General features: G+C 42.4%; 54 protein-coding genes, 1 pseudogene and 2 riboswitches (1 of these 57 running past the window's edge). Of the genes and pseudogenes, 48 read left to right on the top strand and 7 right to left on the bottom strand.

The genetic code is table 11. The annotated features are described in order from the left end of the window. The 6 genes in view from cbpB to yidD are tightly spaced (each overlapping or abutting the next) and all read left to right on the top strand, a layout consistent with a single transcriptional unit that may run on beyond the window. Positions 1-439 carry the 3' portion of a cyclic-di-AMP-binding protein CbpB gene (cbpB, locus tag DW930_RS04925; RefSeq protein WP_023024102.1) on the top strand. The gene continues 23 nt to the left of window position 1, outside the view, so the window shows 439 of its 462 coding nt (coding positions 24-462); its start codon lies off the left edge, out of view; the stop codon is at positions 437-439. Further along, complete coding sequence (xerD, locus tag DW930_RS04920) at positions 436-1,167, top strand: site-specific tyrosine recombinase XerD (protein ID WP_023024100.1); 732 nt, start codon at positions 436-438, stop codon at positions 1,165-1,167. The genes cbpB and xerD overlap by 4 nt, the downstream gene beginning before the upstream one ends. Then, positions 1,167-1,877, top strand: a complete 711-nt coding sequence (locus DW930_RS04915; RefSeq protein WP_023027151.1) for a segregation/condensation protein A — start codon at positions 1,167-1,169, stop codon at positions 1,875-1,877. The genes xerD and DW930_RS04915 overlap by 1 nt, the downstream gene beginning before the upstream one ends. After that, positions 1,870-2,439: an SMC-Scp complex subunit ScpB gene (scpB, locus tag DW930_RS04910; RefSeq protein WP_023027150.1), complete on the top strand. Its 570-nt coding sequence runs from the start codon at positions 1,870-1,872 to the stop codon at positions 2,437-2,439. Before DW930_RS04915 ends, scpB begins: the two co-directional genes overlap by 8 nt. Further along, a complete protein-coding gene (locus DW930_RS04905; protein WP_023024093.1) occupies positions 2,429-3,157 on the top strand; it encodes a pseudouridine synthase in 729 nt (242 codons plus the stop codon). Before scpB ends, DW930_RS04905 begins: the two co-directional genes overlap by 11 nt. After that, positions 3,157-3,414 carry a membrane protein insertion efficiency factor YidD gene (yidD, locus tag DW930_RS04900; RefSeq protein WP_023024092.1) on the top strand — a complete coding sequence of 86 codons (258 nt, stop codon included), beginning with the start codon at positions 3,157-3,159 and terminating at the stop codon, positions 3,412-3,414. Before DW930_RS04905 ends, yidD begins: the two co-directional genes overlap by 1 nt. 231 nt (positions 3,415-3,645) lie before the next feature. Here the strand turns inward: yidD and DW930_RS04890 are convergent, their stop codons facing one another. Together DW930_RS04890 and trkA are read right to left on the bottom strand one after the other, a co-directional pair. Continuing rightward, entirely contained in the window at positions 3,646-5,106 is a 1,461-nt protein-coding gene (locus DW930_RS04890) for a TrkH family potassium uptake protein (RefSeq protein WP_123159484.1), read from the bottom strand. A 3-nt stretch (positions 5,107-5,109) separates the two neighbouring features. Next, the gene (gene trkA, locus DW930_RS04885) at positions 5,110-6,465 is read right to left on the bottom strand and encodes a Trk system potassium transporter TrkA (protein ID WP_023024088.1); all 1,356 of its coding nucleotides are present in this window, start codon (positions 6,463-6,465) and stop codon (positions 5,110-5,112) included. Between the two features lie 300 nt (positions 6,466-6,765). On the opposite strand from trkA, the gene DW930_RS04880 reads away from it, so the two are divergent. The 8 genes and pseudogenes from DW930_RS04880 (at position 6,766) to DW930_RS04845 (ending at position 13,191) form a co-directional block, all read left to right on the top strand. After that, positions 6,766-7,308 (top strand): tRNA (cytidine(34)-2'-O)-methyltransferase, encoded by a 543-nt coding sequence (locus DW930_RS04880; protein WP_023027147.1) that lies wholly within the window; start codon positions 6,766-6,768, stop codon positions 7,306-7,308. Between the two features lie 81 nt (positions 7,309-7,389). After that, a riboswitch (FMN riboswitch) is annotated at positions 7,390-7,624 on the top strand. Between the two features lie 216 nt (positions 7,625-7,840). Beyond that, positions 7,841-8,398: an ECF transporter S component gene (locus tag DW930_RS04875; protein WP_042361430.1), complete on the top strand. Its 558-nt coding sequence runs from the start codon at positions 7,841-7,843 to the stop codon at positions 8,396-8,398. Continuing rightward, entirely contained in the window at positions 8,388-9,038 is a 651-nt protein-coding gene (locus tag DW930_RS04870) for a phosphatase PAP2 family protein (RefSeq protein ID WP_023027146.1), read from the top strand. Before DW930_RS04875 ends, DW930_RS04870 begins: the two co-directional genes overlap by 11 nt. Before the next feature lie 3 nt (positions 9,039-9,041). Continuing rightward, positions 9,042-9,353, top strand: a complete 312-nt coding sequence (locus DW930_RS04865; protein WP_023024080.1) for a methylated-DNA--[protein]-cysteine S-methyltransferase — start codon at positions 9,042-9,044, stop codon at positions 9,351-9,353. 23 nt (positions 9,354-9,376) lie between these two features. After that, positions 9,377-10,318 carry a TIGR01212 family radical SAM protein gene (locus DW930_RS04860; RefSeq protein WP_123159639.1) on the top strand — a complete coding sequence of 314 codons (942 nt, stop codon included), beginning with the start codon at positions 9,377-9,379 and terminating at the stop codon, positions 10,316-10,318. 1 nt (position 10,319) lies between these two features. Next, a complete protein-coding gene (locus DW930_RS04855; protein ID WP_023024075.1) occupies positions 10,320-10,877 on the top strand; it encodes a class I SAM-dependent methyltransferase in 558 nt (185 codons plus the stop codon). Next, positions 10,870-11,133: a hypothetical protein gene (locus DW930_RS04850; protein ID WP_023024073.1), complete on the top strand. Its 264-nt coding sequence runs from the start codon at positions 10,870-10,872 to the stop codon at positions 11,131-11,133. The genes DW930_RS04855 and DW930_RS04850 overlap by 8 nt, the downstream gene beginning before the upstream one ends. 3 nt (positions 11,134-11,136) lie before the next feature. Next, a pseudogene (locus DW930_RS04845) lies at positions 11,137-13,191 on the top strand (sodium:proton antiporter). 90 nt (positions 13,192-13,281) lie between these two features. On the opposite strand, the gene DW930_RS04840 reads toward DW930_RS04845, so the two are convergent. Continuing rightward, positions 13,282-14,085, bottom strand: coding sequence for an ABC transporter ATP-binding protein (locus DW930_RS04840; protein ID WP_120701708.1), 804 nt, complete (start codon positions 14,083-14,085; stop codon positions 13,282-13,284). A gap of 56 nt (positions 14,086-14,141) precedes the next feature. Between DW930_RS04840 and DW930_RS04835 the strand changes: the two genes are divergently transcribed. From DW930_RS04835 to DW930_RS04795, 8 genes are all read left to right on the top strand, one after another. After that, on the top strand, positions 14,142-15,269 hold the full coding sequence (locus DW930_RS04835) for an AI-2E family transporter (protein WP_123159483.1): 1,128 nt from the start codon (positions 14,142-14,144) through the stop codon (positions 15,267-15,269). Positions 15,270-15,576: 307 nt separating this feature from the next. Next, entirely contained in the window at positions 15,577-17,058 is a 1,482-nt protein-coding gene (locus DW930_RS04825; protein WP_117744565.1) for a M protein trans-acting positive regulator PRD domain-containing protein, read from the top strand. A gap of 104 nt (positions 17,059-17,162) precedes the next feature. Then, positions 17,163-18,512 carry a hemolysin family protein gene (locus DW930_RS04820; protein WP_023024065.1) on the top strand — a complete coding sequence of 450 codons (1,350 nt, stop codon included), beginning with the start codon at positions 17,163-17,165 and terminating at the stop codon, positions 18,510-18,512. 112 nt (positions 18,513-18,624) lie between these two features. Further along, positions 18,625-19,776 (top strand): hypothetical protein, encoded by a 1,152-nt coding sequence (locus tag DW930_RS04815; RefSeq protein ID WP_023024064.1) that lies wholly within the window; start codon positions 18,625-18,627, stop codon positions 19,774-19,776. Positions 19,777-20,047: 271 nt separating this feature from the next. Further along, entirely contained in the window at positions 20,048-21,088 is a 1,041-nt protein-coding gene (locus DW930_RS04810) for a hypothetical protein (protein WP_023027138.1), read from the top strand. Between the two features lie 427 nt (positions 21,089-21,515). Further along, positions 21,516-22,490: an ABC transporter substrate-binding protein gene (locus DW930_RS04805; RefSeq protein WP_123159482.1), complete on the top strand. Its 975-nt coding sequence runs from the start codon at positions 21,516-21,518 to the stop codon at positions 22,488-22,490. 10 nt (positions 22,491-22,500) lie between these two features. Next, entirely contained in the window at positions 22,501-23,394 is an 894-nt protein-coding gene (locus DW930_RS04800; protein ID WP_123159481.1) for an ABC transporter permease, read from the top strand. Between the two features lie 13 nt (positions 23,395-23,407). Continuing rightward, a complete protein-coding gene (locus DW930_RS04795; protein ID WP_123159480.1) occupies positions 23,408-24,211 on the top strand; it encodes an ATP-binding cassette domain-containing protein in 804 nt (267 codons plus the stop codon). 210 nt (positions 24,212-24,421) lie between these two features. On the opposite strand, the gene DW930_RS04790 is transcribed toward DW930_RS04795, so the two are convergent. Further along, positions 24,422-29,308 (bottom strand): glycoside hydrolase N-terminal domain-containing protein, encoded by a 4,887-nt coding sequence (locus tag DW930_RS04790; RefSeq protein WP_123159479.1) that lies wholly within the window; start codon positions 29,306-29,308, stop codon positions 24,422-24,424. Positions 29,309-29,666: 358 nt separating this feature from the next. Here DW930_RS04790 and pflA point away from each other — a divergent pair, with 358 nt between their 5' ends. From pflA to DW930_RS04770, 4 genes are all read left to right on the top strand, one after another. Beyond that, positions 29,667-30,461, top strand: coding sequence for a pyruvate formate-lyase-activating protein (gene pflA, locus DW930_RS04785; protein WP_023024058.1), 795 nt, complete (start codon positions 29,667-29,669; stop codon positions 30,459-30,461). 128 nt (positions 30,462-30,589) lie between these two features. Continuing rightward, positions 30,590-31,525 (top strand): manganese-dependent inorganic pyrophosphatase, encoded by a 936-nt coding sequence (locus DW930_RS04780; RefSeq protein ID WP_048689738.1) that lies wholly within the window; start codon positions 30,590-30,592, stop codon positions 31,523-31,525. A gap of 63 nt (positions 31,526-31,588) precedes the next feature. Continuing rightward, positions 31,589-32,101, top strand: a complete 513-nt coding sequence (locus DW930_RS04775; RefSeq protein WP_123159478.1) for a YiiX/YebB-like N1pC/P60 family cysteine hydrolase — start codon at positions 31,589-31,591, stop codon at positions 32,099-32,101. Continuing rightward, the gene (locus DW930_RS04770; protein WP_123159477.1) at positions 32,085-32,735 is read left to right on the top strand and encodes a DUF1803 domain-containing protein; all 651 of its coding nucleotides are present in this window, start codon (positions 32,085-32,087) and stop codon (positions 32,733-32,735) included. The genes DW930_RS04775 and DW930_RS04770 overlap by 17 nt, the downstream gene beginning before the upstream one ends. A 33-nt stretch (positions 32,736-32,768) precedes the next feature. Here DW930_RS04770 and DW930_RS04765 read toward each other — a convergent pair whose 3' ends face one another. Continuing rightward, on the bottom strand, positions 32,769-34,214 hold the full coding sequence (locus tag DW930_RS04765) for a UDP-N-acetylmuramoyl-L-alanyl-D-glutamate--L-lysine ligase (protein WP_123159476.1): 1,446 nt from the start codon (positions 34,212-34,214) through the stop codon (positions 32,769-32,771). Between the two features lie 86 nt (positions 34,215-34,300). Here DW930_RS04765 and DW930_RS04760 point away from each other — a divergent pair, with 86 nt between their 5' ends. The 13 genes from DW930_RS04760 (at position 34,301) to DW930_RS04700 (ending at position 48,923) form a co-directional block, all read left to right on the top strand. Then, positions 34,301-35,929, top strand: coding sequence for a polysaccharide biosynthesis protein (locus tag DW930_RS04760; protein WP_123159475.1), 1,629 nt, complete (start codon positions 34,301-34,303; stop codon positions 35,927-35,929). A 141-nt stretch (positions 35,930-36,070) separates the two neighbouring features. Next, positions 36,071-37,165 carry a cystathionine gamma-synthase gene (locus DW930_RS04755; RefSeq protein WP_123159474.1) on the top strand — a complete coding sequence of 365 codons (1,095 nt, stop codon included), beginning with the start codon at positions 36,071-36,073 and terminating at the stop codon, positions 37,163-37,165. A 9-nt stretch (positions 37,166-37,174) separates the two neighbouring features. After that, the gene (locus DW930_RS04750; RefSeq protein ID WP_023024051.1) at positions 37,175-38,344 is read left to right on the top strand and encodes a MalY/PatB family protein; all 1,170 of its coding nucleotides are present in this window, start codon (positions 37,175-37,177) and stop codon (positions 38,342-38,344) included. Positions 38,345-38,385: 41 nt separating this feature from the next. Then, positions 38,386-38,540, top strand: a riboswitch (M-box (ykoK) riboswitch). Between the two features lie 223 nt (positions 38,541-38,763). Continuing rightward, positions 38,764-41,424 carry a magnesium-translocating P-type ATPase gene (gene mgtA, locus DW930_RS04745; protein WP_023024050.1) on the top strand — a complete coding sequence of 887 codons (2,661 nt, stop codon included), beginning with the start codon at positions 38,764-38,766 and terminating at the stop codon, positions 41,422-41,424. Between the two features lie 100 nt (positions 41,425-41,524). Beyond that, on the top strand, positions 41,525-42,154 hold the full coding sequence (upp, locus tag DW930_RS04740) for a uracil phosphoribosyltransferase (RefSeq protein WP_023024048.1): 630 nt from the start codon (positions 41,525-41,527) through the stop codon (positions 42,152-42,154). A 162-nt stretch (positions 42,155-42,316) separates the two neighbouring features. Then, on the top strand, positions 42,317-42,907 hold the full coding sequence (locus tag DW930_RS04735) for an ATP-dependent Clp protease proteolytic subunit (protein WP_023024046.1): 591 nt from the start codon (positions 42,317-42,319) through the stop codon (positions 42,905-42,907). Between the two features lie 152 nt (positions 42,908-43,059). After that, complete coding sequence (locus tag DW930_RS04730) at positions 43,060-43,344, top strand: DUF2129 domain-containing protein (RefSeq protein WP_023024043.1); 285 nt, start codon at positions 43,060-43,062, stop codon at positions 43,342-43,344. Positions 43,345-43,437: 93 nt separating this feature from the next. Then, the gene (locus tag DW930_RS04725) at positions 43,438-44,595 is read left to right on the top strand and encodes an ABC transporter substrate-binding protein (protein ID WP_023024042.1); all 1,158 of its coding nucleotides are present in this window, start codon (positions 43,438-43,440) and stop codon (positions 44,593-44,595) included. A gap of 81 nt (positions 44,596-44,676) precedes the next feature. Next, positions 44,677-45,546 carry a branched-chain amino acid ABC transporter permease gene (locus DW930_RS04720; RefSeq protein WP_023024040.1) on the top strand — a complete coding sequence of 290 codons (870 nt, stop codon included), beginning with the start codon at positions 44,677-44,679 and terminating at the stop codon, positions 45,544-45,546. A gap of 3 nt (positions 45,547-45,549) precedes the next feature. Beyond that, positions 45,550-46,497, top strand: coding sequence for a branched-chain amino acid ABC transporter permease (locus DW930_RS04715; RefSeq protein WP_023024038.1), 948 nt, complete (start codon positions 45,550-45,552; stop codon positions 46,495-46,497). Further along, the gene (locus tag DW930_RS04710) at positions 46,497-47,261 is read left to right on the top strand and encodes an ABC transporter ATP-binding protein (RefSeq protein WP_023024036.1); all 765 of its coding nucleotides are present in this window, start codon (positions 46,497-46,499) and stop codon (positions 47,259-47,261) included. Before DW930_RS04715 ends, DW930_RS04710 begins: the two co-directional genes overlap by 1 nt. After that, the gene (locus tag DW930_RS04705) at positions 47,261-47,971 is read left to right on the top strand and encodes an ABC transporter ATP-binding protein (protein ID WP_003008277.1); all 711 of its coding nucleotides are present in this window, start codon (positions 47,261-47,263) and stop codon (positions 47,969-47,971) included. Before DW930_RS04710 ends, DW930_RS04705 begins: the two co-directional genes overlap by 1 nt. A 295-nt stretch (positions 47,972-48,266) precedes the next feature. Next, entirely contained in the window at positions 48,267-48,923 is a 657-nt protein-coding gene (locus DW930_RS04700; RefSeq protein ID WP_023024035.1) for a CBS domain-containing protein, read from the top strand. A 41-nt stretch (positions 48,924-48,964) separates the two neighbouring features. On the opposite strand, the gene DW930_RS04695 is transcribed toward DW930_RS04700, so the two are convergent. Continuing rightward, positions 48,965-49,852: a YitT family protein gene (locus DW930_RS04695; protein WP_023024032.1), complete on the bottom strand. Its 888-nt coding sequence runs from the start codon at positions 49,850-49,852 to the stop codon at positions 48,965-48,967. A gap of 172 nt (positions 49,853-50,024) precedes the next feature. On the opposite strand from DW930_RS04695, the gene tmk reads away from it, so the two are divergent. The 8 genes from tmk (at position 50,025) to DW930_RS04655 (ending at position 55,948) form a co-directional block, all read left to right on the top strand. Then, entirely contained in the window at positions 50,025-50,663 is a 639-nt protein-coding gene (gene tmk, locus DW930_RS04690; protein WP_123159473.1) for a dTMP kinase, read from the top strand. Further along, positions 50,660-51,559 (top strand): DNA polymerase III subunit delta', encoded by a 900-nt coding sequence (locus tag DW930_RS04685; protein WP_123159472.1) that lies wholly within the window; start codon positions 50,660-50,662, stop codon positions 51,557-51,559. The genes tmk and DW930_RS04685 overlap by 4 nt, the downstream gene beginning before the upstream one ends. 4 nt (positions 51,560-51,563) lie before the next feature. Next, entirely contained in the window at positions 51,564-51,884 is a 321-nt protein-coding gene (gene yabA / locus DW930_RS04680) for a DNA replication initiation control protein YabA (protein ID WP_023024026.1), read from the top strand. Between the two features lie 2 nt (positions 51,885-51,886). Next, complete coding sequence (gene rsmI / locus DW930_RS04675) at positions 51,887-52,771, top strand: 16S rRNA (cytidine(1402)-2'-O)-methyltransferase (RefSeq protein ID WP_123159471.1); 885 nt, start codon at positions 51,887-51,889, stop codon at positions 52,769-52,771. Next, the gene (locus DW930_RS04670) at positions 52,761-53,333 is read left to right on the top strand and encodes a GNAT family N-acetyltransferase (RefSeq protein ID WP_023024022.1); all 573 of its coding nucleotides are present in this window, start codon (positions 52,761-52,763) and stop codon (positions 53,331-53,333) included. The genes rsmI and DW930_RS04670 overlap by 11 nt, the downstream gene beginning before the upstream one ends. Beyond that, positions 53,326-53,814: a methylated-DNA--[protein]-cysteine S-methyltransferase gene (locus DW930_RS04665; protein ID WP_023027126.1), complete on the top strand. Its 489-nt coding sequence runs from the start codon at positions 53,326-53,328 to the stop codon at positions 53,812-53,814. Before DW930_RS04670 ends, DW930_RS04665 begins: the two co-directional genes overlap by 8 nt. A gap of 9 nt (positions 53,815-53,823) precedes the next feature. After that, positions 53,824-54,177 carry an arsenate reductase family protein gene (locus DW930_RS04660; RefSeq protein ID WP_023024018.1) on the top strand — a complete coding sequence of 118 codons (354 nt, stop codon included), beginning with the start codon at positions 53,824-53,826 and terminating at the stop codon, positions 54,175-54,177. Between the two features lie 229 nt (positions 54,178-54,406). Then, positions 54,407-55,948, top strand: coding sequence for an ABC-F family ATP-binding cassette domain-containing protein (locus tag DW930_RS04655; protein ID WP_123159470.1), 1,542 nt, complete (start codon positions 54,407-54,409; stop codon positions 55,946-55,948). Between the two features lie 34 nt (positions 55,949-55,982). Here the strand turns inward: DW930_RS04655 and DW930_RS04650 are convergent, their stop codons facing one another. After that, entirely contained in the window at positions 55,983-56,807 is an 825-nt protein-coding gene (locus DW930_RS04650; protein ID WP_123159469.1) for a peptidylprolyl isomerase, read from the bottom strand. A 547-nt stretch (positions 56,808-57,354) separates the two neighbouring features. On the opposite strand from DW930_RS04650, the gene DW930_RS04645 reads away from it, so the two are divergent. Then, on the top strand, positions 57,355-57,671 hold a 317-nt coding region (locus tag DW930_RS04645), incomplete at its 3' end, for an ATP-binding cassette domain-containing protein (protein ID WP_123159468.1).

Raw genomic sequence — 57,671 nt, 5'->3', positions numbered from 1 at the left:
ATTTATTCTTCGAGAAGAAAAAAATTTTTTGACTCCAGCGCGCAATTTAGCTGTTTTGATTGATACGCACAATGTGGATCATGCTATCTTGGTGCTCAGTCAAATTAGCTACACTCGTGTTCCTGTTGTGACCGATCAGATGAAGTACGTAGGGACGATTTCTTTAACAGACATTCTTTCTTACCAAATGAAACATGATTATTCTGATGAAGTCTTTTCATCCATGGACATCGTTCATATGACAAAAACGGATGGAGAGCGCTTAGGGAAAGATTATACTGTGACAGAAGTCTTGCATAAGTTGGTAGAGGAATCCTTTCTACCGGTTGTTTCAGAGGATGGAGTCTTTGAAGGAATCATTACTCGAAAATCCATTTTAAAAGCCATCAACTCCCTCATGCACAATTTCTCAAATGAATACGAGATGAGGAAAATATGAAAGAATACATAGCTAGTTTTATCAAAGAAAAAGACTTAAGTGAAAATTCGCAGGCGGCCTATTCTTATGATTTGGATCAGTTCGTGGATACGATTCATAACCATGTCTCAGATACCAATCTTCGAATATATCAAGCTTCGATTAAGGATTTTAAACCAGCTGTTCAAAAACGGAAGCTTTCTGCCGTCAATCAATTTCTATTTTATCTTTATCAACATCAGGTTATTGAGGATTACCATCGCTTGGTCCTTCCAAAAGTCTCTGTGTCCAAGAGCCACGATCAAGAGTTATTGGATTTATCCCTTTTGTGGGAAGGCTCGGACCAATCCCAAGGACGCTTGATTGCCCTCTTGATTGTCGAGATGGGCTTGTTACCTAGTGAAATTCTTCAGTTGAAAATCGTTGATATTGAACTCGATTTTCAGGTTTTACGTGTAGGGAAAGAAGGACAGAAACGGGTCTTGCGCATTCCGGATGCTCTTTTAGGAGAGTTGACAGATTTGATGACTGGGACGTATTTATTTGATAACAAGGGCAAGCCCTATTCGCGTCAGTGGGGCTTCCGTCAATTAGAGTCCTTCCTAATGGAAAAAGGTTTTGAAAATCTTTCAGCGCAATCCTTACGGGAACAATATATTTTAAAACAAAGAGAACAGGGGATGGATCTGTTTAGCATCGCCCGAGAGCTAGGTTTAAAAACCCTAGTAACTCTAGAAAAGTATAAGTAATGGATATTAAAATAAAGGATTTTGAAGGTCCCCTGGATCTTCTCTTACACCTCGTTTCAAAATATCAGATGGATATTTATGAGGTCCCTCTGATTGAGGTGATCGAGCAGTACTTGGCTTATCTGACGACCCTTCAAGCCATGCGCTTAGAGGTCGCTGGTGAATACATGCTGATGGCCAGTCAGTTGACCTTGATTAAGAGTCGGCGTCTCCTTCCCAAAATTGCGGAGCAAGCAACGGATGAAGAAGATTTAGAGCAGGACCTCCTGTCTCAAATCGAAGAGTACCGGAAGTTTAAATTATTGGGTGAAAAGATGGCTCTTCAACACGAGGAGAGAGCCCAGTACTTTTCAAAACCAAAAACGGAATTAGTCTATGATGATGCAGAATTGGTCCATGATAAGACCACGATCGATCTTTTCTTAGCCTTTTCAAAATTGTTGACGAAAAAGAAAGAAGAATTTCGACAAAATCATACGACCATTGTCCGAGATGAGTATAAAATTGAAGACCTGATGAATGAGGTTCGTCGCTTGTGTCAGCCTGGTAAGAGAATCTTGCTACAAGATATTTTTGAAGAAGCCAAGGATGTTAACGAACTGATTACTGTCTTTTTGGCAACTTTGGAGTTGATTAAAGTACAAGAAGTTGAGGCTCTTCAAGAAGAACCATTTGGAGATATTATTTTAGTAGGATTAAAGAATGAGTAAAATTGCAGAGATGGAGGCCCTCTTGTTTGTTGCAGGAGAAGATGGTTTAACAGTGAGGCAGATTGCAGACCTCCTATCCCTTCCTCCTACAGGAGTGATTCAAAGTTTAGAAAAACTGGCCCAAAAGTATGAGCAGGATCAGGATTCTTGTATGGCTTTGTTGGAGACAGCGTCAACTTATAAATTAGTGACCAAGTCCCAATATGCAGAGCTGTTACGCGAGTATTCAAAGTCGCCAATGAACCAAAGTCTCTCTCGTGCCGCCTTAGAAACTCTATCTATCATTGCTTATAAACAACCGATAACTCGGATTGAAGTCGATGATATTCGTGGAGTGAACTCTAGTGGGGCCATTTCAAAATTACTTTCTTTTGAGTTGATTCGAGAAGATGGGAAGAAGGAAGTCATTGGGAGACCCAATCTCTATGTGACGACAGATTACTTTTTGGATTACATGGGGATTAACCATTTAGACGAGCTACCAATTGTTGAAGAGACTGAGTTAATCGGTCAAGAAAGCCAATTATTTACAGAAAGAACTGAGGAAATTGATGAGAATTAACAAATATATTGCTCATGCTGGTGTCGCAAGTCGCCGCAAAGCAGAGGAATTGATTAAGCAAGGCCTTGTCACTGTAAATGGTCAAGTGGTGCGCGAATTGGCGACGACGATCAAGTCGGGGGACAAGGTAGAAGTAGAAGGACAACCAATCTACAACGAAGAGAAGGTTTACTACCTCTTAAATAAACCAAGAGGGGTCATTTCCAGTGTATCCGACGATAAAGGGAGACCAACTGTTATTGATTTGCTACCTCAAGTCAAGGAACGGATTTATCCTGTCGGTCGTTTGGACTGGGATACTTCTGGTGTCCTGATTTTGACCAATGACGGTGATTTTACGGATGAAATGATCCATCCGCGTAATGAGATTGATAAGGTTTATGTTGCGCGTGTGAAGGGCTTGGCGAATAAAGAAAACTTGCGTCCCTTGACACGTGGTGTGACCATTGATGGGAAAAAAACCAAGCCAGCAACTTATGAAATTCTAAAGGTTGATCCAGAAAAGAATCGCTCAGTTGTCCAATTGACCATCCATGAAGGACGCAATCACCAGGTCAAAAAGATGTTTGAAGCCGTGGGGCTTTTGGTGGATAAATTGTCTCGGACCCAATTTGGAAATCTAGACGTTTCTGGACTTCGCCCTGGTGAATACCGCCGACTCAATAAGAAAGAAATCAGCCAATTGCATACTCTTGCGGTGACAAAGACGAAAAAATAATGAAGAAATGTGCAATTGGACTTGTTCGTCTCTATCAACGCCTTCTTTCGCCCCTCTTTCCGCCTTCCTGTCGCTATAATCCTACCTGTTCCAACTATATGATTCAGGCTATTGAACGGCATGGTTTAAAAGGGATTCTGATGGGACTTGCTCGGATTCTCCGTTGCCATCCCTGGAGCAAGACGGGAGTGGATCCAGTTCCAGATCATTTCAGTCTGAGGAGCCACCTAGAAGAGGAAGAGAAAGGCAAAAATTAAGATCGAACATACTTTAATAAAAAGTCTCACTCAGAGCAAAGAAAAAGAGAGTGGGACAGAAATCGGTAGTTCGCTAGAATTCGATTTCGTCGTCCCACCTCCGCACAGTTGAGTAGGGCTGTAAAAGCTGATGAAATCAGCGTAGTAGAGCCCACACAACCACTGCGTCTTGCTCGACAATCCAAAGACAATAAAGAGGCTAGGACTTTTGTCCCAGCCTCTTTTGTTTTTTTAGCGGTCTGACCAAGTGCGTGGCATAAAGAGCAGTAACATAGGGTAGATTTCCAACCGTCCTGCAATCATGGCGATCGATAGTAAGAGCTTAGAGATTGGGCTAAAGATAGCAAAGGTATCCGTTGTTCCAATCATCGGTCCGATATTGTTAAAGCAACTAAAGACAGCGCTGACGACCGTCATAAAATTATTGCTATCAAAGCTGACAATCGCAATGAGAGAGATCATAATCAAGGTATAGACTACGAAGTATTTTAAGATTTTGTGCTGGGTATCCTTATCCAAGGCTGTGCCATTCACATGCAGGGTCATCACCCGATTGGGTGAGAGGGTCGAACGAATTTGATTCTTCCCGATTCGAGCTAGAATTAAGAAACGAATGACTTTCAGCCCCCCGGCAGTTGACCCAGCCGATCCACCAATCACCATGAGCATGAGGAGGAGGAACTGAGAAAAGAGCGGCCAATCAACAGTATTGCCAAAACCAAATCCAGTCGTGGTAATGACGTTGGACACTTGGAAAAAGGACATTTCAAAACTATCTGCAAAATTGTGATAGAGATGCAAAATGTTGCAGGCAATCAGTAGGGAAGAAACACCGACAATCATCAAATAGGTACGAAGTTCTTCATCGCCGAAAAAGGCTTTGAACTTGCGAAGCATGATGTAGTAGTAAAGGTTGAAGTTAACCCCAAAGACCAAGACTCCGAAACTGACCAGATAGGTGATGAGAGTTGAATGGTAGTGGGCAATCCCGTCGTTAAAGACAGTGAATCCACCAGTTCCTGCTGTTCCCATGGCAATGATAAAACTATCATACAGGGGCATGCCAGCACAGAAGTAGATAATGACAAAGAGGAAGAAGAGGGCCAGATAGAGATAGTAAAGGATTTGAGCTGTATTCTTGAGTTTGGATACAATTTTACCAAATACCGGGCCAGGAACTTCTGCCTTCATCACTTCGAGGTGGCTGTTCTTATTGTTGTCCATAATTGCTAGGGCAAAAACCAACACCCCCATCCCTCCGATTAAGTGGGTAAAACTACGCCAGAAGAGAAGAGAAGGGCTGAGAACAGATACGTCATTTAAAATAGTCGCCCCTGTGGTCGTAAAACCAGAGCTAATCTCGAAAAAGGCATCAATAATGTTTGGGATTTGTCCTGAGAAGACAAAGGGAAGGGCTCCGAAGAAGGACCAGAGGATCCAACACAAAGCCACAATGAGAACGCCTTCTTTGGCGTAGATGTGAAAATCTTTGGGCTTGAATAAGGTACCAATTCCTCCAAGAATGAGGAGGATGGCAATGGTAGCAAATAGGGAGATAAAGACAGTTGGACTATCTTTCACAACAAAATCATTCTTTAGATTGAGGAGTGCAACAACAATCGGAACACAGAGCAGCATGGCTTCAATCAGAAGGAGTTTTGCTAAAAGATAGCGAATCATACTTTTATTCATAGCTTACCCCTCTAACAAATCATAGATTTTCGTGATATTGCTGATTAAGGTGGTAACGATAATTCGGTCCCCAATCAAGAGGTGATCATCCCCAGTTGGGAAAATGGCTTTCCCGTTTCGGATAATGGCCGCGATCAGAACACCTTTTTTCAATTTCAGTTGAGCCAAAGGCTTGCCTGTCATCTTATTTTCTTCCCGAATCTGGAATTGAAGAGTTTCAATTTGGCCATTGGCGACGTGGTGCAAGGCTTCAAGATTTGAATAACGGGCATTGTAGCGTCCGCGGATGAAATGCATGATCGTATCAACTGCGATTCCTTTCGGTGTCACAATACTTGAAAAATCTTGGCGATCAATGATTTCAAGTAAGCTGGTCCGGTTGACCTTGGTAATATTCTTTTGTACACCAATACTATTCAGGAACATGGAAGAGATAATGTTTTCTTCGTCGACGCCCGTTAAGGTTGCCACGGCATCAAAGTTACCTGCGCGTTCCTCCATTAGGATATCTTTTGATGTCCCGTCGCCTTGGATGACATAGAGGTCAGGAAATTCTTGACTAAACCATTCTGCCCGTTTTTGATCGATTTCAATCACTTTTAAGTCGATTTTTCGTTTATTATTACTAAGAATATTCAGAAGATAGTAGGAAATCTTACCAGCACCAATAAGGAGGAGACTTTTAACAACCTGAGGACGAATGCTATTGTGGAAATTCACAATTTCCACTCGATTTCCCGTCATAAAAATCTTATCAAAGGCTTGTAAAGTGAAGTCCCCATCTGGAATCGTTAACTGACCTTGTCGTTCGATAGCACAGATAATAATGTTTCCATATTTCTTCCTGAATTGAGAAAGGGTCATCTGACAGAGAGGACTTTCCTCTTTGATTATAAATTCCATAAAAGCGACCCGTCCACTAGCAAAATGCTCAACAGACAAGGCGTTTGGAAAGTCAATGCTGTTAGCAATGTAGCGAGCTGCTAGAAGCTCAGGATTGACGACTAGAGAGAAGCCAAGAATATTTTTTTCTTTGAAATAAGAATTTGAGTATTCTGGATTCCGGACGCGGACAACGGTCTCTTTGGCTCCCATTTTCTTAGCCAAAACGGCAGATACCATATTGACTTCGTCCTGCTCTGTCAGGGCGACAAAAATGTCGCAGTCAGCCACATCTGCTTGTTCTAGAATTTTAAAGTTGGCACCATTTCCAACAATACCAATGATATCGTAGCGTTTGGTAATATGATTAACAACGGCTTCATCTTGTTCAATCAAGATGACATCGTGATTTTCTGCGACGAGGGAACGACAGAGGGCTGTTCCGACTTTACCGCCTCCAACTACAATAATTTTCATGAATATTTCCTCCAAAGTATGATTCTATCTTACTCTATTTTCAAAAAAAAATCACCTCTTAATGGTGGAAATAGGGCGTAAAGAGCCAGATTCTCTTCAATACATGAAAGAGAATGTAAAAAAGTGAAATTTTTTTGTCGAAATAGTTGACAGGAGGTAGGAAAGTGGTATACTGATACAGTAACCTCATTGATTTACCTCAAACCTGTTGTGAGTTAAGTTAATGAAGTCGTAACCACGCTGTTTGCTGAGCTAGACTCCGGGCAGTGTGGCTATTTTTTTGTCGGAAAAGAGATTGTGATGAATATTGAAGAATTAGCTTATACAGAAACCAAATCAAAAAACCATGTAGTTCTCTATCAACCTCAAATTCCTCAAAATACAGGGAATATCGCTCGCACTTGTGCAGCCACCAATGCCCCTCTCCACATCATCCGTCCTATGGCCTTTCCCATTGATGATCGAAAGATGAAACGGGCTGGACTAGATTATTGGGATAAGTTGGATGTTCGCTTCTATGACAGCCTAGATGAATTTATGGAAGCTGCGGCTGGAGGAAAGGTTCACCTAGTCTCAAAATTTGCTGATCGAACCTATTCTGAAGTAGCCTACAATGATAATGCAGAACATTATTTCATCTTTGGTCGTGAGGACAAGGGTCTACCAGAGGATTTTATGCGGCTCCATGCTGAAAAGGCGATTCGGATTCCGATGAATGATGAGCATGTCAGAAGCTTGAATGTCTCCAATACCGTTTGCATGATTGTCTACGAAGCCCTCAGACAACAAGAATTTTCTGGATTAGAGCTGGTCCATCAGTATGAGGGAGACAAGTTGAAGTAGAGGCTCTTTGCAAAAGGGATCAAGTTGTAACTTTCGATATTACAAAACACTTGCAATAGCAGGTGTTTTTTGTTATGATAAAGGGGTCTTCAGGGCAGGGTGTAATTCCCGACCGGCGGTGACTTTAAAGTGGAAATGTTTTTTTCCTTTTATACTTTGTTGCCAAGCTTTGCCTAACTATAAGTTATGTCTACAGCTTGGCGCCTCGTCTAAAAGAAAAATATCTATTTCCTCTTCCTTAAAGAAGTCCGCGAGCGTAAGCTGATGTGGTGCGATTCCACAACCGACAGTATAGTCTGGATGGGAGAAGACGAGAGAGGAACAAACCTGTTCTTATTGACGATTGACTTGATGGAAATGTTCTTGATTTTATAAGAAATCAGTCTTCGAGCTTTTTTCTTATAGCATCCTGACTTCTTTTGTCAAGTACCGAGGAACTTTTTAAGTTTTCTTTAAAACGATTCGATTAGAATATGGGAAAGGGAATCTTTCCAACTTCTTCTAATTTTAGTAAAAATTGGAGGAACCTATGATGACAAATACTCGTAAACTGACCCTAGTGGCTGTTTTATCTGCACTTTCTTTTCTATTGATGTTTTATCAACTATCAATAGGGATTGATTTTTTAAAGGTTGACTTTAGTACGATTCCAATCTTACTCGCCTTAGTTTTGTTAGATTTGAAGAGCTCATTTGTGGTGATTTTGATTCGATCTGTTCTCAAGTTAGTTCTGAATGGTCGAGGAGCTGAGACCTTGGTGGGCTTACCGATTAATATCATTGGTGTTTTAGTCTTTGTCTTAGCATTTGCAGTCATTTGGAATAAGAAAAAAAACACAAGGCGATTTGTGATAGCTAGTCTAGTTGGGACAGTTGGTTTAACCATTTCCATGCTCCTAGTTAATTATTATTATGCCATCCCCCTCTATGCTAAATTTGTTGGTTTTGACATAGCGAAGATGGTCGGAGTTGAAAAGTATCTTCTCAGTATGGTTGTTCCCTTTAATCTAATAGAAGGACTGATTTGGGCTGTTACCTTCTGGATGGTTTACACCGTCGTACAGCCCCTACTTAAAATCTATGAAAAATAAACAATCTCATTTCTTAAAGGGCTCTTTTGCCCTTTTGTTATTTATGATTCTGGGCTATGTAGTCAAATTTTATCCGGAAAATTTAGTCGGAATTGATCAACCGATCCAATCGGCTATTCGCGGGGATTTACCAGCCTATCTGACGGCCTTCTTTACCCGTGTAACAGTGCTGATGAACACACCAGTTGTCACATTTTGGGTTGGCGTCATCGTCCTCTTCTTTGTCTGGAAGAAATGGTATACGGAGGCCCTCCTCCTCACAGGAAGTTTAGTTACAACTGGATTAGTGGTTGTGATTCTGAAGCATATTTATCTGCGTCCACGGCCAGCTCTTCAACACTTGGTCCAAGAAGGGGGCTATTCTTTTCCAAGTGGTCACTCTTTAGCTGCCACCCTCGTCTTCGGTAGTTTGATGATTGTGGTGGGGCAACGGATGACCTCTCAAGTCGGAAAAGTTCTCGTTCAGTTTGCCCTCTTCCTTTGTATGGTGACCATCGTCCTTTCGCGTGTCTATGTTGGGGTTCATTACCCGACTGACGTGACAGGAAGTATGCTTTTAGGATTCGGTCTTTTGCAAATGGTCTTCCCTTATTACGATCGTTTGCGTTTTGAATGGCGCTTTAAGAGTAAGCAGAAGTAAAGTATGAAAGATCTATTTGAAGAAAAGGTTTTAAATGTCCTGGCTCATATTCCAATAGGATGTGTAGCGACCTATGGACAAATCGCCCAACTCATTGGCTATCCTCGCCATGCCCGGCAGGTCGGCAAGGTTTTGGCCACTTCTACAAAGGCTGTGGCCTATCCCTGTCATCGGGTCGTAACATCTACTGGTCGCCTGGCTCCTGATTGGGAAGAGCAAGGCACGCTTCTCTGGGCAGAAGGAGTGGAATGCAAATCAAACGGTTGTGTCGATCTTAAGAAATACAAGTGGAAAGCAGAGGAGACTCAACTTTGAGTTCACTTTGCTTTTTTGCTATAATGAGGGGTATGAAATCCTATACGACTTTAAATGATTATTATCGAACCCTATTTGGAGAAAAGACCTTCAAAGTCCCGATTGATGCGGGATTTGACTGTCCCAATCGTGATGGAACTGTTGCTCGTGGTGGCTGTACCTTTTGTACGGTTTCTGGTTCTGGGGATGCCATTGTGGCACCAGATGCCCCCATTCGGGATCAGTTTTACAAAGAGATTGATTTTATGCGCCACAAATGGCCAGATGTGAAAAAGTATTTGGTGTATTTTCAAAATTTTACCAATACCCATGAATCCGTCGATGTCATTCGTGAACGCTATGAGCAAGCTATCAATGAACCGGGTGTTGTAGGGATTAACATCGGGACACGGCCAGACTGCTTGCCAGATGAAACGTTAGCCTATCTAGCAGAATTGACAAAGCGAATGCATGTGACCATTGAGCTAGGCTTGCAGACGACCTATGAATCGACATCTGAATTGATCAACCGTGCTCATAGTTACGAGCTCTATGTAGAAACGGTCAAGCGGATTCGTCATCAGGTTCCCAAGGCTGAGATTGTTTCGCATTTGATCAACGGTCTTCCAGGGGAGACGCATGAGATGATGGTAGAAAATGTCCGTCGTTGTGTGACGGACAATGATATTCATGGTATTAAGTTACACCTGCTCCACCTGATGACCAACACTCGGATGCAACGGGACTATCATGAAGGGCGGTTGCAATTGATGAGCCAGGAGGAATACGTGTCGGTCATCTGTGACCAACTGGAAATTATTCCCAAGGAAATTGTCATCCACCGGATTACAGGAGATGCTCCGCGAGAGATGCTGATAGGCCCAATGTGGAGTCTCAATAAGTGGGAAGTTCTGAATGCTATTGAAACAGAAATGCGTCGTCGAGGAAGTGTTCAAGGCTGTAAACTAGGAAAATTGGAGGAGTAGGATGTTGCGACCATTAGAAATGGCCCATGATTTTCTTAGGGAAGTCATTACGGATCAAGATACCGTCGTTGATGCGACTATGGGTAATGGGCATGATACGCTTTTCTTGGCGAAACTAGCCAAAGAAGTTTATGCATTTGATATTCAAGAGCAGGCCTTGGTCCATACGCAGAAGCGTTTGGAAGAAGCAGGCCTTGCCAATGCCCACCTTCTTTTGAAGGGGCATGAAGAGGTTGATTTCTATGTAAACCAGGTCAAGGCTGCTATCTTCAATTTAGGCTATCTTCCTTCAGCAGACAAGTCGATCATTACCCAGCCTAGAACAACCATTCAAGCCATCGATAAACTATGTCACCTCTTGGTCAAAGGGGGCCGGATAGCTATCATGATCTATTATGGTCATGAAGGTGGAGACCTAGAAAAAGATGCTGTCTTGGATTTTGTCTCTCACCTACCTCAACAAGAATTTACGGTCACTAGTTATCGGACCCTCAATCAAATTAATCATCCACCATTTTTGGTCATGATTGAAAAATTAGAAAGTTACCGCCATGGATAAAGAATTTTTAAAAAATAAAATTGAAGCCCTTCGTCACGATTTTGTGGAGTCAACGTCTCATGAACGTGCTGTCGGTTTTTTGGATGAAGCGCGGATGAGCAAAAAGATGATCAAAATCAAGAAGAAGTTAGTCTCTCTTGAAATGGAACGTAGCCAGAAGAAAATTGAGCACAAGGATCTGACAAAGATTGATCAAAAGATCCAAGAACAAAAACAACTCTTTGAGGACTGTTGTAACCAACGATCAGGAGGATAAGAGATGGAGATTCTTGTATACGCCATTGTCTTTTCCCTGGTTCTGATTGTTTCCAATGCGACCAATAAGTTGATTCCGACCTTGCCCTTGCCCTTGATCCAGATCTTCCTTGGGATTGGGCTTGGCTTTCTCTTACCCAATTCGGAGTATCACTTAGATACAGAACTCTTTTTGGCCTTGGTTATTGGTCCCCTCCTCTTTCGAGAGGCAGAAGAAGCGGATATTACTTCTATTCTCAAGCACTGGCGCATTATCGCCTTTTTAATCTTCCCAGTTATTTTTATTTCGACCCTTAGCTTGGGCTGGTTGGCTCATCTCTTGTGGTTAGGAATTCCACTAGCTGCCTGTATGGCAGTTGGGGCAGCGCTCGGTCCGACTGATTTGGTGGCTTTTGCCTCCCTTTCGGAACGCTTTACCTTTCCTAAACGGGTCTCCAACATTTTAAAAGGAGAAGGCTTGCTCAACGATGCTTCAGGTTTGGTGGCCTTTTGAGTAGCTCTGGCTGCTTGGACTACTGGTGCCTTCTCATTGGGACAGGCTAGTTGGGACTTGGTGATTTCCATTTTAGGAGGTTTTGCGGTAGGGATTGTGACAGCGGCTGTCAACCGTGGGCTTCAGAAACTGTTGTTGAGTGTTCGGGCAACAGATATTGCCAGTGAACTCATTTTAGAATTGAGTCTTCCCTTGTTAACCTTCTTTATTGCAGAAGAGATCCATGTATCAGGGATTATTGCGGTGGTCGTGGCTGGGATCCTAAAGGCTAGTCGGATTAAGAAAATTACCCTACTAGAAGCCAAAGTCGATACGGTGACGCATACGGTTTGGAATACAGTCAATTTTGTCCTTAACGGATACGTCTTTGTCCTTTTGGGGATAGAGCTTGAGATGATTTCTGAGCCAATTCTTAGGACTCCCTTTTACAACAATCTGCTCTTGATTGTGACTGTTCTCTTATTGACGGGATTCCTATTCTTGATTCGCTTCTTGATGGTGTATGGATTTTACTGGTACCGTGGTTTCCGATTGAAAAAATCCATTGATAAGTATCTGAAAGATGCTCTCTTGTTGACCTTTTCGGGGGTCAAAGGAGCGGTGTCTATCGCGACCATTCTGTTAATACCGACGCATCTAGAAGCAGAATATCCAGTTCTCTTGTTTTTAGTAGCAGGGGTGACCTTGTGTAGTTTCCTGATTGGACTTCTCATCCTACCAAAACTATCCGAAGACAAAGAGGAATCCAATGATCATTTGATGCACATTGCTATCTTAAACGATGTCGTCATGCTATTGGAGAAGGAGTTGACGGTGACCAAGCAGAAGGGGCCTCTGTATGCGGCTATTGATAATTATCATGGCCGGATAGAAAATATGATTCTCAATCAGGAGGATAAGGCCACTCAAAGAGACTGGGAGCAATTGAAACTCCTTATTCTCAGTATCGAGAACGATGGTTTGGAACAAGCCTATGAAGAAGGAAAGATTCGAGATAGAAGCTACCATGTCTATCAACGTTATCTCCGATCCATGGAGCAAAATATCAATCGCAATCTGTCATCGCGCCTGACCTATTATTTCTTGGTGCTCTTCCGCATAATCCGACTCCTTTTCCACGAAGTGTTGACCTTTGGATCCGGTATTCAGGCATGGAAAAACGGAGAAAATTACAAGCTCGAAGCTATCGATTATGACCAGATTGCCGCCTTGTATTTGGCGAATACGGAAATTATTATCGAGAGTTTGGAAAACCTAAAAGGAGTCTATCGCAGTAGTTTGGTATCTTTCCTTCAAGAATCACGCCTGCGTGAAACGTCATTGATTACCAGTGGAGCCTTTGTAGAGCGGGTTATCAATCGGATCAAGCCCAATAATATTGATGAGATGCTAAGAGGCTATTACCTGGAGAGAAAACTCATTTTCAAATATGAGGAGCAACATTTGATTTCGGCCAAGTATGCACGTCGCATGCGGCAAAATGTCAACGAATTGGAAAACTATTCCTTGAGGGAAAGTGCCAATACTCTACCATATGATATGATCAATTACGCTCGAAATCGATAAAAAATGACAGTTCTATCTAAGATAGAAGAAGAAAAGAGATTGGTGACGTTTGTCCCAATCTCTTTCTTTTGTGTATTAGTAGGCTAATGATTACTGGTCTGTCTGAATGTAATAGCGATCTTCCCCGATAGGAATCAGCTGGACCTTCCCCCCATAAAAGGCTGATAGAGTATCTTGGGTGAGAATTTCCTCCTTAGGCCCTTGGGCAAAACTTTGTCCCTCCTTGAGAAGAAGGACATGGCTAAAAGATTTGGTGATTTCCTCCGCATGGTGGGTAACAAAGAGAATGGTCGGTGCCTTTTCCATCTGTTTGATCTGGTGAATCAACTGAAAGATGGCTTCCCGAGCAAATAAGTCGAGCCCACTTGAGGCTTCGTCGAAGATGAGAAGGTCGGGTTCTTCCATGAGACTACGGGCGATAAGAATCGTCTGTTTTTCCCCTTGAGAGAGAGTCCTGTATTTTCGCCCAATCAAAGAAATAGCACCGATGCGACGCAACATGGACCGTGCTTCTTGGAGTTCTTTCTCTCCGTAAGTTGTATAGAGGATGCTACTCTTGTATTTACCAGTGAGGACGATTTCTTCTGGGGATAGAGATTCAGGGATGCGCTCAGAAATAAAGGAGCTAACCACTCCAATTCGCTTGCGGAGTTCAGGAATGTCGCCTTGTCCAAATTGTGTTCCAAGGACAGAAACCTCTCCTTCCGTTTTCCAATATTCCGCCATTAAGAGACGAAGGAGGGTCGATTTTCCAGCACCATTCAGTCCAAGGATGGCCCAGGTTTCCCCCTTATTGACGGTCCAATTCAAACGGGAAAGGAGATTTTTTCCTTCTTTTCTGAGAGTGACGTCTTTCAGTTCAATTAAGCTTTCTTTCATCTTTTTAACCTTCATAAAAATATTTTCTATTTTACCATAAATATGATAAAATAGCAGATAGGAGGAAAGGGATGTTTCATAAAAGTAAATTATTTTTCTGGACCTGTGAAGTCCTATTATTAACGATTATATTCTATATTTGGGGAAGTATGGGAAGCCTGATCTCTCCCTTTGTATCCGTTCTGAATACCATTATTCTTCCATTTTTGATTGCTGGTTTCTTGTACTACATCACCAATCCAATCGTAGAATTTTTGGAAAAGAAATTTCATCTAAATCGAATTTTGGGTATTCTATTAACCTTGGTAACCCTTTTTGGATTGATTATTTATGGGATTGTTTATATCCTGCCTATTTTGATCAACCAGTTGACAAGCTTGATTAATTCAACCCAAGGCTTGTATTGGGAAGTGCAAAGTTTTGTGACGAAGTTATCGAAGAATCCAGCCTTTCAGAGTATCAATATCCAATCAACCATTCAGCAGTTAAACCTATCTTATGTGGATATTCTACAAAATATCCTAAACAGTGTGACCAATAGTTTGGGTAGTGTGGTGTCAACGATTGTCAATACACTCTTCATTCTGGTGATGACACCGATATTCCTGGTTTACTTCTTGATTGATGGGAAGAAGTTACTTCCGATGTTAGAGCGGACGATCCTGAAAAATGACCGGCGGAATATTACCTCTCTCTTAGTGAGTCTCAACCAAACAGTTTCTCGCTATATTAGTGGGATTTCTATCGATGCTTTAATCATCGGGACTTTAGCCTTTATTGGCTACAGTTTTATCGGTTTGAAGTATGCCTTGGTCTTTGCCATTTTCTCAGCCTTGGCTATCTTCATTCCTTACATTGGACCGACGATTGGCTTGATACCTATGGTAGTTACTTATGCTTTTACCGATTTCAATATGATGGTCAAAGCAGTCATCTTCATGTTGATTGTTCAACAAATCGATGGAAATATCCTTTATCCACGGATTGTGGGAGGGGTGATGAAGGTGCATCCCATTACTATCATGGTTCTCTTGCTCTTATCCAGTAACATCTATGGTGTCATTGGAATGATCGTGGCGATTCCGGTTTATTCGATTGGTAAAGAAATCGTTAAATTCTTGGTGGCCTTGTATGAAAACCATAAAAAGACACAAGAGCAGCGCAAGCAAGAAGAGTTTGGAATCATTAATAAATCCTAACAGAATAAATAAGAGGCTGGGACAAAAGTCCTAGCCTCTTAAGTGTCTTTGGAATGTCGAGCAAGACGCAGTGGTTGAGTGGGCTCTACTACGCTGATTTCATCAGCTTTTACAATCCTACTCAACTGTGCGGAGGTGGGACGACGAAATCGAATTCTAACGAATGACCGATTTCTGTCCCACTCTCTTTTGAATATAGACTAAGAAAGGGTAAGCTAAGTACTTGAATCGTTAACTTTTACCTTTCCTTTAAGAAAATATGTTATAATGAATTAGTAATGATAGAAAATCAAGGAGTTTCTATAAGATGATAGAATTGCTTGCCAAAAAGCAGCGACGCCAAATGCGTTTGCTAGAAACATTAATTCGAGAGAAGCGCTGGTTTCATTTGAAGGAACTCGCAGAAATGTTAGATTGTACAGAACGGTCATTGAAGGAGGATCTTTCAAATTTACGAACGGTCTTTAAAGAGTTCTTGATTGAGTCTTCGACAAATGGCATTAAGATCAGCTATGATGATTCGGTTGGGATTGAGGTGGTCTACCATCACTTCTTTAAAGAATCTACAGCTTTCTCCCTCTTGGAATACTTGTTCTTCCATAAGGACGTTTCCAGTGACTTAATTTGTAGACGATATGATCTCAGTCAACAATCATTTTATCGCTTGATTCGAAACATCAACCAAATTATTCAGGAAAAGTACAATATTCGAATCACCTTGAATCCTCTAAATGTCGTGGGAGACGAAGTCGATATTCGCTTTTTCTATTCCCAATATTTTGCAGAGCGGTATTATTATTTAGAGTGGCCATTTCCAGATATCAGAGAACAAGTCATCATTGATTTCATCACCTTCTTCTATAAACTGACGGAAATCCCACTGACTTATTCGATCTTTCATTCTTATAAAATTATGCTGACGGTCTATCTTTACCGGATCAAGCAAGGGTATCGGATTGAAGGGGCCAATAATTTTGAACAATACGCCTATCTTTACCAAGAACTCCCAAAAATCAATGAGATGCTTCGTTATTTTGGCCTGCAACTGGGTGTAGAATTTAACGAAGAAACCATTGAACAGCTCTTTATCATTTTTCTGCAGAAACGTTTTTACTTTACTCCGCAGGATCTGATTGATGCTACCGAGGAAGATGCTGTTACAAAAAAATCCTATATTCTAGCCTCTCAATTTCTTGATCACCTGAGTAAATCTTATGGTTTGGAACTTGAGAATTATGAAGAGATGATTATGCATATTCACAATACCGCCTATTTGGAGCGGCGTGAAATCTTTGGTGAATTTCTTCTCTATGATACCAAGAGCTATACCAATGAGGATTATCGCACCCTCTTCCCGAAATTTTATCAGGATGTTGAAACGGGTTTGTATCACTATCTCAAAGAGATGGGCTTTCATGAAAATCCTGAAAACCTCAAGCATCAGATTTATACCGTATTTTCACATTGGGAAAATCTATTGCCTCAACTATTAAGGAGACGGACGGCTGTCAAGGTCTTAATCATTAGCCGATACGATGACCACCATGCTAAGTCCATGATTGATTTCTTAAAATTCTATTGTACGGATAACTTTGAGTTTTCACAGGTCATCAAGCATGACTTTAATCTTCATGAACTAGAGCACACCGAATATGATGTCATTGTTGCCAACTTTATGATTCCGAATATAAAAGGGAAAAAATTTATTTGTACAAGTAGTTTAACCCTTTTGGAACTTGTAGAAAAACTGAATGTACTCTTTTATGATTTCACACGATCTGGAGTATAATGAAGCCTTCCCTCCTCTTTTAGGAGGGAAATTTTTACGACTATGCACCATTTTAAAAAATATGATATAATGGGCATTATTACTATACATTGAGGAGAATATCCATGGAAGACCCTGGCAGTCAGGATTTAATACTGCAATTTGTTTTACTATTTGTATTGACCTTATTTAATGCTTTTTTCTCTGCAACGGAGATGTCGATGGTATCGCTGAATCGTTCTCGGGTAGAACAAAAAGCGGAGGAAGGCGATAAGAAATATATTCGTCTCTTAAAGGTATTGGAAAATCCAAACCACTTTTTATCCACGATTCAGGTTGGTATTACCTTGATTACCATCTTGTCTGGGGCAAGTCTAGCTGATAATCTTGGGAAAGTAATAGCTTCTTGGATGGGAAATACGGAGACAGCGCGTGCGATAGCTAGTTTCCTCTCCTTGGCTTTTCTGACCTATATTTCGATTGTATTTGGTGAGTTATATCCCAAGCGGATTGCTATGAATCTGAAAGATAGCTTGGCTGTTCGGACGGCTCCAATTGTTATTTTACTAGGGGAAATCGTTAGCCCCTTTGTCTGGCTCTTATCGGCATCAACGAATCTAGTTAGTCGTCTGACCCCTATGCAATTCGATGATGCAGACGAAGAGATGTCACGAGATGAGATTGCCTATATGCTGGCTAAGAGTGAAACGAGTCTGGATGCTGACGAGATTGAAATGTTGCAAGGAGTCTTTTCACTAGATGAGCTGATGGCGCGTGAGCTAATGGTTCCTCGTACGGATGCCTTTATGGTGGATATCCAAGATGATACCAGAGAAATCATCGAGAGCATTTTAAAACAGAATTTTTCTCGGATTCCTGTCTATGATGATGACAAAGACAATGTTATTGGTCTCATCCATACCAAGCGCCTCCTCAATGAGGGCTTTGTAAATGGCTTTGATAACATCGCTCTTCGAAAGATCCTTCAGGAACCTCTCTTTGTACCGGAAACAATCTTTGTGGATGACCTCTTAAAGGAACTCCGAAATACACAAAATCAGATGGCTATTTTGCTCGATGAGTATGGAGGAATGGCTGGTCTAGTTACTTTGGAAGACCTTCTCGAGGAAATTGTCGGTGAAATTGATGATGAAACCGATAAGGCTGAAAATGATGTGTTTGAAATTGCCCCCAACCTCTATATCGTTCAGGGGATTGTGACCTTAAATGACTTCAATGAGTATTTTGATGTGAAGCTGGAAAGTGATGATGTGGATACCATTGCAGGCTACTACCTGACTGGTGTCGGACGAATTCCAGGGCACAAGGAGCGCTTGAGTTTTGAAGTAGATAGCATGAAGAAACATTTGATCCTTACAAATGATAAGGTGAAAAATGGTCGTGTCACCAAGGTGAAGGTTGAGGTCAGTGATCTAGTCGATGAAGATGAGCAAGTAACAAAAGTTCAAGAATAAGAGTATGAAATCAGGGGTTTCCCCTGATTTTTTTATGCTCAATTTAGTCGGATTTGCATATCCCATTAAATTCCTTTATAATAAAATTACTACAGGTTAGAAGGAGATAGCAATGAATCAAGAAGAATGGTTAGCAGAGTTTGAGAGAGTCCATGGTCGACCGGCCACTCAAGAGGAGATACAAGAGGCATTTGGTATGTTTGGAAGTCCAGAAACACAAGCGACTCCGGATACACCGGTAAATCCAATTCAATCTCCATTTGAAGGTGCAGCACCTGTTTCCAATCAAGGACAATTTGGGGGTCCCTTACCGTTTCCAGAACAAGCGAAATTTGGAGATGCAGCACCAACTCCAGAACAAACGCCATTTGGAGGTGCGACACCAACTCCAGAACAAACACAGTTTGGAGGTCCAACTCCGACCCAAGCCCCATTTGGAGGTGCAAGTTCAGCTCCAAATCAATTCCAAGGTGGAACAAGTCCGTTTCAACAACAAGGACAAGCTTTTGGTCAAGGTGGAGTCCAACCACAAGCTCCTGTTCAGGGGTCTGCTCAAGCAGGAGCAACCTTCTCGCCCTATAACAATTCTCAGATGCAGGGTGGCTATCCAAATAATGGGCAGTTGAATTACCAGACTAATTCCCCATATATGGGACAAGCCCCGATACCCGGTAAGAAGTCTAAGAAAGGGCTGATTATTGGATTATGTAGTTTAGTTGCAGTTGCTATCTTAGCTGTACTTGCCTTTTTCCTATTTTTTAAAAACTCGAATAATATTCAAGGAAAATGGTCAGCAACTCCTGAAATGAAAAAGACAATGAAGTCTGCTTTTTCAGGCACTTTCTCTACTGCATCAGATATTTCTAGTGAATTTGTAAAAGATATGGATATGATTGTAGAGGTAGAGGGGAAAAAAGTAACCATTAGTGTGATTGGTAAGATTGATTTCAAGGGAGCTGCAAAGGAACTCTATGATGATGGGGACAATGATTTTTACTCTGTTGAGGATGCCTTAGACTATATCCAGGAAAACAGTGAAAATTCCTATTTAGAGGATTTGGGACTTGAAATCGATGTGAAGAAAGGCACTCTTAAAATGGTAGCCTTTGAAGGTGAGGTGGATGAAAAAGATCACCGATTCATTCAGGATGAAGATGCGAGTCATTTCCTTAAATACGACCTCAAGTATAAAATTGAAAATGGAACCCTGAAAGTTTCCGTGGATGGAAATGATTATGGAATTGAATACTCCTTTAAAAAATAAGATATTCGCTTATTTAGGCTCTTTGTCAACTGTAGTGGGTTGATGAAAAGTTATACCCTGGAGAGGACCAAATTGGTTCTCTCCTTTTTGATGTTCTTGTTTTCTACAACAAAATAGGCTCCATAATTCCTATGGTGATATTATCCACTACAGAAATTATAGAGCCATAAAATCAAGGTTTTTCCTGATTTTTATACTCATTTTAGTAGGGTTTGCTTCTCCTATGAATTTCCTTTATAATAAAATAAGTAAAGGTTAGAAGGTGATAGTCATGAAACCAGAAGAATGGTTAGCAGAGTTCGAGAGAGTCCATGGTCGACCGGCCAATCAGGAGGAAATCGAACAGGTTTTTGGTCAGTTTGAAAGTCCAGAAACACAAGCGACACAGGATACGCTGGTAAATCCAATTCAATCTCCATTTGAAGGTGCGACGCCATCACCAGAACAAGCACAGTTCGGAGGTCCAACTCCGACCCAAGCCCCATTTGGAGGTGCAAGTTCAGCTCCAAATCAATTCCAAGGTGCAACAAGTCCGTTTCAACAACAAGGACAAGCTTTTGGTCAAGGTGGAATCCAGCCACAAGCTCCTGTTCAGGAGTCGGCTCAAGAGGGAGCGCCCTTCACATCCTATACCAATGCTCAGATGCAGGGTGGCTATCCAAACAATGGGCAACTGAATTACCAGACTAATTCCTCATATATGGGCCAAGGTCCAATGCCAGTGAAGAAGTCTAAAAAAGGGCTTATTATTGGATTATGTAGTCTAGTTGCCGTTGCAGTTTTGTCTGTGCTTGCCTTTTTGTTATTTGCTAAAAATCCAAATAGTATTCAAGGGAAATGGTCAGCTACTCCTGAAGTGAAGAAAGAAATGACATCTGGTTTTAAAGAAAGTTTCACCTCGACTTTAGATATCTCTGGTGAATTTTTTAAAGATGTCGAAATGATTGTGGAAGTAGAGGGTAACAATGTAAAAATTTCTACATCAGGAAAAGTTGATTTTAAAGGAGCAGCAAAAAAACTCCTTGAAGGCGATAAAAGTTATTTAAATTCTGTGGAAAATGCATTGGAGTACATTGAGGAACGAAGCAAATGGGGTTACTTGAAGGAAATAGGAGTTGAAATTGATGTTAAAAAAGGAACCATAGATATGGTGTTATTTGAAGGCGAGTTATCTGAAAAAACTCATGAATTTCTTGTAGATAGTGGTGGAAACTTTGTAATGCAATACAATCTCAAATATAAATTGGTAAACGGAATCTTAACGGTTTATCAGAATGAAGAGGATGATTTTAAATTCACCTTTAAAAAATAAGATATTCGCTCATTTAGTGCCCTCATCGGGCACTTTTTTGTTTGGTAATGAAGAAAATATAAGATAATTAAAAAAATTCTGAATTTAGGCTTGACAGCCTGAAAAAATTTCGGTAAGATAGTCAACATAAAAAAAACGAAAGCAGAATTTTATGAAAAACACGAACTCCACATTGTTGAATCAAAACTTTTACTTTAGCTACTTTAGATAGTGTTTGTAGACATGAACTCATGGATGCAAACGAAACGAGCAATTTGTTTGTATCTATGTGGCTAAGATTTTTGATTGTGGTCCATATAGATGATATCTAAATGGACGGCAATGCTGGCATACTTTTAAGTTTGTGAGGAATGATACCAACCGTTTAGAATCATCTAAACGGTTTTTTGTATGCTGTTTGAATGTTTTAGAGAAGGAGACATGTTTCATGAAAGTTGTAAAGAAGTTAATTGCCCCGGTTCTGGTAGTTGGTCTACTGATGACCTCCCTCTTGACCCTCCATCACTTGAAGACCTCTAAGCATCAAAAGATTAAGATTGGGATTTCTCAGTATATTACCCATAAGTCTCTTGATGCAACTCGAAAAGGCTTTGTGGAAGAGTTAGCAAAACAAGGCTATTTAGATGGAGAAGAGATTGAAATTGATTATCAAAATGCTCAAGGGGAGCAGAGAAATTTGAAAAACATTTCAAATCAATTATCACAGGAAAGTGACCTTGTGTTTGCCATTGCGACTCCATCAGCACAAAGTATTGCCAATACGAGCAAAAGAACCCCTGTAGTCTTTTCTGCAGTGACGGACCCTCTGGCTGCTAAGTTGGTCAAGAACTTGGATCGTCCTGGTGGCAATGTGACAGGAACGAGTGACCAATCTTCAGATGCGATTACTACACAAGTCGATCTGATTCAAAAGGTTTTGCCAACAGCTAAGACAATCGGAATTCTCTATACGCAAAGTGAGCCCAACTCCGTCGTTCAAAAAGATGAGGCCAAGAAAGTCCTTGAGGCTAAAGGCTACCGTGTCGTAGAGAAAACCATCTTAGACAGTAATAATGTGAAAGCAGCAGCGGACAGTTTGATGTCAGAGGTCGATCTAGTCTTTATTCCAACAGACAACATTATTTCCTCTACGATGGAAACGATCAAACAAGTTTCTTTAAAACACAAAGTTCCAGTCATTGGAGGTTCAATTGAAATGGCTCAAGTAGGAGGGCTCTATACCTATGGGACAGACTACACCGAGTTGGGTCGTCAATCTGCCCGGATGGCGATTCGTATCCTGAAAGGGGAAAAGGCAGCCGATCTGGCAGTGGAAGCCCCTAAAAATCTAGAATTGTATGTTAACAAAGAGATGGCTAAGAAATTAGGAATTGATCTCTCTGGTATGAACGAAAAGAAATAGGAGATGGATGATGGATTTAGTATTATCAAGTTTATCTGAATGTTTATTGTGGTCGATTATGGCCATTGGTATATTCTTAACATTCCGCATTTTAGATATAGCGGATATGACAGCAGAAGGGGCTTTCCCGCTTGGAGCGGCAGTCGTTGCATCCCAAATTCAAGCGGGTCAAAACCCATGGCTAGCAACCCTATTTTCTATTTTTGCAGGGATGTTAGCAGGTCTAGTTTCTGGCCTCCTTCATACTAAGATGAAGATCCCCGCTCTCTTAACAGGGATTGTGACACTGACTGGCCTCTATTCGATCAATATTAAGATCATGGGGGGCGTTCCTAATTTATCCATTGGAGATTCAAGTACCATCTTCAAGTCTGTGATGGGGCTGGGTTTGTCTAATGAGGCTGCTGTCTTTGCTGTTAGTCTTTCTTGTTTGTTATTGGTCTGCCTGATTTTGACTCTCTTAATGAAAACTCAGATTGGCTTGGTTCTTCGTTCAACGGGTGACAATATCCCAATGAGTGAGGCCAATGGGGTGAATGTGGACACCATGAAGATTTTCGGTTATATGATTTCTAATGGCTTGGTGGCATTGTGTGGGGCTCTCTTCGCTCAGACAGATGGCTTCTCAGACGTGACTTCTGGTACAGGTACCATCGTCGTAGGTCTCAGTGCTGTTATTTTAGCAGAAGTCTTGATCCATGATTTGACCATTGGAGGACGCTTGCTTTCGATTGGAGTGGGGGCAATTGTCTACCGCCTCATTATCCTCAATATCTACGAAATTCCAAACCTAGACCAAAACTTGGTCCGTTTGTTTAACGCCATTCTCTTGGCCTTGGTCTTGTTCGCACCAGAAGCCCAGAAACGTCTCAAGATTCGTGGATTGAAATTAAGCAACAACTAGAAGGAGAAGATAAATGGCAACATTGTTAAAAATTGAAGATATCCATAAGACATTCGAAGCAGGTACGGTCAATGAAAACCATGTTCTCAAAGGCTTGGATCTGACAGTAGAAGAAGGAGATTTCATTTCCGTCATTGGAGGAAATGGAGCCGGTAAATCGACCTTGATGAATATTCTGGCAGGTGGCCTGCAAGTGGACCAAGGAGAAATCCTTTTAGAAGGGAAATCGATTAAGCAGACCAGCGTTCGGAAGCGTGCCAAGGATATTGCGCGTGTTTTCCAGGATCCTAAGATGGGGACGGCTTCCCGCTTGACCATTGAAGAAAATATGGCCATTGCTAAAAAACGTGGAGCAAGACGGGGACTCAGTTGGGGGGTCAAAGAAAAAGACCGCGAAGAATTTAAAACGGCTTTGAAGGAACTCAATATTGGTTTGGAAAATCGCCTCAAAGTGGACACGCAATACTTATCAGGGGGACAACGGCAAGCTTTGACCTTGGTCATGGCTGCCTTGGTCAAACCAAAACTCTTGCTACTGGATGAACATACCGCAGCGCTCGATCCAAAGACCAGTGAAATGGTCATGGAATTGACACAAAAAATCGTGGAAAGCCATGATTTGACAACCTTAATGATTACGCATGATATGAACCATGCAATTGAATACGGCAACCGCTTGATCATGCTCTACCAAGGCAAGATCGTGGTCGATGTTAAAGGAGAAGAAAAGAAGAACCTGACAGTTGAAGACTTGATGCGCCTTTTCCATCAGAACAGTGGTGAAACCTTGGTGAGTGACGAATTGGTATTGGGATAAAATAAAGAGAGTGGGACAGAAATCGGTCATTTGTTAGAATTCGATTTCGTCGTCCCACCTCCGCACAGTCGAGTAGGGCTGTAAAAGCTGATGAAATCAGCGTAGTAGAGCCCACTCAACCACTGCGTCTTGCTCGACAATCCAAAGACAATTGAGAGGCTAGGACTTTTGTCCCAGCCTCTTTGTATTGATGTTGTTAGCCACATTTAGCTAATCCTGTTTCTTTTTCTCTAGGAAGCTAGCTGCGAGAACAAGGTTAAGACCCGCTAAGAAGAGTAGGTATGAACTGCTGTGTTCAGTATTCGTTCTTGGAAGTTGTCCTTGCGAAGTCTGATCTTGTTTAGAGGTTGGAACACTCATCAAAGCATCACTGGTATTCGTTGGACTAGGATGCTCTGAAAGAGGAGTATATTGTCCCTTGCTTCCTGAAAAAGCAGAATCCACTTTTTCAGGAAGACTTGAAATGAATGGTCCAGTTTCTAATTTTGTCTTATAGACAATAGCATAGGTTCCTAACTCTTGGACCATGAATTCAATCATGCCCTCTCGAAGTGTAAATTCTAATGGTTGGAGACCTTGATCAGGAGTCAAGACATAGAGTTGCTTCACTTCTCCTGATAGTGGAAGTCGAACCAATACACTTCCCTTCACTGGAACTGGATTTCCCTCTTTATCCCTCAGTTGAAGGTTGAAAGCATCGTAGGTCTCGCCGAAGAGACCTTGGTCAAGGACCTTTTGGATCTCTAAATGACTTTCTGTTCCAATCTCATTTTCTCCACTAATGACCTCTACCTTGCTGGCTTGGTCTTTCAGTACCCGAAGGACATATTCTGGTAGAGAAAGGATAGGTGCTTCTTGTCCAGCTGTGCCGATTGGGTCTGTGTACTCAGGAAGGGTTACTACAGGTGGTTCTTCCTCTCCCAAACTTGTCACAAGAGCAGGTAAGAGAGAGACCACTGGACTAGTGATGGTTTTCCCTCGGATGGCATAGGCTGAGATGATCTGATCTTGTTTTTGATGAGCAGTTTCTGGGATTGGGAGTTCAATTTGCTGGTTTTTAATCGGCAACACTCGATTTCCATCTGATAGGGTGACGTGTTGGTCATCGGTTTTCTTGAGGAAAACAGGATCCTTTGTACCAGGGAATTGTACAGCAATAGCATCCCATTCTCCAGACGGAAGTGTGAGGGTAATGGTTTGATCGCCTGCTTGTATTGGGGCTAGACTTGGAGTATCTAGGGATACTGTTGCTGGCTTCAATATGTCAAATGAATCCAGAGAAATCATCTTTCTACCATCTGGAGAGTTAGGATCCACTGTCAAGGTGAGAATATGATTTCCATTGCTTAAGTTTGTATACTCGCCAATCAATACATTCTTTTCATAGTCAGCACTTGAGTAGAAGTCCAAACTTGGCATTTCTTTTCCATCCAGGGTTACTAAGGCTTTTCCATAGCCAGAAGATTTCAAACCGTAGATGCGGATACCTGTACCAGTGAAAGGAATGATTGCCTTGGCCTCAGAATACTGAGATGGATCTACGTTTTGGAGAGTCGCGTATTTTTCTGTCGTTTGATATAAGCCTGATTCATTCCAGTCTTTGAACAAAGAACCATAGTGGATACGAGGATCTCTGTCATCCATCTTTTCAACAGTCGCGTCTTGACCAGGATAGATTTTAAAATAATCCAAGGAAATTTTTGAGCGTTCATTCCCACGGTTTAAGTGCTCCTTCTTCACGGTCAGAGTTAGGAGGTGATCTCCATCAGGAAGTCCTGTAAAACGACCGATTAGAGCGCTTTTTTCCGTTTCTCCAGATGTGTAGAAATCCAGATTTCCCACTTTTTTTCCATCGATTTGGACTTCTGCTAGGCCCAATTCAGACGATTTGAGACCATAGATTTCAATTCCTCGTCCATTGAAAGAGATGCTAGCAGTTGCATCTTTGTCAGAGTAGCTATCAAGGGATAGGTCGGCGTATTTTTCAGTTCCTGCATACAAGTCAGCATCTTCCCAGTTATTGAAGGCAGGACCGTATTGAACACGAGGATCTCTATCGTCCATCAATTCGACAACTGGTTGGATTGATGCGGCTTCTGATGTTTGCCTTGAGCGCTCCCCAATCATAGCTTTAACGCTATAACTATAGCTATGAAGAGAATCAATGGAACGGTCAATGAAATGAGTGACATTGGTTAGGAATTCTTTGACAGAAGGAGCGTCGCTGCTTTCATCTTTGCTTTCTCGACGAATGATATAGTGAGTCGCATCTTTAACTGGATTGAAATCGAGTTCTGCTGTTACAGCATCTTTTCTCACGGCAGATAGGCGGGTGACCCTCTCTGGTAACTTTTCAAAGGTAACCTGATCCCCTTTTTGAGTGGCAATCTGAATCCGATTGCCTTTCAGAAGAGTTGGTTTGATTTCTTTCCCGTTAATCTTGACAATACTCGACTCGATGTCTGGATAATCGACGACTAAATCTCCACCTGCATGGGAAAGGAAAGCTAATGTCTCTAGATTCTTTTCTTTCCATTTCATGCTGACTTCAAAGTTGCCACGTGCCACGAGACCTGAAACTTGCCCGTCTTTCCAGGCATCTGGAAGGGCTGGTAATGGGGCAATGTAGCCAGTGTGGGATTGAAGGAGCATTTCTGCCATCCCGCTAGTGGCACCAAAGTTACCATCGATTTGGAAAGGCTCGTGGGTATCCCAGAGATTTTCTAGGGTTGAGGATTTGAGCTGTTCTGCCAATAAACGATGGGCACGATTTCCATCAAGCAGACGAGCCCAGAGGTTGATTTTATTGGCCTTAGACCAACCCGTTCCACCATCTCCACGGTGGTTTAAGGTTGCGCGTGCCGCCTCTAGGTATTCAGGCTGATCCTTGTCAAATAAAGTACCTGGGAAGAGACCAACCAGATGAGAAACGTGACGGTGGTGATTTTCAATGCCTTCATTCGTAAATTGAGGACTGTCTTCTTCGTACCATTCCTTGATGCGGCCATCTTGGTTGATATGAAGTGGTTTGAGCTTGTCAAATTTAGCCTTCACTTCGGTAACCAAGTCTTGGTCGACATTGAGATGATTGGCTGCTTCCATATAGTCGTGGAATAGTTGCCAAACCAGAGATTGGTCGAAGGTATTTCCAATCGTAATGGTTCCATGCTCTGGTGAATAGGATGGAGAAGATACCCAACGGTCACTAGATTTGTCGAAGTGCAAGAAGGAATTCCAGAACTTGGCTGTTTCCTTGAGCATTGGATAAATCTTTTCTTTGAGATAGGTTTCATCCTTGGTAAATTTGTAGTAGTCATAGACGTTCTGCATCATCCAAGCATTGGCTGCAGGAGACCAACCCCAATAATAATTCCAACCTGGAGTTGTCCAGCCAAATGGTGTCGCCTGCGTATGAACGAGCCATCCGTTTTCTTGTCCTTCTTTGGATTCGATACCTGCATATTCTTTAGCGGCGATACGGCCATAGTAGCGCATGTCATCAATATAATTGACCATTGGCCTAGCAGTTTCTGCAAGATTGTTCATGTAGGCAGGCCAGTAGTTCATTTGTAGGTTGACATTGAGGTGGTAATCTGAGTTCCAAGGTGGATTGTCTACAGCATTCCAGACTCCTTGCAAGTTGGCAGGAAGGGCATCCGTCCGATCACGAGACGAACTGATGAGGAGATAACGTCCGTATTGGAAGAAGAGCTCTTCTAGTTTTTGTCCTTTTGTTGGATCATAGGTTTGGAGGGCTTCTTTTGTAGTTTGGCTAGATTTGTTACCCCCAAGATTTAGTTGAACACGGTTGAAAAGACTTTGATAGTCCTTGATGTGGTCGTGTTTTAGAGTTTCATAGTCTTTTTCTTTGGCAGCTTCAACGATCGATTTGACAGTTTCTTCTAAATTAATCTCTTTCCGATAATTAGTTTTTGGATTTTGAGCAAAGTTGGTCTTGGCACTGAGTAAAAGGGTCGCATAGCTGGCTCCAGTGACGGTCAAATAGCCGTCTTGGGCAGTGACTTGTCCGTCCGTCTTGATTCCAAGATAGGAAGCAAATTGAAGACCATTATCTTTGACAGTCCCCTTGAGCAAAATACCATTCGAATCAGTGGTAACTCCTCCTTGTTTATAATTCGAATATTCCCAAGAGTAATCGCCATTCGCAAGTAAATCTTCTGTCAAGCTATTCCAAAGGGTAAAATCAAGGGTCTTATCCCCTTTTTTACTCAAGTGGGTCACTGTAACATCGTCAGGATAGCTAGAGAAGGTTTCGCGTTTAAAAGTGGTTCCATCTTGGCTATAAGAAGTAGTCGTGATAGCTTCAGTAATATCTAAGCCACGATGATAGTCGGTAACATTCTCCAGGCCTTTCTTTTGGTTGTTGAAGACCATAAAGATATCACCAAAAGATAAGTAACGGCCATACTGAGCATTGTTTGGGCCTACTAGATGTTCTTCGGCTAATTGTTTGGCTTTTTGGCGGTTTCCTTCTTCCAATGCTTTACGAATTTCTGCTAAGACCTTATGGCGATCCTGATAGTTTCCTCCGTTGTAGTCGGTGCTATCTGGTTGTGGTCCTCCAGACCAAAGAGTTTTTTCGTTGTATTGGATTCTTTCTTCACCGATGAGTCCGAAAACCTTAGCCCCCATTTCCCCGTTTCCGACTGGGAGGGCTTGTTTTTCCCACCCATCATAGGTAGCAGCAGCAGGTTGATTGTAACTTAATTGATAATCTGTTTGTTTTGCCACAGGAGTCTCAACTTTCATCGTTTCCGTATCTTTATTCGTCTCAATCGAAGTAGTCGAATCGTCTGTATGATGACTTTCAACAGCTCTATCAGGAGTTGAGCTTCTTTCTTCAGAAATAGGAGCGATATGTGGATTCTCTGACTTGGATCCTCCAGTTCTGTCAGTCGGACTCTCTATTGATGGGGCAGCTTCAAGGTGGTTGCTTTCGTTTTGACTTCCAACAATACTATCAGCATCTACCTGGTGTAAGCTGAGAAAAAATGCACCTAGTAAAACAGAAGCAGTGCCAACTGTTAGTTTGCGGATACTATAACGACAGGATGTTTCCCAAAATCTTTGGTCCATAGAACTCTCCTCTAATTTTTGAGACCGCTTACATTTTTGATTAAAGACAGTCCCTTCATATTTATTTCTATCAAATCCAATTTAATAGGGAAACAGGAAAATGTCAATAGCATTTAGATAAGATGCATATTTGAGAGTGTTATTTCTTAAAATAGTAGAGAAATAAGAGATAAATAAGCTATTTATTTTTGCCATAGAGAATCGGAAAGAGTAAGACCGGATTAAATGTCCTGTACTAATACAATGGTATGTAATTGAAAAACAGTTTATTTTCTAAAAAATCATTAAAATCCTTTTATTCACAAGGAATCATGTTATAATAAAACCATGAAACGTTTTCAAGAGAGAAGGACAAGACATGGAAAATGAAACAGTTGACTATGGAAAAGTAACAGGAATGGTACACTCTACGGAAAGCTTCGGTGCTGTAGATGGACCAGGGATCCGTTTTATTGTCTTTCTTCAAGGCTGTCAAATGCGGTGTCAGTATTGCCATAACCCGGATACTTGGGCTATGGAAACCAACAAGTCTCGTGAACGAACAGTAGATGATGTATTGGAAGAAGCCCTCCGCTATCGTGGTTTTTGGGGCCAAAAAGGTGGGATCACTGTCAGTGGCGGAGAAGCCCTCTTGCAGATAGATTTCTTGATTGCCTTCTTCACCAAAGCTCAAGAGTTGGGCATTCACTGTACGCTTGATACTTGTGCTCTTCCTTTCCGAAATACCCCTCGTTACTTGGAAAAATTTGACAAGCTGATGGCAGTGACTGATTTGGTGCTCCTTGATATTAAGGAAATCAATGATGAACGGCACAGATTTGTAACCAGTCAGACAAACAAGAATATTTTGGCCTGTGCCAAGTATTTATCTGATATTGGGAAGCCTGTTTGGATTCGTCACGTCTTGGTGCCAGGTTTGACAGACCGAGATGATGATTTGATCGAACTTGGAAAATTTGTCAAAACCCTTAAAAATGTTGATAAATTTGAAATTCTGCCCTACCATACCATGGGTGAGTTCAAATGGCGAGAATTGGGCATTCCTTATTCCCTAGAAGGAGTAAAACCTCCAACAAAAGAACGGGTTCAGAATGCTAAGGACTTGATGGAAACTGAAAGCTACCAAGATTACTTGAAACGGGTTAAAGGATAAATAGATCGAGACAGTTGGTTCTTCCAGCTGTCTTTTTTCTGATGAAATGCATCACTATTCCCTTTCTTTAAACGGAAAAACGTGCTAAAATAGAGTGAATCTATAAATGAAAATGAAGAGGTAGAAACATGTCAAAAATTCTTGTTTTTGGTCACCAAAACCCTGATTCAGATGCTATTGGCTCATCTGTAGCCTTTGCTTATCTTGCAAAAGAAGCTTATGGTTTGGATACAGAAGCAGTGGCTCTTGGAACTCCAAATGAAGAAACAGCTTTCGTGTTGGACTATTTTGGTGTGGAAGCACCACGCGTCATCACATCAGCTAAAGCAGAAGGTGCAGAGCAAGTCATCTTGACGGACCACAATGAATTCCAACAATCAGTATCAGATATTGCTGAAGTAGAAGTTTACGGTGTAGTGGATCACCACCGTGTGGCTAACTTTGAAACTGCCAGCCCACTTTACATGCGTTTGGAACCAGTAGGATCAGCATCTTCTATCGTATACCGCATGTTCAAAGAACATGGTGTAGCAGTGCCAAAAGAAATCGCAGGTTTGATGCTTTCAGGTTTGATTTCAGATACCCTTCTTTTGAAATCTCCAACAACTCATCCATCTGATAAAGTGATTGCGCCTGAATTGGCTGAATTGGCTGGTGTGAACTTGGAAGAATACGGTCTTGCCATGCTTAAGGCTGGTACCAACTTGGCAAGCAAATCAGCAGAAGAATTGATCGACATCGATGCTAAGACTTTTGAACTCAACGGAAACAACGTTCGTGTGGCTCAAGTCAATACAGTTGATATTGCTGAAGTTTTGGAACGCCAAGCTGAAATCGAAGCAGCTATCCAAGCAGCAAATGCAGCTAACGGATACTCTGACTTTGTTTTGATGATTACAGACATCGTCAACTCAAACTCAGAAATTTTGGCTCTTGGTGCCAACATGGACAAGGTAGAAGCAGCTTTCAACTTCAAACTTGAAAACAACCACGCTTTCCTTCCAGGTGCCGTTTCACGTAAGAAACAAGTGGTACCACAATTGACTGAAAGCTTTAATGCATAATGATAAATGGGGAAACCCATTATAAAAAAGGAGTTTCGACTCCTTTTTTGCTAGGAGAGAAGTATGTTAGAAAATGGTGATTTGATTTTTGTGAGAGAAAATACGGAAATGGGGCAGGCCATCCAGGCTTCGACAGGTAACTACAGTCACGTGGCTATCTTTTTGGACGGACAGGTCTTTCATGCTACAGTGGAAGGTGGCGTCCTTGCCCAGGCCTCTGAGGACTTCTTTGAAGCTGGAAAAGTCTATGACCTTTATCGCTATGCGGCGATTGATCACGAAGAAGTCAAAAAGCGGGCAGAAAACCTTTTAGGGTCTCCCTACAATGCGTCCTTTTATCCAGATGGAGTTGGTTATTACTGTTCCCAGTTCATCGCTGAATTACTTCCTATCTTTGAAACCATTCCCATGAAGTTTGGAGATGATGAGCAGCAGATTAGTGATTTCTGGAGAGATTACTATAAAGAACTAGGATTAGCTGTACCTCTGAATCAGCCTGGTACTAATCCCAGTCAGTTAGCCCAGTCTCCCCGTCTACAGTTTAAAGAAAGATATACGGATGATTACAATCATTAATCCCACACGTTTGACACGTCAGCCTTTTTTTAAGGATTTGATCAACTATCTGGATCAGCAGAATGATGTGATCCTGCGGCAAATCAAGGCCCAATTTCCAGATCAGCCGGTGGACAAGCTGATGGAAGAATATATCAAAGCGGGCTTCATTCTTCGAGAAAATAAACGCTACACCCTCAGCCTACCTTTCTTGGAATCTTCTGAAGCAGTCAACTTGGATCAAGAGATCTTTGTCCGAGAAGATAGTGAACTTGATCAGGAACTGAAAGCCAAGGTCTTCCAAACGGAACTTCGCAACACGACCAATGCAGCGATTCTCATAGAAGAGACAGACTTCGAGCGAAAGGCACAGACACTGTCCAATTACTTTTACAAGGTGAAACACCAATACCCTTTGACGGAGGGTCAAGAGAAACTCTATGCCATCTTGGGAGATGTCAATCCCGAATATGCACTCAAGTATATGACCAGCTTTTTGCTCAAGTTCCTCAAAAAAGATGAAGTCCAGCAAAAGCGCAGAGACATCTTTGTCGATAGTTTAGAGGTCTTAGGCTATATCCGAAAAAATGATGAAGGGAAATATGAATTAGCAGTGGACTTGGACAAGGAAAGACTGATATTTTTGAAACACTAGAAAAGGCTAGGAAATTTTCCTAGCCTTATTTGATTAGAGGTAACGTTCAGCAATGGCAGCATCACCTGGATATTCTTCTTTTACGCCATTGACGATTTGGTAGCAGTCAGCTCCTTTTCCGGCAATAATGACCGCATCTTCAGGCTTGCTGGTAGTTGCCATCGCCAGTTGAATGGCTTCTTCACGATCTGCGATTTTTTCGACAGGGCGCGTGATGAAACTGCTAATCTCTTCAGCGATAGCCAAAGGATCTTCATGGTTGGGGTCATCCGCTGTGAGGAAGACTTGGATCTCAGGATGGTCTTCTAAGAGCAAGCCAAAGTCCTTGCGGCGACTCTCTCCTTTATTCCCAGTTGAACCAAGGACCAGTGAAATCGTCCCTGTCTGATGGGTTTCAACAACAGAGAGCAGTTTTTTCAAGCTATCTCCATTATGGGCATAGTCAATAAAAACTTTTGCCCCATTCTTTTGAGTCAAGACTTCCATCCGGCCAGGAACACGGGTTTTGGCAATCCCCTTTTTGATGTCTTCAAGACTCGCTCCTAGACGAAGGCAAGCTAAACCTGCAGCCACAGCATTTTCTTGGTTGAAGCGACCGATGAGCTGGGTATCATAATCCCCTGCTAGCTTACCAGTGACAGAAAAGCTAAAGGCTTTTGAGTTGTGGACTTGGTTGGTCGATTGACTACCGTAGAAGTCGTGGTCTTGCTCAGCCACCTGCTCCTCAAGAATGTTAAAATGATCCATATCGCTATTGACGACAACAGCACGGCTATTTTCCATTAAGAGACGTTTATGGTAGAAGTAGTCTTCGAAGCTTGGATGCTCAATCGGTCCGATATGGTCTGGGCTGATGTTGAGGAAAACACCAACATCAAAAGTAAGACCGTATACACGTTTGACTAGATAGGCCTGACTAGAGACCTCCATAATCAGGTGGGTCCGATCATTGGCAACTGCCTGGGCCATCATTTCAAAGAGATCGATACTTTCTGGGGTAGTCAAGGTTGATTTGAAGAAGGTCTTGCCATCCAAAGTTGTATTCATAGTGGATAGCATAGCCGGACGGTGGCCTTGCTCAAGAATCTTGTAGGCATAGTAAGCAGAAGTGGTTTTGCCTTTGGTCCCTGTAAAAGCCAAGAGTTTTAGCTGGCGCTCAGGGTGGCCATAGAATTCCATGGCAAGCAAGCTCATAGCCTGTTTAATGTCCGTAACGATAATGGCCGGGATGCTGACCTCAAAGTCCTGCTCAGCGACATACCACTGTAAACCTTGCTCGATCGCTTGCTCCAAAAATTCCTTCTTGAAATTTGCCCCCTTCACAAAAAAGAGGGTCTCGGAGTTGACCTTTCGACTATCGTAGCTAATTTGATTAAAAGAAACACCACTTGCAGAATAGTGGTATTCTCCGTCTTGTAGGATCTCACGAAAGTTGTGATCCTCTTTTAAAATGTTTAGTACAGTTTCTATCTTCATCATAATCCTATTTTAAACTGAAAGCCCTTATTTTACAAGTGTAAAGGAAAAGTTTATAATGAAAGAAGACTATAAAATAGAGGAAACATATGAGTAACGAAACAAGTAATCAACAGGCCCAAATGCTCCGTGGAACTGTCTGGTTAACAGCCAGTAATTTCATTAGTCGTCTCTTAGGAGCGGCCTATATCATCCCTTGGTATATCTGGATGGGCAAACATGGTGCAGAGGCAAACGGTCTCTTTACCATGGGCTACAATATCTACGCTTGGTTTTTGCTGATTTCAACAGCAGGAGTTCCTGTAGCGGTTGCTAAGCAAGTGGCCAAGTACAATACAAAGGGTCAAGAAGAACATAGTTTTGCCATGATTCGTGGTTTCCTTAAGTTCATGTCTTTATTGGGCTTGGTTTTTGCCATTATCATGTATTTGCTTTCTCCAGTATTTGCAAACTTGTCTGGAGGTGGGAAGGACTTAATCCCTGTCATGCAGAGCCTGTCTTGGGCAGTCTTGATTTTCCCTTCCATGAGTGTTATTCGAGGCTTCTTCCAAGGTCATAACAATCTGAAACCTTATGCCATCAGTCAAATTGCTGAGCAAGTGATTCGGGTTATCTGGATGCTTTTGACAGCCTACTTCATTATGAAGGTCGGCTCAGGTGATTACGTTGAAGCCGTGACCCAGTCCACTTTTGCAGCCTTTATTGGGATGGGAGCGAGTCTTCTTGTCCTCGTCTATTACCTCTGGAAAACAGGACTTCTACAGCACATTATCCATCGACCAGAGTCTGATAATGAGATCGATACTAAGGCTCTCTTGTGGGATACCATTCGTGAAGCGATTCCGTTCATTGTAACAGGATCAGCCATCCAGCTCTTCCAAATTATCGACCAGATGACCTATAGCAATGTTATGTCTTGGTTTACCAACTTCAGTCGTTCAGAGCTTTTGGTTCAGTTCAGCTACTTTTCAGCAAATCCAAATAAAATCACCATGATTTTGATTGCGGTAGCGACCTCTATTGGAGGAGTGGGGATTCCTCTTCTTACAGAGAACTATGTCAAGGGAGATTTCCGGGCTGCGGGTAAGCTGGTTCAAGATAATTTGACCATGTTAGTAGCTTTCTTGCTTCCAGCGACGATTGGAGCAGTAGCCATTGCAGAGCCGCTTTATACTGTCTTTTACGGGAAACCAGATTCCCTCGCTTTGGGACTCTTTATCCTAGCGATGCTACAGACTATTATTTTAGGCTTGTATACGGTACTTTCTCCTATGATCCAGGCTCTTTTCCAAAATCGGAAGGCGATTCTTTACTTTGGCTATGGAGTGTTGGTGAAACTGATTCTACAAGTGCCTTTCATCTATTTCTTTAAAGCCTATGGCCCTCTTCTTTCTACTACGATTGGTTTAATGATTCCAATCGTCCTCATGTATAAAGAAATCCATGTCGTAACTAAATTTAATCGAAAGACTGTCTTTAAACGGAGCTTATTGACGGCTATTTTAACCTTCATCATGCTATTAGTAGTTTTACTTTCAGCCTTGATTCTTGGTTTTGTCTTTAAACCTAACGGTCGAGTGACGAGTATGATCTATGTAGCTGTGATTGGCGGTGTGGGGATCATCGTTTATGGTGGCCTCGGTCTTCGTCTTCGTTTCTTAGATCGCTTCATCGGTAGCAAGGCGGCTAGTCTTCGAAATAAATTTCATATTTCATAACCAGTAGAGGTTGGGTCCGTACCCACCTCTTTTTTTCATTATAGTTTGAAGCTATATCTAGCTCTTGAAAAAGGAAAAACCGAATCCTCTAAAGAAGTGATACAATAGAGACAATTGAATTTACGTCCATTGGAGGTTTGTATGAGTCACAAAAAAAATATTAACACCATCCTAGCTCAAGCGGGTATCAAGTCGGATCCAGCAACGGGGGCTTTGATTACTCCGCTTCATTTTTCAACCACTTACCAGCATCCAGAGTTTGGTCAATCTACTGGTTTTGACTATATTCGTACCAAGAATCCGACTCGGGTAAACGCTGAAAAGACCTTGGCAGCCATTGAGAGTGCAAAGCATGCCTTGGTGACGAGCTCAGGTATGTCTGCTATTGTCTTAGCTTTTAGTATTTTTCCTGTGGGAAGCAAGGTCTTGGCAGTACGGGATCTTTATGGAGGCTCTTTCCGCTGGTTCAACCAGAAGGAACAAGAAGGACGCTTTTTCTTTACCTATGCAAATTCAGAAGCAGAATTGATAGAGGGATTGAAAGAGGAAGTGGATATCCTCTATATTGAAACGCCTACTAACCCGCTCATGCTAGAGTTTGATATCCAGAAACTAGCTGCCTTAGCTCATGAAAAAGGGGCAAAAGTGATTGTAGACAATACCTTCTATAGTCCTATCTATCAACGTCCAATTGAAGAAGGAGCAGATATCGTCCTCCACTCAGCGACCAAGTATCTAGCGGGGCATAATGACGTTTTGGCTGGTGTTGTTGTGACTGATGATGAAGCCCTCTATGAGCAACTCTTTTATAATCTCAACACAACAGGAGCTGTTCTCTCTCCTTTTGACAGCTACCAATTGATTCGTGGTTTAAAAACCTTGGCTCTTCGTATGGAGCGCTCCACTGAAAATGCGCAGAAGGTAGTAGAGTTCTTGAAGGGGCATCCAGCTGTTAAGGAAGTCTTGTATACTGGCAAGGGAGGCATGGTTTCCTTTAAAGTAAGCCACCAAGAAAAAATTCCAACCATTCTCAACCACTTGCAGGTCTTTACCTTTGCAGAAAGCTTGGGTGGAGTGGAGAGTTTGATTACCTACCCAACAACACAGACCCACGCAGATATTCCTGCAGAGGTTCGTCATTCCTATGGGTTAACGGATGACTTGCTTCGCCTTTCCATCGGAATTGAAGATGCACGGGATTTGATTGAGGATTTAGAACAAGCATTGGCTAGATAGGAGTCCATCATGGGAAAAGAACAATTTTTGACTGTCCCTAATCGTTTGGGGCATCATACTAGCAAGTGGAAGGAGTCAGAGCAAGATCCAGAACTTCTTCCTGCTTGGATTGCAGATATGGATTTTGAATCCTTGCCTGCGGTTCGACAAGCCATTCGAGATTACGCGGATCAATTAGTCTACGGCTATACCTATCCTAGTGAGGAACTTTACCGAGCTGTTCAAGAATGGGAAAAGACAGAACATGGATATGTGTTTGAGAAGGAAGCGATTGTCTTTATGGAAGGAGTTGTTCCCTCTATTTCAACGGCTATTCAGGCTTTCACCAAGGAAGGCGAGGCTGTTCTCATCAATACGCCAGTTTATCCACCCTTTGCCCGTAGCGTCCGCCTCAATCAACGCAAATTAGTGACCAATTCCTTAGTAGAAGTGGATGGACTCTTCCAAATTGATTTTGAGCAATTGGAAAAAGACTTTGTGGAGCACCAAGTCAAGCTCTACATCCTGTGCAATCCTCATAACCCAGGCGGTCGCGTCTGGGAACGAGAAGTCCTAGAAAAGATTGGTCGCCTTTGTCAAAAATATGGGGTCTTGCTTGTTTCAGATGAAATTCACCAAGACTTGGCGCTATTTGGAAATCGACACGTATGTTTTAATACGGTAGATCCAAGCTTTAAGGATTTCACCCTTGTCTTATCGAGTGCGACCAAAACCTTCAACATCGCAGGGACAAAAAATTCCTATGCCATCATCGAAAATGATGCACTAAGAAAATCCTTCCAAGCTCAGCAGTTGCGAAACAATCAACATGAAATTTCTGCCCTTGGCTTTATAGCCACCGAAGTAGCCTATCAGAATGGAAAGGCTTGGTTAGAGGACTTAAAGGAAGTCTTGGAAGAAAATATCGATTACACTGTAGAAGTTTTGCGTGAGCAGACAGATATTGGTGTAATGAAACCGCAAGGGACCTATCTACTCTGGCTTGATTTTTCTGCCTACGGTTTGTCAGAGGAAGAACTCCATGCTCGACTTCATGACCAGGCCAAGGTCATCCTCAATAAAGGGACAGACTTTGGAGTAGAAGGGAAGCAACATGCCCGTTTGAATGTGGCAGCTCCGAAAACCCTAGTCCAAGAGATTGTCGATCGGATCGTAACAAATTTTCCTAAAAAAGGTTGATTTTAAGGGTTGACTTTTCTATAGGGGAGGAGTATACTCAAGGGGAATAACGGTAGGTGAGGCTACCACAAGGATACGGATGACTACCGCAAAGCAGTGGAGACACTACTCGTTGGTCAACAGTCCTGATCGCAAAGGTCAAGACTAAGCTCATTTCATTGCCTTGCGGAGCTAAAGCTTGGACGGTCTATTTTTTGAGAATTTTTATTAAAAAATAAACGACGAGTTTAATGAGTCCTACCTGTAAAAGGGGAGGGCTCTTTTCTTATGCTTAAGAAGCCTCTCACCTATCAAGTAGAGAAGGAGAGCACTATGATACAAATCGATGATCATCCCGAACCGCACATAGCCAGCCAATCGCTGATTTGTGTCATCGGGACTCTATAAGCGTTTGGCTCCTGATTTAAAAGGAGATTCCAATGCAAACAACAAAAGAAAGACTCATTGCTGCATTACAAGATGCAGAAACAAAAACCTTAGCAACCTATCAATCTAGCTGGTCTGGCTTGACGGAAGACCAAGTAGAGGAGAACCGGGATAGCTATGGAGAAAATGTCCTCACAAAGGGACAGGAAAGCTCTATCTGGAAACGGATTGTTGAATCCATCATTAATCCCTTCACAGTCATCCTGCTTCTCATTGCCCTTGTTTCTCTGGTGACCAATGTTTGGTTAGCCAAACCAGGAGAGGAAGACCCAACGACTTCTCTCATTATTGTCGTTCTCGTTCTCCTCTCTGGAGGGATTCGCTTTGTCCAAGAATTGCGAAGTGACAAGGCTGCTAGTAACCTCTCTCGAATGATTGTCAATACAGCAACGGTGATTCGAGAAGGCAAGGAAGCAGAAATCCCTATCGATGAAATCGTTGTGGGCGACTTGATCAAACTGAGTGCAGGTGATATGATTCCAGCAGATGTGGTCTTACTAGATTCACGAGACTTTTTCGTTCAACAATCCGGCTTGACTGGTGAGAGTGATGCTGTCGAAAAAGTTTGTTTAAAAAAGGCGACTAGCCAAAATCTAGACAGTCTCCTAGAGAGTGAGAGTCTGGCTTTCATGGGGACCAACGTTATCTCAGGTCGAGCAACAGCCTTAGTTTTAGTGGTTGGGGATGAAACCATGATGGGAGCGATTGAACAAACCATCAATACCTACGATGAACCAACCTCTTTTGAACGAGAAATGAACACCATCTCTTGGTTGTTGATTCGACTGATGATGGTGATGGTGCCCATTGTCTTCTTTATCAATGGCTTGACAGATGGGGACTGGCTAGAAGCGGGCGTCTTTGCCCTCAGTGTGGGGGTAGGCTTGACTCCGGAAATGCTTCCGATGATTATCACTGCTAGCTTGGCCAAGGGCTCCATTATCATGGCCAAAGAAAAAGTGGTCATCAAAAAGCTCAACGCCATCCAAGACCTAGGGGCTATCGATATCCTCTGTACGGATAAGACGGGAACCTTGACTCAAGATGAGATTGTACTCGAATACCCCCTTGATATTCATGGGGAGCTTGATTTGTCCGTCCTTCGTCGGGCCTATCTCAACTCTTACTTCCAAACGGGTCTTAAAAATTTGATGGACCGGGCCATTATCAGTCGGACAGAACGAGAAGCTAAGAAACATGAAATCGTCAGAGGTTTAGATCAAAGCTTCCAAAAGATTGATGAACTGCCTTTTGACTTTGAACGCCGGCGGATGAGTGTCATCGTCAAGGATGAGCAAGGCCTTGTGAGCATGGTCACCAAGGGAGCCTTGGAAGAAATGTTAGCAGTGTCTCGTTATGTAGAATACAAGGATGAGATTATTCCCCTAACAGACCAAGTGCGAGAAGAAGTCTTGGCAGAAGTAGCTCAGCTTAATGAGCAAGGTTTACGCGTGCTAGGTGTCAGCTACAAATCAAACCTTGAGGAAGGCTATGCCTTTGAAGTAGCGGATGAAGCGGATATGATCTTGACGGGCTATCTTGCTTTCTTGGACCCACCAAAACCATCTGCAGCACCAGCCATCAATATCCTTGCTGAATACGGAGTTGCCACGAAAATCCTTACGGGTGACAATGAAAAAGTGACCCAAGCTGTCTGTGAAAAGGTGGGTCTGGATGTGGACCGCATTTTGCTGGGTAGCGATATTGACAGTCTTTCTGATCCAGAGTTGGCCCAGGCAGTCGAAACCACTACCGTCTTTGCAAAATTGTCTCCGGATCAAAAAGCACGCATTATCCTTCAACTCAAAGCAAATGGCCACAAGGTCGGCTATATGGGAGATGGTATCAACGATGCTCCATCCATGAAGGTGGCAGATGTGGGGATCTCGGTTGATACAGCCGTTGATATTGCTAAAGAAACAGCAGATGTTATCCTTCTGGATAAGGACTTGATGGTCCTTGAAAAAGGCTTGGTAGAAGGACGCAAAGTCTATGCCAACATGACCAAGTACATCAAGATGACCGTTTCTTCCAACTTTGGGAATATCTTCTCTCTTCTCTTTGCCAGTATTTTCCTTCCTTTCCTTCCGATGGCCCCTATCCATCTCATCGTTTTGAACTTGGTTTACGACCTTTCCTGTATCGCCTTGCCTTTCGACCGGGTGGATAAGGACTTTTTGAAGAAACCAAGAATCTGGGAAGCAAAATCCATTACCCGCTTTATGGCCTGGTTCGGACCTATTTCCTCTGTCTTTGACATCCTGACCTTTATCATTCTCTACTTTGTTATCGTACCAATGATTACGGGATATGGCTATGTCCATGGTGCAGATAGTGCAGGACTCTTCATTATGCTATTTCAAACAGGCTGGTTTATCGAGTCCATGTGGTCCCAAACCATGGTCATCTACATGCTTCGTTCTCCAAAATTGCCCTTTGTTCAAAGTCGACCAGCTTTTGCTGTCATGGCAACGACCCTATTGGGCGCGCTCTTGGTTACCTTCTTACCATATGGCCCATTGGCTTCCTTGTTAAAAGTAGCGCCACTGAATGCTCTCTATTTCCTATTACTAGCGGGGATTCTCTTCCTTTATATGGCAAGCGTCACCCTGGTCAAACACTATTATATTGGTAAGTACAAGGAGTGGCTATAAGATAGCTATTAAAATAAGAAAAGAAAAGGTTTGCATATTTGTAGGCCTTTTTCTTCCTTTTTGATATAATAAGATGAATATAGAGAAAGAAGGAACCACAATGGGAAAACTTGAAGTTATTAAACATCCACTTATTCAGCATAAATTGTCTATTTTGCGTCGGACTGATACCTCTACAAAGGCTTTTCGTGAATTAGTTGATGAAATTGCTATGTTGATGGGCTACGAGGTGTTGCGCGAACTTCCTCTTGAAGATGTAGAAATCGAAACACCTATCACAAAAACGGTTCAAAAACAAATTGCTGGTAAAAAACTAGCAATTGTCCCAATCCTTCGTGCAGGAATCGGGATGGTAGATGGGCTCTTGAGTTTGGTACCGGCTGCCAAAGTTGGGCATATCGGGATGTACCGCGATGAAGAAACCTTGAAGCCAGTTGAATACTTGGTGAAATTGCCAGAAGATATTGATCAACGTCGCATCTTTGTAGTAGATCCAATGCTTGCAACTGGTGGATCAGCTATTCTTGCGATTGATTCTTTGAAAAAACGTGGAGCTAGCCACATCAAGTTTGTCTGCTTGGTGGCAGCACCTGAAGGGGTGAAAGCTCTTCAAGAAGCTCATCCAGATGTTGATATCTTTACAGCAGCCCTCGACGACCACTTGAATGATCATGGCTACATTGTTCCAGGCCTTGGAGATGCTGGGGACCGCTTGTTTGGTACCAAATAAGCGCCTATCCAATCCTTCTTTGGGAAAGTAAAAAATTGACCTTTGTTGACCAATGGGATATAATAGCTTTTATAAAGATTGGAAGGAGAGTTAGCCTCTCGAATCAACCGGATGAAACTCATGAGGTGGTGCCGGTTATAATGGATAAAAGGAGATGAATGAATGATTCCAGTAGTTATTGAACAAACCAGTCGTGGCGAACGCTCGTACGACATCTATTCCCGCTTATTAAAAGACCGTATTATCATGGTAACAGGACCGGTAGAAGATCAAATGGCCAATTCGATTATTGCCCAATTGCTCTTCTTGGATGCCCAAGATAATACCAAAGATATCTATATGTATATCAATACGCCAGGAGGCTCTGTCTCTGCAGGGTTGGCTATCGTCGATACCATGAACTTTATCAAATCAGACGTCCAAACTATTGTTATGGGGATGGCTGCTTCAATGGGAACTGTGATTGCATCAAGTGGTGCCAAAGGCAAACGTTTCATGTTGCCAAATGCTGAGTACATGATCCACCAACCAATGGGTGGTACTGGTGGCGGTACCCAACAAACAGATATGGCGATTGCTGCAGAACACTTGTTGAAAACACGTCACAGATTGGAAAAAATCTTGGCAGAGAATTCAGGTCAAACCATCAAGAAAATCCATGCTGATGCAGAACGGGATAATTGGATGACTGCAGAAGAAACCTTAGCTTATGGTTTCATCGATGAAATCATGGCCAACAACAATCTTGGATAAGGAAACTCAACCACTGCGTCTTGCTCGACAATCCAAAGATAATTGAGAGGCTAGGACTTTTGTCCCAGCCTCTTTTTTAGTCTTTCTAGAAAAAGATAGAATTTTTACCTAAAATTTGCTATACTTGTAACAGAAGCAGAAAGGGATTGTATATGTTTGAGAAGCAAGCTAGAACAGGCTTAATTGTAAAATTGTATTATAATCGAGATGCAAAGAAATTACAGGGAATTGGGGATGTGATCTATCATTCCAAAAAAATGCGCTATGTACAGGTCTATGTCGATAGTCCTCAAGTCCTTGAAATCGTGCAGCAATTAAAAAAAGAACGCTTTGTAAAGAAGGTACAAATTTGCCATATTCAAGAATTGGATCGTGATTTTGTGGGAAGTTTGCATCGTCAAAAGGATGAAACACAAGGAGAAAACGCAATCATTTAAAGGATTGCGTTTTTTATATTGACAATTTTCAGATAATTCGGTATATTCTTAATATCTATTTATTTAAAGAATTATTTAAGGAGATTATTACAAATGAAGAATAAATTTGCTCTTTCATTTTTAACAATTGCAAGTGTCGCTCTTCTTGCTGCCTGTGGTGAAGTTTCAACTTCAGGTTCAAACACAACTGGTAACGAAATCGGCAAAGAACTAAAAATCGGTTTTAACTTTGAAAAAACTGGTGAAGTAGCAGCATATGGTAGTGCTGAACAAAAAGGTGCTCAATTGGCCGTTGATGAAATCAATGCTAATGGTGGAGCCGATGGTAAGAAGATTGTTGTCACAGACAAAGATAACAAATCTGAAACAGCTGAAGCAGCTACAATCACTACAAATCTTGTCACTCAATCAAAAGTGAACGCTCTTGTAGGACCTGCAACTTCAGGTGCCACTGCCGCAGCGGTTGCGAATGCTGGTAAAGCAGGTGTTCCATTGGTAACCCCATCTGCAACACAAGATAATTTGACAAAAGGTCAAGATTACCTTTTCCGTGCAACCTTCATCGATAGCTTCCAAGGACAAATCATTTCAAAATACACAACTGAGAACTTGAAAGCGAAGAAAGTTGTTCTTTACTATGATAACTCATCTGACTATGCGAAAGGGATTGCTGAAGCCTTTAAGAAATCTTATAAAGGTGAAATCGTAGCGACAGAAACTTTCCAATCTAAGGATACAGACTTCCAAGCTGCCCTTACAAAAATCAAAGATAAAGACTTCGACGCGATTGTTCTTCCAGGGTACTACACTGAAACTGGTAAAATCGTAAACCAAGCACGTGGTATGGGAATCAAACAACCAATCATCGGTGGTGATGGATTTAGTGATGCGAAATTCGTTGAACAAGCAACACCTGCTGCAGCTACAGATATCTACTACGTAGCTGGATTCTCTACTGAAGGTGAAATGACTGATAAAGCCAAGAAATTCGTAGAAGCTTATAAAGCGAAATACAACGAAGAACCTTCAATGTTTGCGGCTTTGGCATATGATTCAGTTTACATGATTGCAGAAGCATCTAAAGGTGCTAAGAACTCTGTTGAATTGAAAGACAACCTTGCGAAGTTGAAAGACTTGGAAGGTGTTACTGGTACAATGTCTATTGACAAAGACCATAATCCGGTTAAATCTGCACTTATGATTGGCTTAAAAGATGGTAAAGTTGAGTCAGTTGAGTCGGTTAAACCTTAATTATCATTTGTTGTTTGTACAAGAGGCTGGGAGAATGAAAATTCCTGGCCTCGCTCTTTATTGTTAGAAAGGATGGTTCAAATGCTCCAGCAATTAGTGAACGGTCTAATCTTGGGAAGTGTCTATGCACTCTTAGCCCTTGGTTATACCATGGTGTATGGAATTATCAAATTGATCAACTTTGCCCATGGGGATATCTACATGGTAGGTGCCTTTATGGGATATTTCTTATTGAACTCATTGAAAGTTAACTTCTTTGTAGCCTTGCTTCTGGCGATGGTTGGGACAGCTATTTTAGGGGTTGTGATTGAATACCTGGCTTATCGTCCGCTTCGTCATTCAACTCGGATTGCAGCCTTGATCACAGCCATCGGGGTTTCCTTCTTGCTCGAATATGGGATGGTCTTCTTTGTAGGGGCCAATACCCGTTCCTTCCCGCAAGTCATTGAAATTGTTCGTTACAACTTTGGTCCTATTTCAATCTCCAACATTCAATTGATGATTTTAGGAGTGTCTATTTTCTTGATGGTTGCTCTTCAATTTATTATCCAAAAGACAAAGATGGGGAAAGCCATGCGTGCCGTTTCCGTTGATAGCGATGCTGCTCAATTGATGGGGATTAACGTCAACCGGACCATCAGCTTTACCTTTGCTTTGGGATCAGCCTTAGCGGGTGCTGGTGGTGTCTTGATCGGTTTGTACTACAACTCGATCGAACCTTTGATGGGGATGACACCAGGGATCAAAGCCTTTGTCGCAGCCGTTCTTGGAGGAATCGGAATCATCCCAGGTGCGGCTCTAGGTGGATTTGTCATCGGTTTGTTGGAAACCTTCGCTACAGCGATCGGTCTCTCAGATTTCCGTGATGCCATTGTGTATGCCATCTTGATTGTGATCTTGCTCATCCGTCCTGCAGGTATCCTCGGTAAAAATGTGAAAGAGAAGGTGTAAGCCATGAAACAAAATTTAAAAGTGAATTTAGTCTGGCTTGGTCTTTTGGTAGCAGGTTTTGCCTTGATCCAAGTCTTGGTTGCAGCAGGTGTCCTCAACCTCTTCTATATCCAAATTTTGGAACAAATCGGGATTAATATCATTCTTGCGGTTGGTTTGAACCTCATCGTTGGTTTTTCAGGTCAATTCTCGCTCGGACACGCTGGATTTATGGCGATTGGTGCCTATTCTGCAGCTATTCTCGGTTCTAAATCACCAACCTACGGCGCTTTTTTTGGCGCTATGGTTTTAGGAGCCTTGATCGCTGGTATCGTTGCCTTGATCGTTGGGGTACCAACCCTTCGGTTGAAAGGAGATTATCTGGCGATTGCAACACTTGGGGTTTCAGAAATCATCCGGATCTTGATCGTCAATGGTGGTACTCTAACAAATGGTGCCGCGGGGATCCTTGGTTTACCAGCTTTTACAACCTGGCAATTGGTATACATATTTGTTGTCATTACGACTATTTTTACCATCAACTTCTTACGCAGTCCAATTGGGCGTTCTACCCTTTCTGTTCGTGAAGATGAAATCGCCGCAGAATCTGTTGGGATCAATACGACCAAAGTTAAAGTCATTGCCTTTGTATTTGGTGCGATCACAGCGGCGATTGCTGGATCTCTTCAAGCCGGCTTTATCGGTTCTGTTGTTCCGAAAGATTACTCTTTCACCAATACCATTAATGTCTTGATCATTGTCGTTTTCGGTGGTTTGGGATCGATGTCAGGAACAGTTGTGGCAGCCATCGTCTTGGGGATTTTGAACATGGTGCTTCAAGACTTCTCAAGCATCCGTATGATCATTTACTCATTAGCCTTGATTCTCGTAATGATCTTCCGCCCAGGTGGTCTTCTTGGAACATGGGAATTTAGCTTGAAAAAACTACTCTCAAAAAAGGAGGCTAACTAATGGCACTTCTTGAAGTAAAAAATTTAACAAAAAACTTTGGTGGTTTGACAGCCGTTGGGGATGTGACCATGGAACTCAATGAAGGGGAATTGGTTGGTTTGATTGGACCCAACGGTGCCGGTAAAACAACCCTCTTCAACCTCCTAACAGGAGTGTATGAGCCAAGTGAAGGGACCATTACTTTAGATGGGCACCTTTTAAACGGGAAAGCCCCTTATAAAATCGCTGCTGGTGGTCTTGGACGGACCTTCCAAAATATCCGTCTCTTTAAAGATTTGAGTGTTTTGGACAATGTCTTGATTGCCTTTGCCAATCACCACAAACCACATGTTTTTGCTAGTCTTTTCCGTTTGCCAAGCTATTACAAAAATGAAGAAGCATTGAAAGCAAAAGCCCTCGAATTGTTAGCGATATTTGGTTTGGAAAAAGAAGCAGCTACCTTGGCCAAAAACTTAGCTTACGGTCAACAACGTCACTTAGAGATCGTTCGTGCCCTTGCTACAGAGCCAAAAATCCTCTTCTTGGATGAGCCTGCTGCAGGGATGAACCCTCAAGAAACCGCAGAATTAACCCAACTGATCCGTCGCATTCAAAAAGAATTTAATATTACGATCATGCTGATCGAGCACGATATGAGTTTGGTCATGGAAGTAACAGAGCGGATTTATGTATTGGAATATGGTCGCTTGATTGCCCATGGTACGCCAGATGAAATCAAGTCCAACAAACGTGTAATCGAAGCATATCTAGGAGGTGAAGCCTAATGTCTATGTTAAAAGTTGAAAATCTTTCTGTACACTATGGCATGATCCAGGCTGTCCGTGATGTCAGTTTCGAAGTCAATGAAGGGGAAGTTGTTTCCTTGATCGGTGCCAATGGCGCTGGGAAAACATCTATTCTTCGTACCATTTCAGGTTTGGTGCGTCCAAGTGCTGGGAAAATCGAGTTTTTGGGTCAGGAGATTCAAAAGGTTCCGGCTCAAAAAATTGTAGCTGCTGGGCTCTCTCAAGTTCCAGAAGGCCGCCACGTCTTTCCAGGCTTGACCGTTATGGAAAACTTGGAAATGGGAGCTTTCTTGAAGAAGGATCGAGAAGAAAATCAAGCGAACTTGAAGAAGGTCTTCTCACGTTTCCCACGTTTGGAAGAACGGAAGAACCAAGATGCAGCTACCCTATCTGGTGGGGAACAACAAATGCTTGCAATGGGTCGTGCCCTCATGTCGACGCCAAAACTCTTGCTTCTGGATGAACCTTCCATGGGATTGGCACCTATCTTTATCCAGGAAATCTTTGATATCATCCAAGATATTCAAAAACAAGGTACAACCGTTCTCTTGATTGAGCAAAATGCCAACAAGGCTCTTGCCATCGCAGACCGCGGTTATGTTTTGGAAACAGGGAAAGTCGTTCTGTCCGGAACAGGAAAAGAACTCTTAGCCTCAGAAGAAGTCCGCAAGGCCTACCTTGGTGGATAAATAGATTAAGGGAGTGGGACAGAAATCGGTAATTCGTTAGAATTCGATTTCGTCGTCCCACTCAACCACTGCGTCTTGCTCCATACTCCAAAGACAATTGAGAGGCTAGGACTTTTGTCCCAGCCTCTTTAAAAATGGTTTCGCTTCGATTGGAAAAATCTAGTTTTCAATGGGGAGAATGCAAGGATTATTAGGCAATTCTGAATTTTGAAAACAAGAGAAAACTGCTGAAAGCGTTTGAAATCAAACATAAAATCAAGTATAATAAAACTAATAAAAGCATAGGAGAATGATTATGGCTGTTAAAGATTTTATGACCCGTAAAGTAGTGTACATTAGTCCTGAGACTACCATTGCCCATGCGGCAGATTTGATGCGGGAACAAGGTTTGCACCGTTTGCCAGTTATTGAAAATGACAAATTGGTCGGCTTGGTGACAGAAGGTACCATTGCAGAAGCTAGTCCATCAAAAGCGACCAGTCTTTCCATTTTTGAAATGAATTACCTACTCAACAAAACCAAAGTTAAGGACGTCATGCTCCGAGACGTGATCACTGTCTCGAAATTTGCTAGCCTAGAAGATGCGACCTACCTCATGTATAAGAACAAGGTCGGCATTCTTCCAGTCGTGGACAATGATCAAGTTTCTGGTGTGATTACAGACCGTGATGTTTTCCGTGCCTTCCTTGAAGTATCCGGTTATGGAGAAGAAGGAGTGCGGGTTCGTTTCGTGACAGAAGACAAGGTTGGGGTCCTAGAGCAAATCATTCATTTAATTGTAGAAGAAGGATACAATATTGCCAATACAGTCAATATCCCAACCAAAGATGATCATGTCGTCATCGAAGTTCAGATTGATGGGATTACCGATACTGAAGCCATCAAGAAGAAGTTTGAAGAAAATGGTATCCGTGTGGACGAAATTAGTCGCACATCTGCAAAAGCCTTCTAATAATAAAAGAGCCTGAGAATCTCTCAGGCTCTTTATTTGTCTTAGCGAGCAATGGGTTGCTTGTTGGTATCCAAGGTAAATCCTTCTCCCAGTATTTCGTGGGCTTCTGTAATGGTAATGAAGGCGAATGGATCAATTTTATTAATCAAATCTTTCATTTGTTTCATTTCGTTCCGAGAGACGACGCAGTAGACGATCTTCATTTCTTGTTGGCTATAATAGCCCATACCGTTCATGAATGTGACCCCTCGACCCAAATCAGTCGTGATTTGTTTAGCAATTTCATCCGGTTTGGAAGTAACCACGAGGAACCCTTTTCCTGCAAAACCTCCTTCACCGACGATATCAATGACGACGGTGTCAATCAGGATAAAGAGGAGGGTATAGGCCGCAATTCGGAAGTCCTTAAAGACAATCAAAACAGTTGTCAAGACGATGGCATCCACAATCAACATCAGGCGTCCCATAGAAAGTGTCGTATACTTGTTAAAGATACGAGCGACGATATCGGTTCCACCTGTTGTACCGCCTGCGTTGAAGATGATCCCTAGTCCAGTTCCAAGGATAACCCCTGATCCGATGCAGGCTAGGAGAATATCGCCATCTAAAGCAGTGTAAATCGCATTCTGGAGATGATGACTCCCAGGAATCATCTCGAAAATAGCCATCCAAGAAGAAACAGAGAAGGTTCCTATCAAACTCAGGTAGAGAGAGCGGAGGCCCAGTAATTTCCAAGCCAGAAAAAAGAGGGGGATATTGATGGCCAAGTTCATGACCGAAACGGGAATTTTAAAGAGGTAGTAAGTAATCAGGGTAATCCCTGTAGCCCCTCCTTCATAAAAGTGAAATGGAATTACTAGAAAGAAGATTCCAAAAGAAAAAATGCCAGCCCCAAAAATAATAGCTAGAATATTTTTTGCCTTAAACATGCTCGTTCTCCTAATCGTTTTTCACCATACATTTTACCAAAAAAAATGAAAAATAGGAAATAATTTTCATCAATTTTCACGAATTCGGACAGGATTTTTACCCCTATTTTTGGTAAAATAAATAGAAGTGATGCATGTTAGAGAAATGAGTATAGAAAGTTAAGATAAGAGAATGAAACAGGGAACATTAATTTCAATTGAAGGCCCAGAAGGAGCAGGGAAATCCTCCGTTTTAGAAGCCTTGTTACCACGCTTGGAAAAGGCAGGGATTGCCTATATTACCACGCGGGAACCAGGTGGCGTAGGAATAGCAGAAAAAATACGCGAAGTTATTCTTGATCCATCCCATACGGAAATGGATCCTAAGACAGAATTGCTTCTTTATATCGCCAGTCGTCGCCAACACTTGGCAGAACGCGTCCTTCCAGCTTTGGAAGCAGGGAAGCTAGTCATTATGGACCGGTTTATCGACAGTTCGGTAGCTTATCAAGGTTTTGGCCGTGGATTAGCAGTAGCGGATATTGAATGGTTAAACCAGTTTGCGACCGATGGTCTCAAGCCAAACCGGACCTTCTATTTTGACATTGATGTAGAAGAAGGATTGGCTCGAATTGCTAAGAGTGCTAGTCGTGAAGTCAATCGCTTGGATTTAGAAGGCCTCAGTCTTCATCAGAAAGTCCGTCAAGGCTATCTGGCCATCCTCGAAAAAGAACCGCAACGTGTGGTGAAAATTGATGCCAGTCAAAGTTTTGACAAGGTGGTCGAGGATACTTGGATTCTACTCAAAGAAGTCTTGGAGATCAGTGAATGAAGTTAGAACAAGTGCAAAAACTTCAACCTCAGTTAGTAGATCGCTTCCAAGCTGTTTTAGAACAGGGACGATTGAGCCACGCCTATCTCTTTACAGGTGATTTTGGCAGTTTTGAGATGGCCCAGCTCTTGTCCCAAAGTCTTTTTTGTACGGATAAGAAGGGTGTCTGGCCCTGTGGGACTTGTCGGGCTTGTCGCTTGATTGAAGAGGATGAATTCTCAGATGTAACAGTTGTACGACCGGTCAATCACATCATTAAGACAGATCGGATCCGAGAGTTGATCCAGAATTTTTCTCAGTCAGGCTATGAAGGATCTAAGCAAGTCTTTATCATTTGCGATGCAGACCGGATGCACGTCAATGCGGCCAATTCTCTCCTAAAAGTGATTGAAGAACCTCAGAGTGAAGTACATATCTTTCTGCTGACAGCAGATGAGCAGTTGGTTCTCCCGACTATTAAAAGCCGGGCGCAGCAGGTTCATTTCCCGAAAAACCAAGATTTCCTAAAAGAGTATCTCATTCAGGAAGGTTTGTTGCTCCAACAAGCAGATCTGTTAGCCAACTTTAGCCAAGGTTTTCATGAGGCCCAAAGTCTCGCCCAGAATACCTCCTTTTTCGATCTGGCGAGGGAGTGTGAGCGTTTCGTCACAGCTTGTCTAAAAGCAGATCCTCATGTCTACTTGCTGGTCTCTCGCTTGGTCCAAGAGACGGATGATAAAGAAAAGCAGGCCCAAGCCTTTCGCTTGATGGAAGTGTTCTTTGCACGCTCCATCAGTCTGTCCCTAGGAAGAGACTATCTAGAAAAATTAGTCTTAGCCAAACAGATGTGGGAACGTAATGTGAGTTTTCAAAATGCTCTTGAGTTTATGGTCCTGCAGTTGAAAAATAGAAGGTAAAGAGATGAATAAAAAAGAATTATTTGATGCTTTGGATGGCTTCTCCCAGGAATTGCTGGTTACATTAGCAGAGGTTGAAGCCATTAAGAAAAATCTCAAACTCATTGTGGAGGAAAACACTGCTCTCCGTCTTGAAAATGATAAATTGAGAGAACGGTTAGGAGAAGTGGAGAAAACCAGCTCTCCTAAATTCCATCGCAATGGTCGTGAAAATTTGCAAAGAATTTACAATGACGGATTTCATGTTTGTACAGATTCCTATGGTCAACGCCGTGAAAACGATGAAGAGTGTATTTTCTGTGATGAATTGTTATTTAGGGAGTAAGTATGCAGATTCAACGAAGTTTTAAAGGGGATAGAGCGACAGGGACTCTCTTTTTAGTGCCAACCCCAATTGGCAATCGGGATGACATGAGCTACCGCATGATCCAAACTCTAAAAGAGGTGGATCTGATAGCAGCAGAAGATACACGCAATACAGGACTCTTGCTCAAGCATTTTGAGATTGCGACACCACAAACCAGTTTTCATGAGCACAATGCCATGGAGAAAATCCCTGATTTGCTAGCTCATTTAGAGTCTGGAAAGGACCTGGCCCAGGTATCGGATGCAGGACTGCCCAGTATTTCGGATCCAGGTCACGACCTGGTCAAGGCGGCTATTGAGCGAGAGATCCCTGTTGTGGCAGTTCCTGGTCCGAGTGCCGGCATTACCGGTCTAATTGCCAGTGGCCTGGCACCCCAGCCCCATATCTTTTATGGCTTTCTTCCACGCAAGGAAGGGCAGCAAAAGGCTTTTTTCCAAGAGAAACGAGACTATCCTGAGACCCAAATCTTTTATGAGTCACCGCACCGGGTACGTGCGACGCTTCAAAATATGCTGGCAGTTTATGGGGACCGTCCAGTTGTGCTAGTCCGAGAACTGACCAAGATCTATGAAGAGTACACGCGAGGGACCATTGCGGAGTTAGTAGCTTACCTAGAGGAAAATCCCCTGAAGGGAGAGTGTCTCTTGATTGTGGAGGGGGCCAGTGAGCAGGAAGCTAATCTAGAAGAAGTGGATTTGATCCAAGAGATTGATCTTCTGGTCCAGTCTGGCATAAAAAAGAACCAGGCAATCAAACAGGTTGCCAAACAATTTGGGCTACAAAAGAGTGATCTTTATGCCCGTTACCACCAAGAGGAAGAAAAAGGAGAAGCTGATGGAAATTAGAATGGCCTATCCCAATGAAATCAATCGGATTATGGAAATCATTCAAGATGCTAAGGACAGTTTAGCCGCAGCTGGAGTGGACCAATGGCAGGATGGTTATCCGGATCAAGAAATTATTTTTGAGGATATCCTAGAGAGCCGTGGTTATGTGGCTGTAGAAAATCAAGAAGTCGTGGCCTATGCCGCTCTCCACAAGGGAAATGAAGCTGCCTATAATGACATTTATGATGGAAAATGGGAACATGATAACTATCTCTATATCAGTTTCCACCGAGTCGCTGTTGCCAAAGAAGCCGCAGGTCGAGGCGTAGCCCAAACTTTCCTTCAAGGTTTGATCGAAGGAGAGAAAGGTCCAGACTTTCGCTGTGATACCCATCCTGACAACAAGGTCATGCAGCATCTTTTAGAGAAGTTAGGCTTCCATTACTGTGGGAAGGTACCAATTGATGGTGTTCGTCTCGCTTATCAGAAGATTAAACGGAAGGCAGAAACTAGCCTTTTCCAAGTGATTAGCGAAGATGATCGATGGGACTACCGTGCGGAGCAATCTCAAAATGACTAGGTTCTATCGGCGACTCTATCAGAGTCCCTTGGGACCTCTATCTATTGTGGTGGATGAGGAAAGCTTAGTTGGGATCTGGTTTTGTGACCAAGCTAATTGTGAGCAAGGGATTGATCACATTGAAGAAAAGTGTCGTCCTCTTCATGAAGCTGTCTTTGAATGGCTGGATCAGTACTTTTTAGGGGAAGATCTTCCCATCCCCATTGCCCTGTCTCCTCAAGGGACAGAGTTTCAACAAAGAGTTTGGACCTACCTAGCTCAGATTCCCTATGGGGAAAGTCGGACTTACGGAGAGATTGCTCAAGCCCTGTCTTGCAGATCGGCCCAAGCAATCGGTCAAGCAGTAGGACGGAATCCCTTTATCCTCCTTATCCCATGTCACCGAGTGCTGGGGATGGAGAATAAATTGACTGGCTATGCGGCTGGATTAGACCGCAAACGTTGGCTGTTGAATCATGAGGCCATATCTTGGAAAGAATAAGGAGAAAAAATGTTATCATTTATTGAATACCCAAAATGTTCGACTTGCCGCAAGGCGAAATCGGAGTTAACGAGTTTAGGTTGTGAGTTTGATAGCCAAGATATCGTGGTAGACACCCCGACCAGTGAGCAATTGCAAACCTGGATGACGGAATCTTCTCTACCAATCAAATCATTCTTTAATACGAGTGGGATGAAGTATCGGGAATTGGGCTTGAAAGACAAGGTGGCCCAACTGACGGTGAAAGAAGCGGCAGACCTTTTAGCTAGCGATGGCATGCTGATCAAACGCCCACTATTAGTGAAGGATGGGAAAGTTGTTCAAGTGGGCTATCGGAAACCATACTCGGACTTAGGTTTGTAAGAGATTCTGGGCAAAAATTGTCCAGCTTTCGATGTTTAATAGGCGTAACTGTATAACGCAGTGGTTGATTGGTATCTTCGTTCGCTTTTTAAGCTCCAAAGATGACCTAATCAACTGTGCGGGGGTGGGAAAACGAACTCTTTTTAACCAGTTAGAGTTCTTTCCCACTCCCATTTTGCTGTGAAGATGATATAATCATACGAGTGAAATCAATGAAAGAGAGTCAATCATGAGTATTTTAGAGGTAAAAAATTTAAGCCACGGCTTTGGAGACCGGGCTATTTTTGAGGATGTGTCCTTCCGTTTGTTAAAGGGAGAGCATATCGGATTAGTCGGAGCCAATGGTGAAGGGAAATCTACCTTCATGAGCATCGTGACGGGTAAGATGTTGCCTGACGAAGGAAAGGTTGAGTGGTCTAAGTATGTGACAGCTGGTTACCTGGACCAACACGCTGTCCTAAAAGAAGGGCAAACAGTGCGAGATGTTTTACGGACGGCTTTCGACGAACTCTTTAAAGCAGAGGCTCGCATCAATGACCTCTATATGGAAATGGCTGAAGATGGAGCGGATATGGATGCCCTCATGGAAGAGGTCGGAGAACTCCAGGATCGATTAGAGAGTCGGGATTTCTATACCTTGGATGCTAAGATTGATGAGGTGGCACGGGCTCTTGGCGTTATGGATTTTGGGATGGAGACGGATGTAACAGCCCTTTCAGGTGGCCAACGGACCAAGGTTCTCTTGGCGAAACTCCTTCTTGAAAAACCAGATATCCTTCTCTTGGACGAGCCAACCAACTACTTGGATGCAGAGCACATCGATTGGCTTAAACGCTACTTGCAGAATTATGAAAATGCCTTTGTCCTCATTTCCCACGATATTCCTTTCTTGAATGATGTGATCAACATCGTCTACCATGTAGAAAATCAACAATTGACCCGCTATTCTGGAGACTATTACCAATTCCTCGAAGTCTATGAAATGAAGAAATCACAATTGGAAGCGGCTTATGAGCGCCAGCAAAAAGAGATTGCTGATTTGAAAGATTTCGTAGCGCGTAATAAGGCGCGTGTGGCTACACGGAATATGGCCATGTCTCGTCAGAAGAAGCTTGACAAGATGGAACTCATTGAGTTGCAAAGTGAGAAACCAAAACCATCCTTTGAATTTAAAAATGCCCGAACTCCTGGACGCTTCATTTTCCAAGCCAAGGACCTTCAAATCGGGTATGATCGTCCTTTGACTAAGCCTTTGAACTTGACCTTCGAGCGCAATCAAAAGGTAGCCATTATCGGAGCCAACGGAATCGGGAAAACCACTCTCTTGAAGAGCTTGCTAGGGATTATTCCACCAATTGCTGGTGAAGTCGAGCGCGGGGATTATCTTGAGCTTGGCTACTTCGAGCAAGAGGTCGAAGGGGGCAATCGTCAGACACCGCTAGAGGCAGTCTGGAATGCCTTTCCGGCTCTCAATCAAGCAGAAGTTCGTGCAGCTCTTGCCCGCTGTGGTTTGACTACCAAGCATATCGAGAGCCAAATTCAGGTACTATCCGGTGGGGAGCAAGCCAAGGTACGCTTCTGTCTCTTGATGAACCGTGAAAACAATGTCTTGGTACTAGACGAGCCGACCAACCACTTGGATGTGGATGCCAAAGAAGAGTTGAAACGGGCTCTTAAAGAGTACAAGGGATCTATCCTGATGGTTTGTCACGAGCCAGATTTCTATGAAGGCTGGATGGACCAGATCTGGGACTTTAATGAATTGACTTAAACAAAAAAAGAGAACCTCGCGGTTCTCTTTTTGTTTATTTTTTAAAGTTGTAGTCTTTAACGACTTCCATTTTTTCAATTTTGACATCTTCTTTTGGTTTGTCTTTGTCGTCTGTTTCAACTTCGGCAATTTTGTCAACTACATCCATGCCGTCGATGACTTGTCCAAAGACGGTGTAGTTGCCACCATCAAGAGTAGGGTTTCCTCCGTTTTTATAGGCTTCGATGATTTTAGCTGGGAATCGGTCTGTTGGAAGCTTGCTGGAGATATCTGCCTTATTTTGGTTGATGTAGAATTGGCTACCATTTGTATTTGGACCTGAATTGGCCATGGCTAGAGCTCCACGAAGGTTGTAAAGATATGGAGAATACTCATTCTCAAAACCAGTACCTGAATCTTTAGATTTATCTTTGCCCTTCCAGATGGATTCCCCACCCGTACCATCACCTTTAGGGTCTCCTGTTTGGATCATAAAGTTGTTAATGACACGGTGGAAGAGGAGGCCGTCATAATAACCTTCCTTAGCGTGGGTTAAGAAATTCTCAACGGCTAAAGGGGCGTATTTAGGAAAGAGTTTGACTGTAATGTCTCCTTGGCTCGTAGTGATTTTCACGACCGCTTCATCTTCAGCAACTTCATTTGAGAGCTGAGGAAAGACTGCATTTTCATTGGTCATGGCATCGTTAAAATCTTTGCGCAGTTGTTCTAATTTCTTTTGTTCGCTAGCATCTTGACTAGAAGTAGTCGTTTGCTTAGTTTCTGAAGTCGAGCTAGAGGATGTTTTTGTATCTGATTGATGAGAGCCACATCCTGCCAAAGCTAAACCGGAAAATACAAGTAGGGCAATTAATTTTTTCATATTAATCCTTTCAACACATTAGTCTATCCTCTATTGTACCTTAATTTTTCATTTGATTCAAATCTAGTCATAGGAGGGGCCTATATTCAACTTGCGGGCCTATGGAAAATAAGGTATGATGGAAAGGTATTTCTTTGTTCTGTTAACATTATCCTGTCAATTTAAGAAAACACACTATTTAAAAATTTTGGAAAAGAAATATTCCCCTTAATTATTTATCGTATCATTTAACTATGAGGGGGTTCAAAACGAAGACAAACATCATTTTTTGGGTTTGTCTTTTTATCTATTCAAAAATCTGAATTTGAAATCTATGTTCTAAGGGCTTTGTCTTCAATCTGAGTCTGTCTTTTTTTGTTTATTCAAGTATCAATACTATTTTCTCTTTTGCGAGAAAAAATCTTGGTTTCCTTTTTTAATTGCTTTATAATAGAGTCATACTGCGGCCTTCTGCTGTGATAAAGAAGGCAGATTTTAGGAGATGAGAAATTGGCTTTTTGTGTTTAAAAAACGCGATTTGTTGATTTCTTACTAAAGGGAGATTGATATGGCAATGATAGAAGTGGAACATCTTCAGAAAAATTTTGTGAAGACAGTCAAGGAACCAGGGCTGAAGGGAGCGTTGCGTTCCTTTATTCATCCTGAAAAGCAGACCTTTGAAGCGGTCAAGGATTTGACCTTAGAGGTGCCCAAGGGGCAGATTCTAGGTTTTATCGGGGCAAATGGTGCTGGGAAGTCGACCACCATTAAAATGCTGACAGGGATTTTAAAACCGACATCTGGTTTTTGTCGGATTAATGGCAAGATTCCACAGGATAATCGCCAGGATTATGTCAAGGATATTGGAGTAGTCTTCGGACAACG

This window comes from Streptococcus sp. AM43-2AT, assembly GCF_003603405.1.
GTDB lineage: Bacteria > Bacillota > Bacilli > Lactobacillales > Streptococcaceae > Streptococcus > Streptococcus ilei.
The sequence above is the reverse complement of the archived record's forward strand: the minus strand, read 5'-3'. Positions and strand labels throughout refer to the sequence as shown.

What these genes read in the sequence shown, in the direction of transcription:
- xerD (WP_023024100.1), top strand. Translation starts at nt 436, where the DNA reads ATGAAAGAATACATAGCTAGTTTTATCAAAGAAAAAGACTTAAGTGAA.
- DW930_RS04915 (WP_023027151.1), top strand. Translation starts at nt 1,167, where the DNA reads ATGGATATTAAAATAAAGGATTTTGAAGGTCCCCTGGATCTTCTCTTA.
- scpB (WP_023027150.1), top strand. Translation starts at nt 1,870, where the DNA reads ATGAGTAAAATTGCAGAGATGGAGGCCCTCTTGTTTGTTGCAGGAGAA.
- DW930_RS04905 (WP_023024093.1), top strand. Translation starts at nt 2,429, where the DNA reads ATGAGAATTAACAAATATATTGCTCATGCTGGTGTCGCAAGTCGCCGC.
- yidD (WP_023024092.1), top strand. Translation starts at nt 3,157, where the DNA reads ATGAAGAAATGTGCAATTGGACTTGTTCGTCTCTATCAACGCCTTCTT.
- DW930_RS04890 (WP_123159484.1), bottom strand. Translation starts at nt 5,106, where the DNA reads ATGAATAAAAGTATGATTCGCTATCTTTTAGCAAAACTCCTTCTGATT.
- trkA (WP_023024088.1), bottom strand. Translation starts at nt 6,465, where the DNA reads ATGAAAATTATTGTAGTTGGAGGCGGTAAAGTCGGAACAGCCCTCTGT.
- DW930_RS04880 (WP_023027147.1), top strand. Translation starts at nt 6,766, where the DNA reads ATGAATATTGAAGAATTAGCTTATACAGAAACCAAATCAAAAAACCAT.
- DW930_RS04875 (WP_042361430.1), top strand. Translation starts at nt 7,841, where the DNA reads ATGACAAATACTCGTAAACTGACCCTAGTGGCTGTTTTATCTGCACTT.
- DW930_RS04870 (WP_023027146.1), top strand. Translation starts at nt 8,388, where the DNA reads ATGAAAAATAAACAATCTCATTTCTTAAAGGGCTCTTTTGCCCTTTTG.
- DW930_RS04865 (WP_023024080.1), top strand. Translation starts at nt 9,042, where the DNA reads ATGAAAGATCTATTTGAAGAAAAGGTTTTAAATGTCCTGGCTCATATT.
- DW930_RS04860 (WP_123159639.1), top strand. Translation starts at nt 9,377, where the DNA reads ATGAGGGGTATGAAATCCTATACGACTTTAAATGATTATTATCGAACC.
- DW930_RS04855 (WP_023024075.1), top strand. Translation starts at nt 10,320, where the DNA reads ATGTTGCGACCATTAGAAATGGCCCATGATTTTCTTAGGGAAGTCATT.
- DW930_RS04850 (WP_023024073.1), top strand. Translation starts at nt 10,870, where the DNA reads ATGGATAAAGAATTTTTAAAAAATAAAATTGAAGCCCTTCGTCACGAT.
- DW930_RS04840 (WP_120701708.1), bottom strand. Translation starts at nt 14,085, where the DNA reads ATGAAGGTTAAAAAGATGAAAGAAAGCTTAATTGAACTGAAAGACGTC.
- DW930_RS04835 (WP_123159483.1), top strand. Translation starts at nt 14,142, where the DNA reads ATGTTTCATAAAAGTAAATTATTTTTCTGGACCTGTGAAGTCCTATTA.
- DW930_RS04825 (WP_117744565.1), top strand. Translation starts at nt 15,577, where the DNA reads ATGATAGAATTGCTTGCCAAAAAGCAGCGACGCCAAATGCGTTTGCTA.
- DW930_RS04820 (WP_023024065.1), top strand. Translation starts at nt 17,163, where the DNA reads ATGGAAGACCCTGGCAGTCAGGATTTAATACTGCAATTTGTTTTACTA.
- DW930_RS04815 (WP_023024064.1), top strand. Translation starts at nt 18,625, where the DNA reads ATGAATCAAGAAGAATGGTTAGCAGAGTTTGAGAGAGTCCATGGTCGA.
- DW930_RS04810 (WP_023027138.1), top strand. Translation starts at nt 20,048, where the DNA reads ATGAAACCAGAAGAATGGTTAGCAGAGTTCGAGAGAGTCCATGGTCGA.
- DW930_RS04805 (WP_123159482.1), top strand. Translation starts at nt 21,516, where the DNA reads ATGAAAGTTGTAAAGAAGTTAATTGCCCCGGTTCTGGTAGTTGGTCTA.
- DW930_RS04800 (WP_123159481.1), top strand. Translation starts at nt 22,501, where the DNA reads ATGGATTTAGTATTATCAAGTTTATCTGAATGTTTATTGTGGTCGATT.
- DW930_RS04795 (WP_123159480.1), top strand. Translation starts at nt 23,408, where the DNA reads ATGGCAACATTGTTAAAAATTGAAGATATCCATAAGACATTCGAAGCA.
- DW930_RS04790 (WP_123159479.1), bottom strand. Translation starts at nt 29,308, where the DNA reads ATGGACCAAAGATTTTGGGAAACATCCTGTCGTTATAGTATCCGCAAA.
- pflA (WP_023024058.1), top strand. Translation starts at nt 29,667, where the DNA reads ATGGAAAATGAAACAGTTGACTATGGAAAAGTAACAGGAATGGTACAC.
- DW930_RS04780 (WP_048689738.1), top strand. Translation starts at nt 30,590, where the DNA reads ATGTCAAAAATTCTTGTTTTTGGTCACCAAAACCCTGATTCAGATGCT.
- DW930_RS04775 (WP_123159478.1), top strand. Translation starts at nt 31,589, where the DNA reads ATGTTAGAAAATGGTGATTTGATTTTTGTGAGAGAAAATACGGAAATG.
- DW930_RS04770 (WP_123159477.1), top strand. Translation starts at nt 32,085, where the DNA reads ATGATTACAATCATTAATCCCACACGTTTGACACGTCAGCCTTTTTTT.
- DW930_RS04765 (WP_123159476.1), bottom strand. Translation starts at nt 34,214, where the DNA reads ATGATGAAGATAGAAACTGTACTAAACATTTTAAAAGAGGATCACAAC.
- DW930_RS04760 (WP_123159475.1), top strand. Translation starts at nt 34,301, where the DNA reads ATGAGTAACGAAACAAGTAATCAACAGGCCCAAATGCTCCGTGGAACT.
- DW930_RS04755 (WP_123159474.1), top strand. Translation starts at nt 36,071, where the DNA reads ATGAGTCACAAAAAAAATATTAACACCATCCTAGCTCAAGCGGGTATC.
- DW930_RS04750 (WP_023024051.1), top strand. Translation starts at nt 37,175, where the DNA reads ATGGGAAAAGAACAATTTTTGACTGTCCCTAATCGTTTGGGGCATCAT.
- mgtA (WP_023024050.1), top strand. Translation starts at nt 38,764, where the DNA reads ATGCAAACAACAAAAGAAAGACTCATTGCTGCATTACAAGATGCAGAA.
- upp (WP_023024048.1), top strand. Translation starts at nt 41,525, where the DNA reads ATGGGAAAACTTGAAGTTATTAAACATCCACTTATTCAGCATAAATTG.
- DW930_RS04735 (WP_023024046.1), top strand. Translation starts at nt 42,317, where the DNA reads ATGATTCCAGTAGTTATTGAACAAACCAGTCGTGGCGAACGCTCGTAC.
- DW930_RS04730 (WP_023024043.1), top strand. Translation starts at nt 43,060, where the DNA reads ATGTTTGAGAAGCAAGCTAGAACAGGCTTAATTGTAAAATTGTATTAT.
- DW930_RS04725 (WP_023024042.1), top strand. Translation starts at nt 43,438, where the DNA reads ATGAAGAATAAATTTGCTCTTTCATTTTTAACAATTGCAAGTGTCGCT.
- DW930_RS04720 (WP_023024040.1), top strand. Translation starts at nt 44,677, where the DNA reads ATGCTCCAGCAATTAGTGAACGGTCTAATCTTGGGAAGTGTCTATGCA.
- DW930_RS04715 (WP_023024038.1), top strand. Translation starts at nt 45,550, where the DNA reads ATGAAACAAAATTTAAAAGTGAATTTAGTCTGGCTTGGTCTTTTGGTA.
- DW930_RS04710 (WP_023024036.1), top strand. Translation starts at nt 46,497, where the DNA reads ATGGCACTTCTTGAAGTAAAAAATTTAACAAAAAACTTTGGTGGTTTG.
- DW930_RS04705 (WP_003008277.1), top strand. Translation starts at nt 47,261, where the DNA reads ATGTCTATGTTAAAAGTTGAAAATCTTTCTGTACACTATGGCATGATC.
- DW930_RS04700 (WP_023024035.1), top strand. Translation starts at nt 48,267, where the DNA reads ATGGCTGTTAAAGATTTTATGACCCGTAAAGTAGTGTACATTAGTCCT.
- DW930_RS04695 (WP_023024032.1), bottom strand. Translation starts at nt 49,852, where the DNA reads ATGTTTAAGGCAAAAAATATTCTAGCTATTATTTTTGGGGCTGGCATT.
- tmk (WP_123159473.1), top strand. Translation starts at nt 50,025, where the DNA reads ATGAAACAGGGAACATTAATTTCAATTGAAGGCCCAGAAGGAGCAGGG.
- DW930_RS04685 (WP_123159472.1), top strand. Translation starts at nt 50,660, where the DNA reads ATGAAGTTAGAACAAGTGCAAAAACTTCAACCTCAGTTAGTAGATCGC.
- yabA (WP_023024026.1), top strand. Translation starts at nt 51,564, where the DNA reads ATGAATAAAAAAGAATTATTTGATGCTTTGGATGGCTTCTCCCAGGAA.
- rsmI (WP_123159471.1), top strand. Translation starts at nt 51,887, where the DNA reads ATGCAGATTCAACGAAGTTTTAAAGGGGATAGAGCGACAGGGACTCTC.
- DW930_RS04670 (WP_023024022.1), top strand. Translation starts at nt 52,761, where the DNA reads ATGGAAATTAGAATGGCCTATCCCAATGAAATCAATCGGATTATGGAA.
- DW930_RS04665 (WP_023027126.1), top strand. Translation starts at nt 53,326, where the DNA reads ATGACTAGGTTCTATCGGCGACTCTATCAGAGTCCCTTGGGACCTCTA.
- DW930_RS04660 (WP_023024018.1), top strand. Translation starts at nt 53,824, where the DNA reads ATGTTATCATTTATTGAATACCCAAAATGTTCGACTTGCCGCAAGGCG.
- DW930_RS04655 (WP_123159470.1), top strand. Translation starts at nt 54,407, where the DNA reads ATGAGTATTTTAGAGGTAAAAAATTTAAGCCACGGCTTTGGAGACCGG.
- DW930_RS04650 (WP_123159469.1), bottom strand. Translation starts at nt 56,807, where the DNA reads ATGAAAAAATTAATTGCCCTACTTGTATTTTCCGGTTTAGCTTTGGCA.